This is a genomic window from Methanoregula sp., from assembly GCF_041645475.1.
In the GTDB taxonomy this organism is placed as follows: Archaea; Halobacteriota; Methanomicrobia; order Methanomicrobiales; family Methanospirillaceae; genus Methanoregula.
Genome location: NZ_JBAZQA010000011.1, coordinates 1 through 57671, shown reverse-complemented (window position 1 = coordinate 57671; position 57671 = coordinate 1). Strand labels below are relative to the sequence as shown.

Sequence of the window (57671 nt, the reverse complement as noted above, 5' to 3'; positions counted from 1 at the left end):
AATGCCAAAGAAGAAATTGATAATCTAAGACCCCTGAAGATAGGACGAGTACTTCCTACCGCGCATGCACGTGCCTGCAACGGCTGGCTTGTAGACGGGGGAAACCGGTATCTGTTATTCTATGATCCACAGTACACGGGTTCGATTTATTGGGAATTTGTGTCTCAAGGATTCACGTACGGTAATTTTATCTATGTCAGATAATGTTCAATCAATTTTTACGGGTTGATTACATGATTACAATGGTATGATTCTAACGATATGAATGAGGAGATTGTCCGAAAATGATCCAAAATATCTGCCAAAGAAAAATTGTGATGATCCTTTTCCTGTCCCTGCTTTTCATCATTCCTGTATACGGTCAGATACCTGATTCTATACAGGGTCCCATCCCGATCTGGTCGAACCAGACCGGAGTCCATGATATACAGGTCCAATGTTCCAGCGATGGGAGGTATGTTGTTACCGGTTCTGATACGGGAATTCTGAGAATGTATAACCAGGAAGGAAAGACCCTCTGGTCTTTCAAGCGGGACGATCAGATGGTGAGGTCAGTTTCGATATCCGGCAACGGGGATTATGTTGGTGCAGTTTTTCTCAATCCTGAAGGGCCGTCATACTATGCAGGGGGAGCAATCTTCGTTTTTAACCGGACCGGAAGTGTTCTCTGGAATTATACCTGTGATTATACCGTTGAACATGTTGCAATTTCGGATAACGGTAACACTATCTATGCTTCAGGAACCCCGAACCTGTATTCGTTCGACCGTAACGGAACCCTCATCGGACAGAACGAGTCAGACGGAAGAACCTGGGTATTGAGAGCGGCGGGCGATGGGTCTTACGCGGTAGCTGGAGGTACGATTATGGAGAAAGTTCACATAGCGGGATCCAACCTTTGGGCAAACCAGATATCTGTTTTTGAGAGAAACGGAACAATTTCCTGGAGATATCCAACACGACAGAGCATAAACAGCATTGGAATTTCTTCAGACATGACAACTATTGTAACCGCTGCGCGTTATCAGTTCTCTTCATTCAGCTGCAACGGGACGCTGATGTGGCAGCTGAACAGCGACCCTGACATTTCGAGCATTGCGGTATCATCTGACGGGGGTTATACTGCAGCAGGTACACAATTCTATGTTGCGTTATACGACCGGGCCGGGGCCGTCCTCTGGAAATATAAACACTCCCCGGAAATCCGCAGTGCAGGGATCTCTGACGATGGCAACGTAATCGTTGCCGGTGGTTCGACGGGCGTTTATGTTCTTAACCGGACGGGGGCGTTACTCTGGCATTATGGGACTCCGAAATCTGTATCCCATGTGTCAGTTGCACGGAACGGCGAGTATTTCGCAGTCAGTACCCCCGATACGACATATTTCTTCAACCGGTGGGGAAATGCAACAGTTCCCGAACCTGAAGGTACCCCTGCGGTCTCTTACGGGGGAGCTGAACATAATCTGACGTTGGGAAACACGGTTCAGGGGACCACGCAGTCATCTCCGGTGTCATCGGTTGTCCCGGTTGTGGCCCTGATGATTTGTACCGGGTTTCTCTGGAGATTTATCGGAAAACGGGATGATTGACGAAATGATTGCGAATACCGGTTGTCCCGAGGACTACAACAAAATCGGGCCGTTCTCTATTATGACATGCATCATTGTATGCATCGCGATAGGGATGTACGTATACTGCAACAGAAGAAGTCTCCGTTAGAACCGAGTGGATAAAATGCGGTTGAGATTATGACAAAACCCAATAGTGATCTGATATTCTGGGTTCTTTTATTGATATTGATCTCTGTTTCGCCAGTACAGGGACATTCATCGAATTCAGCTCAATCTTCCACTCCCCTATGGTCCGAATATTCCGGCAGCCATGAAGTCGATTGCTCTGACGACGGTGCATATGTTGTTGCAGGTTCCGACAACGGAACTCTCCGGATGTATGACCGGACAGGAAAAGTACTCTGGACTTTCAGACGGGATGAAAAAATTGTCCGGTCTGTCGCGATCTCCGGCAATGGGGAATATGTCGGCGCGATTTTCCTTGTTCCGGATGTCCCGAGTTATTATTCTGCTACGGAAATTCTTTATTTTAACCGGACTGGTTCTCTTCTCTGGGAGTATTCCAGGGATTATACCATTGAACACATTGCGATTTCGGATGACGGTAATACTCTGTACGCTTCCGGAAGCCCGAGGCTTTATTCGTTCGACCGTAACGGCAAACTCCTCGGGACAACTACTTCGCAAGGCAGGATATGGGCTCTAGAAAGTGCGGCTGATGGATCCTATGCAGTTGCAGGATCAGCACTATCCAGTAACAAGATGTACGTTTTTGACAGAAGCGGGTCGCCCCTATGGAATTATTCGGCCAGGCATGGTATCTTCTGTATTCAAATCTCTCCTGATGGTGAAACGATCGTGGGTGCAGGGTATTCCCATCTGTATTCGTTCAATAGAAATGGAACCCTGAAGTGGCAATATGACACCAGTTCTGATTTTCGGGATATTGCATTATCTCCCGATGGGGAGTATATCGCCGGTGGTGCCCAGTATTATTTCTGGTTGTTCAACCGGACTGGTTCTCTCGTATGGCAAAAAACAGACAAGGATTATTTTGATGCAGTTGGGTTCTCCCATGATGGTCAACGTATCATCGCAGGAACCTCCCATGGTATAAAGGTTTATGACCGGCATTCGAGGCTTATCTGGAATTATTCAACCCCCAAACAGATCCTCGAACTATCAACCTCGAAGAACGCGGATTATTTTGTGGCAGGATCTTCAGACTCGGTTTATTTCTTCAATGACCGGGGGGATGCCATTGTTGCCGGGGTTCCTTCCGGTCCGGTGCCGGCATTGTCATCGTCCTTAGTCACTGCAACCGAGTCCCCAGAGCCGGAGACTGCCAAAAAATCGGCCAGTACTCTGCTCTTGATTTGTGTCAGTGTTTGCATCGCGATAGGGATGTATGTGTACTGCACCAAGAGAAATCTCCGTTAGATCCAGGTGGATAAAATGCGGTTGATATTATGACAAAACCCAAAAATAACCTGATAATCTGCTTTTTTTTATTGACATTGCTATCTATCATACCTGCTCAGGGGTATTCATCAGATCCTATACCCGACGCATCACCAATCTGGTCTGACAAGTTGGGACACTTTAATGTCCTTGTCGCAGGTTCCGATGATGGAAGGACCATCGTGGCTGGATCCGATCTTGGAATCATCCGGCTGTATGATCAGACCGGGAAAACTCTCTGGACGTACAATGTTACGGGAAAGGCCATGAATACTGTAGCGATATCCGGGAACGGGGAGAATGTTGTGGCCGGGTTCATGGATCCTTATCAACCCAATGGACTTGGCTGGGGTGAAATAATCTATTTCAACCGATCCGGAAGTATTCTCTGGAGATACAGCACCAATGCAAGTGTTCAGCGTGTTGCAATTTCCGATAACGGAAACCTGGTTTTTGCTTCAGGGGATTCAAAACTGTACTTCTTTGACAGGAACGGAACCCGGACCGGCACGTTCGATACCCTTGCTGCAGTCTGGTCTGCCGCAATTGACAGCGACGGTACAAGAGGTGTTGCCGGGGGAGCATACCCGGGAAATGCAATCTACTTGATGGCGCCCGACGGGACTTTGGTTCTGAATTACACGATCGGGTCTGATTCGCGGGGTATCCATGATGTTGACATATCCCGAACTGGGAATTTCATTGCCGGCGTGGATGACAATCACGTCATCCTCCTGGATCATGAGGGAAACCTTCTCTGGGATTATAACCGGTCTACTTCTTATGCACGGGTGGCTCTCTCCTCTGACGGGGAATACACAGCTGCCACTTCACAGTATTATATCCGGTATTTCAACCGGACCGGCAGCCTCCTGTGGGAGTATTACGTTCCCGCGTATGTGAATGATATCGCGGTTTCTGGAAGCGGGGACCGGGTGTTCGCCGGAACATCCACCGGTTTGTACTTATTCAATAGGAGTGGGCATCCGGTCTGGAAAAACAACCTCACCGCCTCTTCCCTATCTGTGGCAAAGGATGGGGGATATTACATAGCCGGAGATGCCACAACGGTTTATTATTTCAACCGCGAGGGGGCATCGGCATCCCCCGTTCCGGCAGCAATCCCTGCATCGATTGCGAACCCGCACGAAAACACACACATGCAGGGGAAGCCCCTGACGGACACTACCCCCTCATTGACACTGTCCGCAGCGATCCCGCTCATTGCACTGGTGCTCGTGGGAATTGTGGCATTCCGGTGGAAAAAGCAACGGTAACCGGTATCGACTCCCTACCGGATATTATCTCTGGAAATTCCCTGCCCGGAAAAGCTGGCAGGGAGCAGGGGGGTTATCCGGCAACCCCCCCTCCATTCTTTTTTTAAAACGCAGGGACCCCCCACCCAAATATGAGGGGGGTCCCCGGCTAACCCCCCTCCCATCCGGCCCGGATCAATTGCCCCACTCATTTTTGGGAACCCTGGAAGTTATTCCCCTTACGTCAGAACTTCTGCGGAAAAGAGCTGGAAACCATCTCAGAAAACCGGCCCCTACTCATGGTTGTGGCGGGGGGTCCCCCGCATACCCCCCCGGCATATTTTTTTCAAATCGTGGGAACCCCCCTCCCTCTTCCTGAGTAACCGGGGGTCCACCCCCCTCCGGTCCGGAAGGATCAGATTAGGATCCGATCGCTGTTTCGGATTCCTGTAGTCTCATGAGTCTTGTTGAAAAAAATTACCGCGTCGATGATTTTTGTTTCAACCATGTCAGGATCTCCGGTCTTCCCGTCATGCCCGGACGATCTCAATGAGGCGATTGATGATCCGCTCCATAACTTCATCCTTCAGGTGCCCCGCTACATACTGGATGATTCTCTTATCCGCAGTAAATATCCGGGCTGGCCTTACATTGCTCTCCTGCCGGAGCGATCCGGCGGAGAAATCCTCATCGCCAATAAGAATTGCAGAATTATCTGATACCAGCCGGCTCGTGATCTGACTGAGGATAACATCATCGCCATCCGGTGTGGCAAGAACGAGCGCCGGGCGTTTCTTGGCACTGCTCAGATCGGAAAACGGGAACAGGACGACAACGATGTCGCCTTTCACAGGTTCGCCCATGCTTCATCTTCCTCATGACGCAGCCAGTCTTTCTTTAAGGAAGATTCGCTGGCGAGTGCAGTGTCAGTTGCCTGTTTTCGGTGATCGATCTCAAGAACATGAATAATCAGGACGTCATCATGGATCGAGAGCAGCGCACGAACATCCCTTCGGACCCGGAGCGAGTACACCGGATGATCCGGGTTTGATGCCTTCATTTTTTTGATGAACTGGTACGGGTCATTGCAAATCCCGTGAATCGCATTGATCACCTTCCGGGCAATCTCGGGAGGTAAGTTTTCCAGGTCCCGGTCTGCACGATGGGTGTACTTTATCCGGTACGGATTCATCCTGCACCGTATTTCTTCCGGATAACCTCTTCAGGGATAAGGTTTCCCGCTTTGATATCTTCGAGACCTTCTTCTAAGCCTTTGATAGCATCAGCACTGAGCGGTTCATCGTCAACGGTAAGATTCACCAGGCGCTCGATAACGTCATTGTACGATTCCTTCGGGTGACGCTTCAGGTTGTTCAGCTGGGTTTTGAGATCTTCCCGGATGTAAATGGAACTTGCAGCCTGCATAGTAGCACCTAGAGGTGGCTATGGATATTAAACCCTGTTCTTGGGATTGCCCCGATGTGGATCCCTGTCAGGTATGGGGCCAAGCGTGTTGTGGTGATGGGGTGGTGGATGAGTGTTAAGTAAGATCGTTTCTGTTTTTCCAATGGTGATACATTTAAGATGTTTACCGATAAATGGGTGATTCTGAGCGAATCTTTATGCTATCTATCTTGTTATATTAGAAATAGAATGTTACAGAAGGATTGTGTGAAAAAATGAAAGACGTTTCTGATGTTTTCAGGGAAAATTTGTCATTTATCTTAGACGTGCTCGATTCGGGTAATTTAAGATCGTGTTTTATTGCATCATCAAATTTGACGTTATATTCAGTAATGTCTGATTATGATGATGGCGTCATGATTACTGAAGTATTTCAAGGGGTCTTCTCAGAAATTGGTCCGTTATTTGATGAATATCTGATTGAAGAAACTGATGGGAAAAAACTAATTGATGAAATGAAAAAACATATGAAAAATATTATAAAATGTTATAATGACAAAAATAAAGATAATTTATATTCTGCATTGAAAAATTTGAGATATGTTGCAACCAAATTTCAAATACAATGTGTAAAGTCGGCGAAAAGAAAAAATACGGTAAGTGAGTCCCTCTGAACGGTGTAAATATGGATTGGGATACATATTCGCTTGAAAAACCAAAATATCCACCTCAACACACACATAAGTGTGATGTGATTTCTCCGATATCGAGGAATCGTCCTTCCGTTTTATTAAAAGATACGGCAACCACCTCAAAATTAATGGAAGATAATCTCCGAGTAAATTCTTGGAGGAATGCATCCCCACTTGAATCGTATTCTCACCTTTTATCTGATCGATCTATTGCTACTGAATTAGATGAAGTAAAAAAACAAAACGACAGTGTGTTAAGAGTTGTGTCCTCTTTGCAAAAAAAAGTTGATTTTTTAGAGGCTCAACTTAAAAAACAAGATCAAATAATTGAAATTAATTCAACTCAAGAAGAAGAAATAGAAGAATTTAGATCATTATTTGGATTACCACCTCTATCGAAAAAGGTTGAAGATATATCATTCCGCGATTTAGAGGGGATTTTAAATAATTTATCCAGAGATGGGGAAGATTCTGTTGAGGTTATCCGATCAATTAGAGGGTGATCATGTCGGACGCTCGTGTTTATTTTGATACCAGCATCTGGTACTCATATATGGTTAAAGATAAGCACACAGAAAAAGCTAAGAAATTGTTTGCATACGCAGAAGAAAATAAAATTAAAATTGCTGTCTCTCATTTGGTCTTATTAGAGCTTTTTGACATAATTCGAAAGCGAACTATTGAAAATAGTGAATACAACGGTCTATCTGATGATAGAAAAAAACAGTTAATACAAAATTATGAAGATACACGTCAAGAAATAGCGGAAAAAATATCAAAGTTATGGAAAGCAGAAAAAATCGAAATTAAAGATCCAGACAATAAAATTGTTGATCACTATAAAAATATTTATAAATATTTGGTTCAAAGTTTTGGAGATATTGGTCAGAAAGATTGGTGCTTTGATTGCAAATGCAAAATGCCTCAAATTAAATATAAATATCAAGGAACTGGACATTTGGATATACAACACGCACTTATTGCAAGAGATTTTCAAATAAAGCAATTTGTTACATTCGATAAAGGATTTTCTGAAATTATAAAAAATAAAGAGTTTGAATCATTAAAGATTGAAATTTACTAATTTCTTCTTTTTTTATAACTTGCGATCGGGGTGTTTACAATTTAATAAAATTGTCTAATTAACACATATTTGGGAGTTCCACATAATGCTAATATTATAACTAGCATAATTTTTTTGAATTTCACGTTCTGGAAATAATATACATCCTCCTCCTCCCCCTCACCCTTATAAACCTGACCGTATTATATCTACCTTATCAACGATCTCAGTACCGTTGATCAGGATAACCGGCGAAGGCGGCTTGTAAGGCGCCGTGCCGGTTGCGGGAAAGAGCGGGCGCCCGCTTTGTTCCCAATAGAATAGCATAGCATAGGCATAGCATAGAAGACCATACCATAGAAGACCATACCAAGAGGATATCATATGATTTTAGTTCCAGATACGAGCGTCCTTATCGACGGACGCATCACAGCAATGATAAAGGCCGGTGAATACAAGGGTGCAACAATAATCGTCCCGGAAGCAGTGATTGCAGAACTGGAGGCCCAGGCAAACAACGGACGCGAGATAGGGTTCTCGGGCTTGAACGAACTGCAGCAGCTGTGCAAAATGGCCGAAGAGAAAATAATTGAACTCAAATTCTCCGGTATCCGCCCCACGCTTGAACAGGTAAAACTCGCAAGCGGCGGCGAGATCGATGCTATGATCAGGAGCATCGCGATAGAGAACTCTGCACGGTTCATCACAAGCGACAACGTGCAGGCCGAGGTGGCACGGGCAAAGGGACTCGATGTCATCTACTTAAAAGCCCAGGTAACCGATTTTGTCCCGCTGGCAATCGACCAGTTCTTTGACGAGCACACGATTGCCGTGTACCTCAAGGAGCGCATCTCGCCCCGGGCCAAGAAGGGAACCATCAACGACATGAAACTCGTGAAGATCCGCGATGCCCCGACAAGCGAGTACGAGCTCCGGATGATGGCCCAGGAGATCCTTGAGCGGGCCAAGCGCGACCCCGATGGATTCATCGAAGTCGAGAAGCGCGGCATCACGATAGTCCAGATAGGATCCATGCGGATCGCCATTGCACGGCGGCCGTTCTCCGACGGCATGGAAATAACCGCAGTCCGCCCCATCGTGGACGTGTCGCTTGCCGACTACACCAAGTCCGATATCATCACAAAGAGGATCACGAGCGACAAGCGGGGCATGATCATCGTTGGCTCGCCCGGCTCCGGCAAGACCACGCTCGCCCAGAGCCTTGCCACCTACCTCTCGGACAGCGGCTTTGTGGTCAAGACCATGGAAGCTCCCCGCGAGCTCCAGGTCCCGGACCAGATCACCCAGTACACAATGCTTGACGGGAGCATGTCCAACACGGCGGACGTTCTCCTGCTCGTCCGGCCCGACTTCGTCATCTTCGACGAACTCCGGAAGAGCGAGGACTTCTCCGTCTTTGCCGACATGCGCCTTGCCGGCCTCGGCATGGTCGGAGTCATCCACGCAAACGGCGTGCAGGACGCGGTCCAGCGCTTCTCCGACCGGGTGGACTTCTCGGTCCTCCCGCAGATCGTCAACACCATCATCTTCTTAAAACAGGGCGTGATCACGAAGGTCTACGATGTCGGCTTCACCATCAAGGTGCCCGAAGGCATGGCAAACGAGCTGCACCTCCGGCCCGTCACCACCATCACCGACCACGAGACCGGTGAACTCGTTGTCGACATATTCCGGTACGATGGCGAGACCATCGTCATGCCGATCTTAACCCCGCAGGCTCCTGCCCCGGCACCGGTGGCAAAGCCCGCCGCTGCCACCGGCAGGATCCAGCACATCGGCCAGCCCGTTGCCCCGACCCCGGCAGCCGCCCGCCCGCCAGCACCGGCTCCCGAGCCCGTGGCAAAGGAGAGCGACGAGCGGCCCGGCTGGAAACTCACCGAGAAAGAGATCCAGCGCGAGATCGGACGCTACACCGAGGGCTTTGTCGACGTCCAGATGGTCTCCGACACAAAAGCCATCGTGTACATCGATGACAAGGATGTTCCCGCAGCCATAGGAAAGGGCGGCAAGAACATATCCGGTATCGTCAACAAGCTCGGCATCGGCATTGATATCAAGCCCCGCTCCGAGTTCGACCGGCAGCAGGCAGTGCCGGCCAAGGCCGAGGAAGATATCAACCTTGGCGGCGGCATCCGGATCCACACCGACAAGAAGCAGCTCACGATCCTTGCCCCCACTGAGAGCGGCAAGATAGTCGACGTCTTTGCCGGCAAAGAGTACCTCTTCACGGCTACCGTGAACGAGCAGGGCGAGATCCACCTTGCCAAGAATTCCAGCATTGCGCAGGAGATGATCCGGCGCTACACGAACAACGAGGTCATCAAGTTAAGGCCGGTATAATTTTTCTGGATGGTGCATGTCAGTGAGCCAGTTCGATTTAGCCGCGTTTGAAGAAGAAGCGCACGAGAGATGGGCCCATGCGTTTGAGTCCAACCCCTCGAAACTCGAAAAGTATTACCTGAATGTCGCGTTCCCCTACCCGAGCGGTGCCATGCACGTAGGGCACGGCCGGACCTACATTGTGCCGGACGTGATTGCACGGTTCTGGCGGATGCGGGGCCGGCAGGTGCTCTTCCCGATGGCGTTCCACGTCACGGGCGCTCCTGTGGTCGGTATCTCCAAAAGGATCGCAAAGAAAGACGAGAAGACCATCAAGCTCTACCGTGATCTCTACCGCGTTCCGCAGAACGTGCTCGAGGAGTTTGTCGACCCGCTGACCATTGTCAAGCACTTTGCTGCCGAGTACCAGCGGGTCATGACCGACTGCGGCCTCTCGATTGACTGGCGCCGCCGGTTCATCACGGTCGACCCGGCCTACAGCAAGTTCATTGAATGGCAGTGGAAGCACCTCTACGAGGCAGGCCATGTCATCAAGGGCGCCCACCCGGTGCGGTACTGCACAGTGGATGAGAACCCGGTCGGCGACCACGATCTTCTCGAAGGTGACAAGGCCGAAGTTATCAAGTTCACGATGGTCATGTTCCGGTTCGACGATGCCTTCATCCCGTGCGCAACACTCCGCCCCGAGACCATCCATGGTGTCACCAACCTCTGGGCCAATCCTGAGGTTACCTACGTCAGGGCCATTGTGGATGGCAAGCCCTGGATCGTATCAAAGGAAGCTGCCGAGAAGATTGCCCTCCAGGACCACACGGTCGACATCAGGGAAGAGATCAAGGGAAGCGACCTTGTCGATAAGAAGGTCAGCCACCCGCTCTGCGGTGAAGTGCCGATCCTCCCGGCCCCGTTCGTTGACCCCGACATGGCAAGCGGTATGGTCATGAGCGTCCCCGCCCATGCCCCGTTCGACTACATAGCCCTCCGCGACCTCCAGCAGGCCGGGAAATACAAGGATATCAGGCCCATTCCCTTGATCAAGGTGGAAGGCTACGGAGAAGTCCCGGCCCAGTATGCGGTCGAGAAGGCCGGCATCCTCAACCAGATGGACAGCCGGATGGACACGCTCACGCAGGAGATCTACTCCGCCGAGTTCTCGAAAGGCAAGCTCTTCGAGAAGTACGGCGGAAAACCCGTGCGGGTTGCCCGCGATGAAGTCGCTGCCCTCATGACCGGGAAGTACGACTCGGTCGTGATGTACGAGTTCGATGTCCGCCCCGTGGTCTGCCGGTGCGGCAACCGGGTGAAGGTCAAGATCCTCCACGACCAGTGGTTCCTGAAGTACAGCGACCCCGCGTGGAAACAGGAAGTCTCCGATCACCTAAAGGACATGGCGCTCGTGCCCCCCGAAGTCCGGCTCGAGTTCGATCGCACGGTTGACTGGCTCAAGGACTGGGCCTGCACCCGGCGTGTCGGGCTTGGCACCCGCTTCCCGTGGGATCCCCAGCAGCTCATCGAGCCGCTCTCGGACTCGACCGTGTACATGGCGTACTACACCATTGCCCATAAGATCCGGGAGATCGATTCAAAACTCCTCACCCCCGAGGTCTTCGATTATATCTTCCTCGGAAAGAAGTCGCCCGACCTCCCCGAGAAGAAGAAACTCGATGCCATGCGGGAAGAGTTCCTGTACTGGTACCCGTACGACTTCCGCTTCTCGGCAAAGGATCTCATCTCGAACCACTTAACCTTCCAGATCTTCCACCACACAACGGTCTTTGCGGGCCACAAGGAACTGCTCCCGAAGGGCATGGTAGTCTTTGGGATGGGTCTCTTAAACGGCGCCAAGATGTCGTCCTCCAAGGGGAATGTCTTCCTGCTCGAGGACGCGGTCAAGGAGTTCGGCGGCGATACTGTCCGCATGTTCCTGATGGGCAGCGCCGAGCCTTGGCAGGACTTTGACTGGAGAAACGAACTCGTCCTCTCCACCAAGAAGCAGATCGAGCGGTTCTACAACACCGTCATGGAGATCAAGGACGCAACCGGCGAGCCGCACGACATCGACCGCTGGCTGGCAAGCCGGCTCCAGGCCCACATCACCCGGACAACGGAAGCCCTTGACAAGTTCCAGACCCGGCAGGCCCTCCAGGAGGCTTACTTCGGGATCGAGACCGACCTGAAATGGTACCGCAGGCGCCTCCCGAAGGACTGCGACGGCAGCAGGGAACTCCATACCCTCTGTTCGGTCTGGACCCGGCTCCTTGCCCCGTTCATCCCCTTCACAACCGAGCACCTCTGGAAGGAACTTGCCGGTGAAGGCCTTGCATCGTTTGCCCCGTGGCCGGTTGCCGACAAAAAGCAGGTCAACGAGAAAGTCGAGCTTGCCGAGGAACTCCTCTCCCGGACGGTTGAGGATATCGAGTCGATCAGGAAACTGATCCAGATCACGCCAAAAGCGATCACGATCGCCCTTGCTCCTGAATGGAAGCACCAGATCTTCCGCACCATTGCGGCAGCGGAGGACAGGAACACGGTTGTCAAGGAGATCATGAAAGACGAGAACATGAGGAAACGCGGCAAGGATGCAACTGATGCAACAAAGCAGTGCACCACCCTCGTTCACCGCCTCCCCCCGCATGTGATCGAGCCCCTCTTGAGGGAGCCCATAAGCGAGAAGGCAGTTTTCGAATCGGCCAGAACATTCCTCGAACAGGAGTTCGGGGTGCCGGTCCACATCGTGGAAGCAGAAGGAAGCGGCCATGTCAAGGCCCTCACCTCCCTGCCGTTCAAGCCGTCGATCATCATTGAATAATTCTCTTTCTCTTTTTCCGGTTATTCCTGTAATCCGTAAATCCCCGGGCGACCTTTAGTGAACCCTCCGGGCCTCCGGGGAATTTTGTATAATAACCGGAGAAAATTATCCGGATTCTTTTCGGTATAATTATAATTGAATAATCATGAATCTGAACAATTCATAAAGGGAGCGTTGTTCATTGTCATCAGCATGTGTGAGAGGAGGAACGAGTGGCTCTGCAGGCCGCATGATCGTGTTTTGCAGTGTGTTCTCTGTTCTCTTCATCGTTCTCCTTCCCGTACTGGTCGGGCAGGTATCGGCTGCTTCCGTCCCGATGATAACCGGGCTCTCTCCCTCCGGCGGCCCGGTCAAGGGAGGTACGGTTGTTACCATAACGGGATCCGGGTTTACCGGCACAAAGGATGTCCTGTTCGGGGGGAAATCCGTGACCGGCATAAACATCATCAATGACAGCCAGCTCACGGTCATAACGCCGCAACATCCCGAAGAGCGGGTTCTCATCTCGATCCTCACCGCGGAAGGAGTTCCTGGCCACATGGAACCATTTACCCAGTTCCAGTATGCCTATGAAGAATCTCCTCTCCCGAGACTGTCCACAATCTCGCCCTCATCCGGCTCAACCCGCGGAGGAACCGTCAGATTGACGGGATCCGGGTTTACCGGTACAAAAGAGGTCCTGTTCGGAAATCAGTCCGGGGTAGTTCTCGACATTGTGGATGACAGCCATCTCTCCCTGTTCGCCCCGTTTTCCTGGTATCCCGGATCCGTCCCGGTAACCGTCAGAAATGCCCACGGGTCTGCGGGATCCCTGGATCCCGTTATCCTGTATACCTATGAGTATCCCCTTCCGGAACTGACCAATATCTCCCCCTCCTCAGGTTCCGTTGCCGGGGGAACTGCTGTTACCATAACAGGATCCGGGTTTACCGGCATAACGAATGTCCAGTTCGGGGAGAACTCCGCCACCGGCCTGAACGTTATCAATAACTGGGAGCTTACTATCCTCACGCCTCCCTCTTCTGATGGGATCGTGGCTGTATCTGTCAGTAATCCCGCCGGCACCGGAAGATCTTCTGGCGCTGCCACCATGTTCCATTATGAAGTTCCGGTCCCGAAACTGACCGGCATCTCGCCCCCGGCCGGCTCCATGGACGGAGGAACGGTAGTCACCCTCACCGGGTCCGGGTTTAACGGAACGCGATCCGTCCTGCTTGGGGGAAAACCCGTAACCGTCCTGAACATTGTCAATGACAGCCAGCTCACCATTCTCACGCCCCCCTCTTCTCTTGGATCATTCCCGATCTCAATTACCAATGCCTACGGGGAGGGCGGCTCGCTTGGACCCTCTACGCTGTTCCAGTATGTCATCAATCCCGTCCCGACCGCAGTTCCCGTCAGGACTGCCCCATCGGATCCGGGATATTCCGGCGGATTGAATGTCAGCCCGTCAGTATCTATCCCGGCAACCTCTCCGGTGCCGGCTTCAGCCCCTGCCGCATCCGGGACACCGAAGACACCGGGGTTCGAAGCGGTTTTTTGTTTTTCTGCTCTTTGCGCAATAATCCTGCTCGGAAAAACCAGACCCTGAGGTTTCCCCTGCTTTCATGCCCCCCGGCCCGGCATCCGGTTTGGAGGTTGCCGCAGGAAGTTGCGGTGTTGTCTGCAACCTGCCCGCTGTTCCCGGTTCCGGTATTTGTGAATCCCGCATAATTCATCTGCGGGTATAGGAAGGGGATTTAAAACCTGCCGGGTGCATGGCGGACTTTTTTTGGATTCATTTCGGCAAATATATGAAACAAAGAAATGATTTCTTGTCAGTGACCGTAAAGGGGTAAGAAGGTGTCGGGAGCTGTGGAAAAACCGGTTAAACTGGATCGGACCAGATACCCGCAGCCGGCTTCCGGCTGAAGGGGATGCCTGTGCAATCGGGATCGATGATGAACACCGGGGAAAATACGGTTTCTGTGCACCCGTCATTGATGCAGAGAAGAGCAACGAAGCGCTGCGGATGGTAGCGCTGATCCGGAACCACACCGGTTCCGGTTTCCTGGCATTCACTGCAGAGTAACCCGTGGTCAACCAGAGTAAATGACACCCCGTTATGCACTGATCCGGAAAACCCATTTTATTACTCACCGGTACCGGCCGTCCTGGCCTTACCGGATGAGGCACTCGCGTCCGGTGCCTGCATGCCTGGTGGCAGAATCCGCTCTGGGATCGCAGAATCAGGATATTATTCGACCGGATCTCCATTATACCCATGGGATGTAAGGATCGTCTGGACCCTTCCGACCCATCCGCGGTCATCAGGAGCCGTGGATCCCGCTATGCGGGCATGGAGCCGGGAATTGTGGTTGGCGGATTCCGGCGAACCCGCGCATTGCAGTCTTGTTGGGGATGGCAGGCATTCGATCTCGTTCTTCCAGATCTCCTGAAGCCTCGCATCTCCGGTCCTGAGCTCCCGGGAACCGATCACCCTGCCCCGGACTTCCCCGCTCTCCCTGTGATAAATGAGCATGCGGTAACAGGTGAAGGTCCGGCAGATCCCGGGACGGGTCGGGTAGATGGCACAGGTATACCCCCGCCCCCCGGGATCCTTTTTCTGGAAGATACAGAAAGGAGAAGTGACCTGTGGGTTACCCTTTCCCGGCTCACTGAATTCCTCTTCGATCTCATCGGCAAACTCCGGCAGTACATGGGCCTGGAAGAGCTCATCGGTTGTTTTGTCACGACAGAAATAATCCTGGCCACTCACCTGACGCTCGATCCTGATGAGCTTCCCAAAGCTCATGCAGCACCTTCCGCAGAAGTTACACTCAAAGATTGCCATGCCGGTTATCGATCTCATCCAGAATAGATTATAACGATTATGGATTGATTCCGCTGATACCCTGTAAGGGGCAGTTACTATTCTTGACCGATGTTTTCACTCAGAACAACATCAACGGATTATTCTTAAATTCCATAAAGGTAAATTCTGATGCAGTGATGTATCTGGATTAACAGGCGATATTTTTTTATCGGCTTGTCCGGTATAAATGCCGCGCAGGGGATACGGTACCCCGCCCCATTTACCTGCTGCCTGGGACGCATGCCTGGTCCATCACATCCAAGATACCCAGGGATCCGCCGTGACCCGGATGCAAAAAAACGGAAGTAACGTATGAAAACACCCGTTTCCTTATCCCCCGACAATACCGATCTCCCGGTCATCGACCAGCTGCTGGCCGGCAATGAGCGGTTCCGGCAGAACGAATTCCAGGAACAATACACCCGGTATTCCACGATCGCAAGGCAGCAGCACCCGAAGGTTCTCTGGATCGGGTGTTCGGACTCCCGGATCCAAAGCGGCCATATCACCCATGCCCAGCCGGGCATGCTCTTCATCCATCGCAATATCGGCAATATCATACCGGTGTAGGACTGGAATTTTGCATCGGTACTCGAATATGCGATCAACCACCTGGATATCCGGGACATTGTCATCTGCGGGCACTCCGACTGCGGGGCGATAAAAGCCCTGGATAGCGAGATGGACAGCCCGTTCATCCAGATCTGGCTGAACAATGCGATGGAGGCAAAAGAGCGAATCGATGCACAGCTGGCCCCCCCGGTTACCCCGGAAGAGTGCAAAGAACGCCTGCGCCGGATCGAACAGGAGAATGTCCGGCTCCAGATCGAGCACCTGAAGAAGTACCCTCTGGTGAAGAAAGCCCTGGCTGTAAAGGGCCTCAGTATCCACGGGCTTTATTATGATCTTGAAACGGGCGTTCTGAATAAAATCCTGTAACCCGGGGGGAAACGATCCTGGGAGCCGTTTTCTTCCACAAACAAGATATGCCGGTGGAAGAAACCCTACGAACAGAATTATGAGAGTCGTGTGGATTCAGCTGATAGCAGCAGGGATCATATTCGCGGCATGTGCCGTTGGAACCGCGGCAGGAACCAGCATTGGCACCGACTGGACTGAACGACCGCCCACTGACAGTCCGTTCTCGGGAGTCCAGATCTCGGTTGATGGGGGTACGGTTTTTGCAGGGGGTAACCAGATGCTGGTCCGGACCTGGGATGACAAATCCCATTATGGCGGGAGATCCGGGTTTATTGCCATGATGAGTCCTGACGGCAATTATGTAATCGCTGCTGCAGGGGAGACCATTACCCTGTTAAACAACAAGGGTGAGCCGCTCTGGACGCGGACAATGGGATACCCGGTCTGTGCCGTTGCCGTGTCCCGCGACGGGACCATCATCATTTCTGCTGATGACAAAGGGAATTATGTTTCCTGGGCGAAAAACGGGGATTTCTATGGTCGGAATACGGATGACCGCGCCAAGAAGATTGCAGTCTCCCGGGCCGGGGATCTCATCGTGGCAGCCACGGACGGGGGCCTCCGGTATTACGACGGTGCAATGAACCTCAAGTGGGCCGACAGGAAGAACGGGAGCATCGATACCTACATTGCCATCTCATCCGACGGGTCAACGATCATCACTGCGGGAGGGACGCGCCTCTCCTCCCATACCTCAACCGGGGAACTCAACTGGATGAATGATGTAACAAAAGAGGCGATTATCGATATGGCCTCGACCGAAGACTGCTCGGCGATTATCCTCGGGGCACAGGATAGTGCCGTAACCGCAGTTGACCGGTACGGGAAAACCCACTGGACGTATTCAACCGGCGGCAAGTGGCCGAATGCTGTGGGGGTATCGCGGGATGCTTCGGTGATTGGTGTCGGCGCCAACGACGGGATGCTCTACGTGCTCGATCACGGGGGTTCGGTCATCACGAAGAAGGATCTCGGGGCAATCATCCAGCCCCGGTCGCTTGCCGTAAGCCGTGACGGGACACGGATCGCGGTTGCCGACCAGTTTCACCTGAACGGTCTTGAGATTCTTGGGGAACCGACCGTGGAGGGCATGGTAACCTATACCCAGACACCTCTCAATCCCGTATCGTGGTATACCCGGGAAACCACCCGGACCCCGGTACCCACGGTGAGCCCGGTCCTGACGCTGCCAGCGGTCGCGGATACTCCCGTGACTGCCCCCCCAACCCAGAAATCGCCGGCCGGTCAGTACCTGCCTGTCTTTGCCCTCATCGGTGCGTGTATGATAATCCTGGCGCGGCAGAGGGAATAATATCCAATGCCTTTTTTCTCTCTGTTCAGGTTGAAAATCATTGTTCCGGAACTTTGGGCTTTCCTTTCGGATCTCCAACCCACTCATTCCCGGCAATGGACATCTGATCAGACAGATTTGGCCCGGATGTGAAAAATTCCTGAAACAGAGGAATCGACAGGAACCCGTTATGTCCGCCGGTTGAATTCTGCAATCGTATCGATCACCTTGTACTGGTCCCCGGAATAGAACTGGACCGTCACTTCAACCCTCTCGGAATTACGGGTGCCGGCGAGAGTTACTTCGGTCATCTTCTGGCCGGGGATGATATCTTTTGTTATCACCTGCCCATCGGCCCGGCGCAGCGTGACCTCAATGTCGTTCACCAGATCCCGTGAAGGGCCGGTAACGGTGACGGTGACATCCCCTGATATGGCATCCTTGTCCACCTGGAAGGAGAGATCGTACGCGGCCGGGAGCGTCTGGGTGGGCCCGGGGACGGTTGAACTGCTCGTGCCGCTGACTGTTGTTGTTTTTGTTGTTTTCCCCGCGGAACTCGCGGTCGTTGCGGCCGGTTTTACGGAAGAGAATCCTGAACTGGTGCTTGTCCCAGCCGATCCGGAGAGCATGGGCAGGACTACAAAGATTACTACTGCGATAAGTATGACCGCTCCAATCACCCCGGCAAGCACCAGGGTATTTTTCGGCAGGGGCGTTTTCTCTCCCGGGGCTTTCGGTGCCGGTTGCACCGGTGCATGTGCCGCAACAACGGTTTCAGGTAATGGCGGAACCGGTGCCGGATGACGGGAAACGGGAACATTCCGCGGAGCACCACAATTCTCGCAGAATTTGGCTCCTGATGGAACGGGTTTCTCACAATTCCAGCACACCGGCAACAATTCGATCTTTGCCCCGCACGTCTCACAGAACCGGGCCCCGGGTGGCAGTGGCCCGTGGCAGTTCGGGCAATGGGAAGGTCCCTGCAAGGAAGGAGGATTGTTCGTCATAATGAATTCCGGTTGACAGATGCTTTGAGCAGGATCGTAATAATCCTGATGCTATGAGGTGCGTTTTTTTCAGGTGAAGCGGCTAGAAAAGATGCCGGCGATCCATACCATGGTATCCAAAAAAAAGGAAAAAGATTTTCGGGAATAGCAATGCGGGGACTCTGGTGTCAGATCTCCTTGAACACCACGTCTCCCTCATGCACCCGGTGAACCACCCTGATGCCGATATCCAGTCCCTGGTCCGCTTCACGGATCGGAACGTGATCAAGCTCCATAGATGTCACGGTCTGGTACACGTCTTCATGCGGTCCGTAGATGTGAATCCGGTCGCCTTTCTCTAAGTGTTTGTCGAGAACAACTGCGGCGACACTAATCTTTGGGTAATAGTGGGTTACCCTTCCTATCATGGTCTCCATGGTCATCTCCCTCCCACTACATGACTACTATCCGGTCCAGAGCATAAAACTTGCCCCGCCCGGGAAGTCCTGATCCGGATTAATGGGTATGGGGATTGTCTGGGAGGGACTGCATCAGGGAATAGAAATATTCCGGCCTGCGGGTAGTATAAAGCTGGTACCATGCCACGAGTGTGCTCTCGTTCATCACATCCAGTCTCCGGAAGATATGGTATGCAAAATCCACCGGCGCAAGCCCGCTCGCCGTTATCAGGTTGTTATCCGTGACTGCCGGTTCGTTTACGTAATATGCGTCCCCTTTGTATTTCGGGCAGAACAGCCTGAGCGCTTCAAGGTCGTTGCTCGTATGGGATCGGCGGTCCAGCAGGCCGGCCTGTGCAAGCGCGAGCGTGGCCCCGCAGATTGCCCCGACAACCATACCGCCGGCAAGCAGACGCTCGGTCGTATCAATGATCTCTTGTTGGGCTGGATCGAGCCAGGTCTCCGCTCCCGGCAGGAGGAGCAGGTCGCCGGCTTCCGGGTGAATCTCATCAACGAGAATGTCAGGAGTCAGGGGCAGCCCGCCCATGGTAGTTACCGTCTCGGGCGTTCTGCCGCACCGTGTTACTGTATAGTGCAGGCCGGGTGTTTTTAAAAACCGGCCTGAATGGAGCTCGGCAGTAACGTGTGCCGGCTCCCAGTCGGCCATGGTATCCAGGATGTAAAGATAAATGACAGGAATAACCGATCCTCCAAGTGCTTCTGACCTATGTTTTCCCTTCAAGGTACTTAAAACCGGAACGTCTGCAATTCACGCCATACAAACCCGATGAACCTGCGTGACCTCCCACCCTGCTCCCGGTATGTCTTTATGACGGGGACTCATCCTACCCTAAAAAGCAGGAAAAGTCCCAAGGTCTTCGGGTTTTCTTCAGCAGGGGAGATCTTTATTTTTCAGATTAAAATAAAAAGACCTTTTACCTGTGGTGACAGACAGTCCGGCACTATTCCTCTGGGGGACCAGATCCGCCGTTCACGGCCAGCGGGGGGAATCTGCCTTCCGGCGATAATTCTGGAATCCCCGGGGCAACCCGGCTGGCACGCGCATTATGATCCTCATAACCCTTCTTATCGGATTCTGTCTTGTATCCGCATTTATCACCCTGGGTCTTGGGGTTTTTGTGTACGCGAAAAATTCCACATCCCCGGTCAACCGTCACTTCCTTGCGATCATGCTTGCAGCAACCTACTGGGCACTTGGGGAATTTCTTATCTGGAATTCCAGTACCTACGAAGGGTTTTTCTTCTGGCTCAAAGCCAGTTCTCTCTGGCCGTTTGCCATATTACTGATGTTTCACTTCGTGCTCACGTTCACTTCTCACCCCCTTGCAAAACCCGAAAAAGCCTGGTTTATCACCCTCCTCCTCTACGTCCCTGCGGCATTATTCTCCCTTCTTGGGATCTTCACGAATGAGATGTACCTGGTAAAACCCGTTCAGCCGACGGGTTTTTGTTACCTGCCCGCGCCGGGAAGCCTCCTTCACCTGCTGGTGAATATTTACATTGTTCTCCTGATGGTCAGCGCCATTGCGATCTGTTTTCTCGCATGGCGGCGTGCACCTCCGGGAAAGATCCGCCGCCAGAACCGGCTGGTCACCATCGCCGTTTCTACCGTGGTCTTTTTTGGTGCCCTTTCCGCAGTCCTTCTCCCCTCCAGCGGGCTCTATATCCCGAACCTGGTATTCATCGGGATTGTCCTCTTCACCGAGATCATTGTTTACACCATCCTCCGCTATGGGCTCTTTACGTTGAGCCCGGAGACCGCAGTTCCCGATCTCATCCGTATGATGCCGGATGGCCTGATCCTCGCTGACATGGATGGCCTGATCCTCACCGCGAATGCATCCGCTGCCGGAATCCTTAAGGTTCCCGAGAAAGATCTTCCCGGCAGCCTTGTAAAAGAATACCTGCCGGAATCCTCATGCACCTCCCTCCGGCAGTCTCTCTTGGACATGGGTCTGGTCCCGGATTTTGAGGTAATCCCCGATCCTGCCCTCAACACAACCCTCAGTATCTCCGGTTCCCTGGTAAAAGACCCGGGAGGGGAACCCGCCGGGTTCATTCTCATCCTCCGAGATATTACCGACCGGAAAGCCTCGGAAAAAGCTCTTAAAATTGCCAACGAAAAGATCTCGCTCTTGACCCAGCTCACCCGTCATGATATCAGCAACCTTGTCACCGGTCTTGACGGGTATCTCCTGCTCCTGAAGGAGAAGACCGACGGGAAGGATGACGATGCCTACATCAGCTCGTGCATAGAGATCGTTGAAAAGATCGGTCACCAGCTCCAGTTTACCCGCGAGTACCAGGACATCGGTGTCCACCGGCCGCTCTGGCAGCCCCTTGCCGGGATTGTTGAGCGGGCAACGGATGACCTGTCCCACAAGGGAGTTGCCATCACCCCTGCATTTTCTGTAGTTGAGATCTATGCCGATCCACTGGTCGTGAAGGTTTTCTATAACCTTTTTGAAAATGCCGTGAGGCACGGGGGACACGTTACGTCAATCACTATCCGGACCGCAATCCTGCCAAGCCGCGATCTCCAGATCGCTATCGAAGATAACGGTACCGGTATCCAGGACCGTGACAAGGAACGGATCTTCCGGTATGGTGTTGGGAAAAATACCGGCCTTGGCCTTGCTCTCTCCCGTGATATCCTTGCGGTGACCGGTATCCGCCTCATCGAGACCGGGGAATGGGGAAAAGGGGCCCGCTTCGAACTGCTGGTCCCGGCGTCCGGCTGGAAATCGCACTGACCCGGTTTCACCAGATTGGATCTGGATGGCATGGAACCAATGGTCTCACACCTTCCCGTCTTCTCCCTGGAAAAGTATGAATTTTATGAGCATTACCGGAGAACTGCGGCCAGGGGGTTCCAGCATTTATGGTCGCTTTCGTTTGTCCTCTCTTTCCTGTACGGTTGCCATAAGGAAGCCACCGGTTCCGAGCGCCCAGAGAACCAGGGGATAGGCTGCCATCCTCTCCATACCCCCGAATCCAAGACCCAGGTAGATATTTCCTGCAAGAAGGATCAACGCGGCAAGTGAGACTGCCCCAAGAGCAAACGAGATCCAGCCCCACGGGGCTGAAAAGATCTTCACCGAATACATGGCAGTAATTCCTCCGAAAAGAAAAACGGTCACAGCAGCAATAAGATGGGATGTACCCGCCGTTTCAGGAAAAAGGCCCACACAGAGCGCCCCGGTCCCGGTCAGGGCAAGGAGGCCGGAGAAGGTTTTGTCCATCCCATCCCGCGAGAGGAGCAGGACTCCTGCCATGAGAAGGAGCCCGAAAATAGCGATAGATGCATTAAAGATTGGGGCGGTTGGTCCCACGCCAAGATCGCTGATTGCCTGCGTTACTGAATAACGGGGATAGAGCCCCTCTGCTACGATAACGCCGAGGAGAAAAATCGCTGCACCCAGAAATATGAGCGTGCCGGCCAGTGTCTTTTTACTGAATTTCATATCCGTCTTACTCCCCTACCGTAAAAACCCGGAATTGTTCTCTCTTCTCCCCAGCAACGACCGGATTCTCCCGAATCGCTGCCGGCGAACAAGGACTGTTCCTCTATGGTGAATATCTGTACCTGCAGCAATATTAACCGGTAGGGATTATTCCGGAATTGCGGGAAAAACGGCTATACGTTTTCCTGTCCAATAGTCCAGAGAGCTGCCGGAGGATTGTGTGACACCCGTCCAGGATTGCATGCAGTGCGGGAAGTGCTGCGAAAAGTGGGGATGGGGCCAGAAGGGAATACCGGAGGATCTTGTTCCCTGGATCCGGAACAACCGCCGGGACATCCTACAGCATGTCGGGATACGGCTTTTGGGAGGCCGGCGGCAGACCGGCACGAATCTCACGCTTGGGGATCTCGCACAGGTTACCCGGATCGATTACTGGGTGGACCTTAATGGCAGGACCCTTTCCCATTGCCCGTTCTATTACCGGGCTGATGACGGGAAAGTCTACTGCCGGATCCACGATACCAAACCGGCCGTCTGCATTGGTTTTACTCCCTGGAACGAGGGCATACGGGATTATGCTCTCGACTGCCCGGCCTGCCGCACCAATACCCCATGACACCTCCCTTTTTGATGACCGGCGACGTCTCCCTTACGTGAGAATGCCGTTTCTTTTTTTCTATTCGGGAGAAATGCACATGAACCCGGGGTCGCATCCGGACCAGGAAAAACCCCGTATCAGGAGTAATTCCAGCATCCGGGCCCGGGCAGGATATGGGGGGTTATGCCTGGAGATTTTTCGTTAAGGCTTCGCTGTGCGCGGGCGCAAACAGAGCATACCCTGGAGCGACAGAAGAATTGAAATGATCGCTCGGGTGCAATCGCTCGCATGTAGGAATCCGTGTGAATATGTCTGCATTATAATGTGGGGCAGATTTTTCAATTGTAATCGATCTCCGGCAAAAATATTTCAATCAACCCCCTACCCCCTGCCTGAAATTTTTCAGGCAACCCCTGCCGTACGGGTCAAACCTCTCCCGCCGGAGAAACTGATTTGCTGTGAGATAATTATCCAACAGTTGGATAATTATCCAACAGTTGGCAGATTTACTGACACCCTTTGATCGCGATCAAAATTTTTTTGGCAGATCTTGATTGAAAAAAATGCCTGGGAGGACCGGACAGGAACGAACGTTCACATTATACTTTGAGAAGGTCTCGTGGGGTTTTCTTGCATACGGGCCTCGGTATGTCACGGCAGGTGCAGATCTCCACCTTCTGATCCCATCGGGGAGTTCAACTCATGGTACCTGCCCGGTTTTCCGGAGATCCGGTTGGCCATTTTCGTTCAAACCAGCAATTACGCCCTGTCCGGTGAATAAAAAAAAGGGGCCGGGGAATCCTGGTCGGAGCCCCGCATGTCCGGTAATTATACCGGTTCACTGCATCGGGGTGATGCCCAGTTTTCTCAGGTTGGCAATGGAGAGATCCTGGGAGTTGCCCGACTTGAAATTCCCGTTGTTGATCTCGGTTGTGTATTCCTGGTTTGCATACTGGACCGCCTCTTCGAACGTTGACGAACCGGTCATTGTAGTTTCGAGGCAGACAAGAGAATCGGGTGAGTCCTGCTTTGTCTCATAACAGACGAACGCGTGGGTGGGCAGGATGATGATATGGGGCGTTATGCCTATGGATTCAAGGGCTGAAGCGTACAGGACAGTGCCATCGATACAGTTGGCAGATCTTGAGGTAAGGGACTCTGCCGGCAGCCGGACACGCTGGGCATTCTCGTTCGTTTTTCCGAAGGCAAAGCCCGAGTTGACATACTGGAGCTGGTAATCCTTCTTGAGTGCCGTAAAGATCGCCCCCACCTGTTCATTCGTGTATTCCTGCCACATTGCATCCGTGCAGCTATCCCCGCACTGGTAACCTCCGATCGACTTCTCCGGGTGGTACTCGGCAGCCTTGCGCACGAGCGGATCGATTCCTGCTGCATGCGGGGTCACCCACGCGCCGATGAACGGTGTCATGTCGTTCCACTCTTCGCCATCAGAGACCGCCCAGATCATCGTGTCCTTTGCATAGATTTTGATGGGATAGGTCTGCTCGTCAATGAGTGTTCCGTCCGCGAGGGCAACCTTGTAGTGGAGCGTTGCGGATGTCATCTCCGCAGGAATTGCGCTGGTGCGGAGTGACGGGGCCTGCCCGACCGTAATGTTTCTGTGGGCAGGGACCTCGACCGTGTTGATCGCTTTTTCGGTAAAGCCAGGAATCTCCGACTCAACGGTGACCGTTCTTGGTGTGTCTGTGGGGTTGATGATATCGAATTCAATGTAATTCATTTTGAGATCGTTGAGCTGGATGTACGTGGAAAGAAGGACCGCATCCATCGCGCTGACGTCAACACTCATTCCTCCGGTGCCCATACTTTTCTGGGATGACCCCCCGGAAGAAGACGGTGCGACCGGTCCGGAATCGGAACAACCTGCAGACAGGATAAGGATCACAAGAAGTACTGAGAACAAGAGAGAAATGCTGTATTTCATGCAAGGTTTTGTTATTGATGTTTCGTTATATGAATTTTGGTAATGGCAGGAAAAAGAGAGTTGTAAAAAAACCGAAAAAAAAATAAAATTACTTGTTGATATGCACCACTTTTGCGGGAGGGAACCCGTTGAAGTAGGTGGAAGATGCATGGGAGTATGCCCCGATGTTCTCGGAATAGACCAGATCCCCGATATCGAGGTCCGGTAACTCCGCTGAGAGCGTGATGGTGTCGAACGCATCGCAGGTCGGCCCGAAGACCGCCGAGATCTGTGTCTCTCCTCTCTTGAACGGCAGGACGGGGTAGTTGACGTGGTCGAAGACCTGGCCGGAATACGTGTGATAGACCCCGTCGTTGATGTAATAACAGGGCTTGCCGTCACGGACTGCTTTTCCCACAACCTTTGCCACAACATTGCAGGTATTTGCCACAAGGAACCTGCCCGGTTCGGCAAGGATCTGCATGTCTTTTGGGAAGAGACGCTTGATCTCGGCGTTCAGTTTCTTTGCCAGCGTCCGGATGGAGCGGATACCGGGGTGGTACTTCACCGGGAAACCGCCCCCGATGTCGAGGATACGGATCTTCCTGCCGGTCCGGGTCTCAACTTCCTTGATGATACTCGCCGAGATCTGCAGGGCCTGGATATAATTCTCGAAGTTCGTACACTGGCTTCCAACGTGGAAACTGAGCCCTTCGACTACGAGACCGTTGTCGAATGCCTCAATGATAAGGTCCACTGCCTCGCCGGGGTGGGCGCCGAATTTCGAGGAGAGCTCAACCATGGAACCGGTGTTTGGTACCTGCAGGCGCAGGACAAGACCTGCATGCGGGGCATGGTCGCGAATCTTGAGGATCTCGTGATGATTATCGAATGTGACGAGCGGCTTGTATTTATCAAGGGCCTCAAGCGTCTCGATAGGCTTGATGGTGTTGGCGTAGATGATCTTGTCCCAGATGTATTCCTGCTGCTCTTTTTTCGGCATGTTCTTGATGTTCTCGTACACGATCATGAACTCGGGCATCGAGGCCACATCGAAGCTGCAGCCGATATCGTACAGGGTCTTTACGATCTCCGGGTTGGAGTTTGCCTTGACCGCAAAATAGACCTGTACATCAGGCATATGCTGCCTGAACTCGTTGTAATTGTCCCGGAGTTTCTGGTGATCGATAACGAAAATAGGGGTACCATGCTCTGCAGCAAGATCCCGCAGGAGTTTTTTACTGACTGTCCCGATATGATGAACGGGGGTTGCCTCATCAGTCCCTTTTTTCTTCCGGCGCTTCTTGTTGTCGACCGCTGTTTTTGTCATTATATGATTGATTTATTGCACGAATATGAATTTATTGCACAAATACGAAATTTTTGAATTGCCAGATATCTTCCCGGTCGTAATTATTCTCCGGGTTCTCTTTGAAATACACAACCCGGTTTTTCAGTGGTGTCCAGTCGGAAGGCCCTGACCAGAATTCCCCGAGATAGGGCTTTGCAATGTTGAGCACGAACTCGTGCGGCAGGTCGTCGGGAAGGCAGAACCCCTTCTTTGGGTTGTTGATCATCCACATCACCGCGCTGACAACCCCGAGCGCGACCTGGATGGTTGTTGCGTTCTGGCCGGGAGCGAGTTTCTTGGCCTCGTCAATGGGCAGGATGCTGCCGGTCCACCACGATTTGTAGGGATGTCCCATCAGGAGCGCCCCGAGGATATCTGCACCGGATACGATCTCGCGGTCGCTCATGATCCGGAGTTTGGGCTGGAGCACGTAGTTCCGCGCCCGGAGTTCGTGGAGGGATGCGATCGTTGCATCGCAGGGCATGTATGCGTAGAGGACGGTCGGTCGGTAGATCGCCTTCCCGTCCTTCCAGACCGTCCACCGGTCGGATATACCGAATGTCTCTCCGTGCCGGATCACCATGCCGATGATCTCCTGGTTGGGGATCCAGGACCGGACCCAGGTATTGATCCCCATCTTCGGGAGAAGGATCCCGTTCTTCGGGCCTACCGGCGGAATAATTGCCATGGGGGGCAGGGTCTTCTCGTGAGTGCCCCAGCCGATCTCGGCCGGTGCGGTCCCCTCCTCCTGGAGCCCCTCAATGCACCAGGTGCCAACGAATTCGCCCACCTTTTTCGGGGACCGGGAGATCTGGGTATCGTGTTCCGAGCAGTGGATCACCCGGACACCGGTCTCCATTGCAAGCCCGCCAAAGTCCTGCTCCCGGATCAGTGTTTTAATCAGTTCCGGATCTTTTGCAATGCCATCGGAAACCATCCGTTCGGCAATATCCACGAGCCCGTGCTTGGCAAAGTGCGAGATGAGGCCCGGGTTTGCACCATGGTCAACAACGCAGGTCGTGGCATCTTTCCAGTCCTTTGTCAGTTCCATGAGTTTCATCTGCCGGTAGTACAGCGTCTTCTCGTAGGGGCTTGCCGTGTGCTTGACGGAGTCCGGGTCCCAGGCCTCAACCGACGTGTTGGCGTAGAGGACTTCATTCTCATGGCACCACTGCACGATCTCGCAGCAGTCGATATTCCATGCCTCATCGATCAGGAGGCCACCGGGCGAGAGGTATTCTGCAAGGGTCTCCTTAAGGTTATTCTGTGTTATCCGGGTCTTGACGAACCGGAGGCCTGCCGAGGTCCATGCCTTGAGATCTGCGGACTTGTCCTTGAAATCGATGATCGTGATGTGGTCAAGGGGGATATTCACATGCCGGAGCAGGATGGGGAACATGCACTTGCATACCGCACCATACCCAATGATCAGAACCCTGTTTTTAAAGTCCAAAATAACCCTCCTGTTATCCGCAGGTTCGCTGGTGATTTCATATGTCGTTGTTCCATTATAAACGATGAGGACTGAAACGATGAAAATGGCCTGTTAACGATAAAAATGACTGAATATGCGGATATTTTCCCTTGCCCTGCGCGACTTAATCCATAATGATGTATTTATGCTCATGGAGGACATACATATCAGGAGTCAGAAATACCCGGTACAGGGATATTTTCAAGGGAGGCGGATTATGGACAATACCATGCAACCAATAGATCAGCGTGAACTGATGACGCTCCAGCATTACCTGAAAGAATATGGTCAGCAGGCAGAGATTTTTATGAGCCAGCTGGAACTGCTGGAGAACGGGAGGATGGAGGCTCATGCAGCAATTGAGGCACTCGAAGCCATGCTCACCTCCGAAGATAATACGGTTCTCCTCCAGATTGGCGGCGGTGCAAGCGTCCGGGCAAAAGTGCTTGAACCCGAGAAGGTTCTCCTTGCCATCGGTGCCGAAGTTGTGGTGGAACGCTCCAACAGCGATGCAATCGAGTTCTTAAAAGAACGGATCATCGAGATGGAAGCTTCCCAGAAGAAAGTGGCTGAGACGCTCGATCGCCTCCGGTCCCAGATGAACGAGATCAACCAGAGGATCGAGTCCGGGTACCAGCAGTCGATGGCTGAGCAGGAAGCGGAATAACGGGGCCGCACTCCTTATGTTTGGGGGTCTTCGCGAGAAACTGCAGGCTGCACGGAACCGGCTGAGCGGGAGTATTCAGGCAGCTGCAGAAAAACCAGAATCCCCTGATCCTTCAGGAGCCCTGGCTAAAGCAACCCCTGAATCGTCGGTAACCGCAGAGCAGCCCTCTGCCGGGACAAAGCCCTCTTTTGTCGAGAAGGTCAAAGTCCTCATCAAGGACCGGGAACTGATCGTATCAGAAAAGGATGTGACCGAGGCCCTTGATGAACTGGAGATGACGCTCCTTGAGAGCGACGTAGCCCTGCCGGCAACAGATGCCATCATATCGCATGTGAGGAAAGGGCTCGTGGGAAAACACCGGAAGATCGGGGAGTCCGTGGATCACCTCGTTGTGAGTGCCCTCAGGACAGCACTCCTCGAAGTGCTCGGGAACGGTTTCGATCTCACCGGGTATATCCGCAATCACCCCAAACCCGTGAAGATCCTCTTCACCGGTGTCAACGGAACCGGCAAGACCACCACGGTGGCCAAGATTGGCTCCTACCTGAAAAAGCAGGGGCTGACTGTGGTCATAGGGGCCGGTGACACCTACCGGGCCGGGGCCATTGAGCAGATCAGTGTGCATGCCGAACGCCTCGGGATCAAGGTCATCCAGCACCAGGAAGGTGCCGATCCGTCAGCCGTCCTTTTCGATGCGGTGCAGTACGCAGTTTCCCATAAACTCGATGTTGTCCTCGCCGATACTGCCGGACGGTTCCACAACAAGGCAAACCTGATGAGCCAGCTCGAGAAGATAAAACGGGTGATGAAACCCGATCTCGTGGTGTACGTTGACGAAGCGGTTGCCGGTAACGATGCTGTGACCCGGGCTTTCGAGTTCGACAAGACCGTTGGGGCGGATGCAGTCGTCCTCACAAAAGCGGATATGGACTCCCGGGGCGGAGCTGCCATCTCGATTGCCCACACCATCGGCAAACCGCTCATGTTTCTTGGGGTGGGCCAGTCGTACGATGACATTATCCCCTTTGAACCGGCAAAAGTAGTGGACGAACTCCTGGACGGTGATTCCTGATGCTCGACGGACTTTCCTCATCTCTGAAAGATGCGCTCAAGAAACTGGCCGGTAAAACCGTAGTTGACCGGGCAGCGGTCGATGAACTGGTCAAGGATCTCCAGCGGGCCCTGATTTCTGCCGATGTCAATGTCAAGCTCGTCATGGAGCTCTCCAAAGCGATCCGCACCCGCTCCCTTGACGAGGAACCCCCAAAGGGGATGAATGTCCGCGAGCATGTGCTCCGGATTGTGTACCAGGAACTGGTCCGGCTTGTCTGGGCCTCAACGGATGTCCGGCTGGAACCCCAGACTATCCTCATGGCGGGTCTCCAGGGGAGCGGCAAGACCACGACAACGGGAAAGCTCGCCCGCTACTTCCAGAAGAAAGGGATGAAGGTCGGCGTCATCTGTGCCGATACGTTCCGGCCCGGAGCTTTCGACCAGATCTCGACCCTCTGTACCAAGATCCATGTTCCCTGCTTTGGCAACCCTCTGGAGAAGGATGCGATAAAGATTACCCGCGAGGGGCTTGTTGCCCTGAAGGATCAGGAACTCATCATCGTTGATACCCAGGGAAGGCATGCGCTCGAAGCGGATCTCATAAATGAGATAATCGAGCTCAACCAGCTGACAAAAGCAACCCACCGCTGGCTTGTTATCGATGCTGCCCTCGGGCAACAGGCGAGCGAACAGGCAAAGCGCTTCCACGAGGCTATCGGAATTGACGGTGTCATCATCACCAAGATGGACGGTACCGCAAAAGGCGGTGGCGCAATATCTGCGGTTGCCGAGACCAAGAGCGGGATTGCCTTTATCGGTAATGGTGAGACTATCGAGGATCTCGAGCGGTTCGATGCCGACGGGTTCATCTCACGGCTTCTCGGTATGGGGGATTTAAAAGCCCTCATGGAGAAGGCAACCGAGGCCATGAAAGTTGACGACATGGACGTCAACGCCATGATGAAGGGCAAGTTCACCCTCCGTGACATGTACAAGCAGCTTGAGGCCCTCAACAAGATGGGCCCCCTGAAACAGATCATGGGCATGCTCCCGCTCGGGAACATGCAGCTGCCTGAAGGTGTGTACGATGTCACCAGCACCAAGATGGTCCGGTACCGGATCATCATGGACTCGATGACCCCCGGTGAACTGGATGACCCGGCGCTCATCAACAGCTCCCGCATGCAGCGGATAGCCCAGGGGGCCGGTGCCACGCCAGATGAAGTCCGCGAACTTATCAAGTATTACAAGATGATGCAGCGCACGCTCAAGGGGCTGCGGGGTGCAAGCGGCGGAAAATTCAACATGCAGCGCTTAATGAAGCGTTTCTCGGGAATGCAGTAAATGACTGCGTTTGCGATTGTCGGGCACCTTGCCCGGACGGACGGGGGATTTTCGCTCAATGACCTGCCGGGCAGCGGCGGACGTATGGATGTCCTCTGCCGGTGCGTGAACGCCTCGCTCTTCCTCTCGCACGATCTTCGCAGGGATGTGGACTGTTACCTTGTCCTCTGCGGGGAACCGAAAGCACCGAAGACCGTGAAGTTCTCCGGTGCAACCGTCTGTTCCCTATCACCGGATGAGCGGAGTGCGGGGGCGCTCATAAAGAAGGTCATCGATGTTCCCTGCGGAAACGAGTTTCGCGAAGCGGCCCAGGGAGTATTTATCCGGAAGGGGGGACTCGAGCGGCTCCTTGCTGAGCACCGCTTTGCGGTACTCGATGAGAAAGGAACGGATGTGCGGGGATCTGCAGATCTTCCGGATGCATTCCTCCTCTCCGACCATCTGAATTTTACGGAGAGCGAGGAAGAGCTTATCCGGAACTGCCCGCGATACTCGGTGGGGCCAAAGTGCCTCCACGCGGATCATACCATAACCGTCCTGCACAATGAACTGGACAGGAGAAGTTGCTGATTATGGAACTACAAGAACAGGTAAAGGCTATCCTTGCCTATGGCGAGTGCTGCGATCACTGCCTCGGGCGGTTCTTTGGCAAACGCTCCCACGGGCTCTCGAACGATGAACGGGGACGCGGCCTTAAGATCGCGCTTGCGATTGCCGAGAACCAGCCGTACAAAAAATTCACCGGCACCTGCTGGGTCTGCGGAAATTTCTTCGATGATGTTTCGCTGTGGGCTGACCGGGTGATCGAAGCCACGAAGGGTATTGAGTTCTCAACGCTCCTCGTGGGCTGCCGCGTCCCTCCCCTGATTGCCGAGAACGAGGAGATGGTCTGGAGCGATCTCTCGCTTGCCGAGCCCGAACCCTTCAAATCCGAAGTGAACCGGGAAGTGGGAAAAGCGGTCTCTGCCCGGATAGGCAAGCTCGTGGATTTCAAGAAGCCGGAACTGGTTCTCATCCTTGATGCCGCGAAAGGAACGGTCGAGGTCCAGATCAACTCGGCCTTCTTCTACGGCCGCTACCAGAAGTTCGAGCGGGGTATCCCCCAGACCCACTGGGACTGCCGGGCCTGCAGGGGTGCGGGCTGCGAGAAATGCAACTTCACCGGGGCCCAGTACCTCGACTCTGTCGAGGAACTGATCGGCCGGCCGGTTATTGAGATGTTCGATGCCGACAACGCCGTGCTGCATGGCGCGGGCAGGGAGGATATCGACGCCCGGATGGTGGGAACCGGCCGTCCCTTTATTCTCGAAGTGGTCTCGCCAAAGAAACGCTCCATCGACCTTGCGGAACTGGAAAACGAGATCAACCGTACCGCTGACGGGCGTGTCTCCGTTGCGATAAAACGCTGGGCCGACCGGGCAGAGGTGGAAACCCTTAAATCAAACAAAGCGCATAAAAAATACAGGATCCTGGTCGAGGTTGAAGGCGAATTACCTGCGGATGAGTTCGCAAAAGCCGTAAAAACCTTGCAGGGCGCCACAATATACCAGCGCACGCCCGAAAGGGTCGCTCACCGGAGAGCCGACAAGGTCCGGGAGCGAAAAGTCCTCGATATCGAGTGTGTAGGGGAACAGGACGGCAACTTCATTGTTGAAGTCCTGGGTGAAGCCGGCCTCTACATAAAAGAACTCGTATCCGGGGACACCGGCAGAACGAGTCCGAGTCTTGCCGAGATCCTGCAAAGAGCGGCTCACGTCACCAGCCTCGACGTTACACAGGTTGAAGGAGCACAGGAGGGAGAATAAACAATGGCACACCACAATGGTCCAAGAAAGAAAACACGGTATAAATTCAAGAAAGATTTACGGGAACGCGGGCTGCCCCCGTGCACCTGCGTCATCCAGAGATTCGAGGTCGGGGACCGGGTTCACATTGTCTGCAATCCCAGCGTCCAGAAGGGCATGCCCCACCGCCGTTTCCACGGACTGACAGGAACCGTTCTCGGTCAGCGCGGGCGTGCATGGATGCTCACCATCCGTGACGGCAATGCTGACAAGATCGTCATTGCCAGACCACAACATCTAAAAGCACAAAAGTAAATTCACTGTCAGGTTATTGGCATGAAAGTTAAGGGTATAATTAGCGAAGAGAAGGTCACGCTTCCGGAGATGCGTGGCGTACTTTTAGGTGTGGAATCTGAACGGATTGCCGCCGAAAAGGAGATGTCCTACGAGTTCCGGCGCAGCATCGAGCATGCCAATCAGCTTGCAAAGACAACACCTGAAAAAGCAGAGGCACTTGTCTCCGATCTCATCAAGATGGAGAAGATGAAGCCGGAGATTGCCTACCGTATTGCAAACATCATGCCAAAAACCCGTGATGAAGTACGGGCTATCTTTGCAAAAGAGCGGTACACGCTCTCGCCCGAGGAACTCGATAAGATTATCGAAACAGTAATGACACGCTTCTGAGGTGTGGAAGTGATGAAGGCGGAGAAAAAAGAGGTAAATGCGATCGTACTCGATGTGCTCCTCAAAGGGCACCCCGACGACCCCCGCCCCCCTTTTAAGAGAGAACCGATCGTTCAGGCGATGGGTGTCGAACAGTTCAAACTGCTTGAGCTTGTGCCCAAAGCCGGTGTCCAGATGGAGATCCAGGAGAAGGTCTACATCGGGGATGCCGAGCGGCAGAAAGTCGAACGTGTCAAACGCCGTGTCGGGTACGAGGAACTGACCCCGACCGCCCGTGGTGAACTGCCGTTCGTTATCGAACTGGTGGTAAAAGAGCGGGAACCGGATTTTGTCGCGTTCTTCAACAAGGCCATCTCGATCACACCCAAGCTCCACATGCTCCATCTCCTCCCGGGGATCGGCAAGAAACTGATGTGGGAGATTCTCGAAGAGCGCAACAAGAAACCGTTTGCGAGTCTGGCAGATATCTCTGCACGGATCAAGTCCATCCCCCACCCGGAGAGGATGATCCAGGCCCGGATTCTTGAGGAACTCCAGGACAAGGACGTCAAGTACCACGTCTTCACCTCGAAATGAAAGCGCACAACGACCAGCATTTCCTCATAGACCAGCACGCGATTGAGCGTATTGCTGATCTTGCTGAAGTGAAGGGGAGGAAGGTGCTTGAGATCGGGCCGGGCAACGGAGCTCTCACAAGGGCCCTGCTCGACCGGGGGGCAAAGGTTCATGCAATTGAACTCGATGGCAGGCTCTGCGAAGAGCTGGCCGTTATTTTTTCTGAAGAGTTAGCTTCCGGACAGTTGACCCTCCAGCAGGGGGATGCGACCCGGTGTCCTATCCCCCCCTTCGAGATCTCTGTTTCCAACCTTCCCTACTCTGCATCCTCAAAGATCACGTTCCGGCTGCTCGATATCGGGTTTGAAGTGGCGGTACTGATGTACCAGACCGAGTTTGCCGACCGGATGGTTGCCCGTGCAGGAACCAAGGACTGCGGCCGGCTCTCCATCATGGTCCAGACCTACGCCGCAGTCCAGACCTGTTTTAAGCTCCCTCCCCAGAGCTTCTCGCCACGGCCAGAGGTCAACTCAACGGTCGTCAAGATCTTTCCCCGGGATCCTATCTTCTTTATCAACGATCGCAGGCTGTATGCCGATGTGGTCCGGGCGCTCTTCTCCCACCGGAGAAAGACCGTGAGAAACTGTCTGAAAGGTTCTGTGGGCAGCATGCTTCCTGCCGCCTGGGTGGAGCGGGTGTTACAGGAACTGCCCCCCGAGATCCTCCAGAGCCGTCCGGAAGCCCTGTACCTTGAGGATTTTGCAACGATTGCAAATATCGAGTAAAAAAGGATCAGTTCTCGTTAGACTTTCCTTTAAATTTGCTAACGGCTTTCATCAATTTCATCCCAGTTGTCCAAGATAATTCATTCCCAGAAAATTCACATCGATATAATCCTTGAAGGTTGGAAGGTATTGCAACAACCTTGTCCCAAACTAATACAACTTTTTTATCGTAAAGAACGAATGCAGCACCAATCTCAATTAACACATTTTGATTGATTCCTTGGGTTCTATCCTCTCTCTTCTCTTTTTCATCCGCTGTAACGCATATTACCGCTGCATTACATCTTCGCATCGCAGATAATACTTTTTCCGTCACTGGGATCGCAGCAGATTCTTCCTCTTCAGCGATTTCATATTCAATGTCGGCTAATTCTAGCATCGTTTTTATTTGTTCAACGATCTCCTGATTATTGCTATGCGAAATAAAAATTCTAGGTTTCAGGGTATTATCTTGTGACTGGAATTTTTCAAAATCCTGTTCATTTTGTTTGTTGTCTACATTATCCTCTGGGGGAGTGTCTTTTTTAGTTTCGCCGGTTGAAGTTTGAGATGTTTTATCTTCAGATTTTTGATCTTGTTTAGTCTGGTCAACAGAGATGTGATTAATAGCATCTATCATCACATAGGGTGATCCTGAAATATCTCGTATGATCCCTGAAGATCTACCGTTTGCGATAAAAATTTTTAAGAAATCATCTAACCATTCCCTTGATAACCCGAATTCTCTCTCGATAGTATTTTTCAGGAAAGTTTCACTTGGTAATTTATTTTCATTATAATGATCGTACACTCTTTTGAAGAATTCAGGATTTAATGTGGCTTTATTATATGAAGTCTGTCTTTCTTGATCACTTGTTGGCTTGATAATTGAAATGCCTAATGGCGTCATTTCAATATATTCAGATTTTTCATTTCCTGTTGTTAATCCATATTTAAATGACGAACTAAGTAGCAGTCGATACTCTGAACTTCCTGGTGTTCGTCCAACTGCCTCTGCTAACAATAATCGCTTCATCGGTTTACCGGCGTTATTGTCTTGAATTGCTCTAGCAACACACAACGCGTCTTCAAGTGTATGAGCAGGGTATGGTCGGTTGGACCTTTTCTCCACTTTTTCCTTAATTGTACTGATTGGTGTTTTTTCCGTCATCACGTTTTCCTTCTCCTGGGATCTATGATTTGAATTGTCATTGTTAACTTGGTCTATCTTTTCCATGATCACATATTTGTATATAAGTACTATTTAAACTGATCATAATCTGGAATAAAACTGTGATCAATTATTGGGATTAAACAAATGTTCTGGGAATTGTTTGAAGTTTATCCAAAAATTTGTTTATTAACTCTCTCGCAAAAACGAACTTCAATATTAATATTAAAATTGCCAGCTGTTAAAATTGCATTAAATTAAATTTTTTTTCTCATCCATCTTTTTGAATAATCACATTACTTTGTAATAAAATTATGAACCATAAAAATAATGATCTAAACATTGCAAAATGTTGTGAATTAATTTTTATATTACACGAACCCTTCGAATTATCTTTAGGATAGTTATTATGGTGTGGAATGGCTGGGAACACCTCCCGCTGGAAATTGCCAATCCCGATTCCCCAACGGGGGTGAGGACGGTTGAAGCCATTGCCCCGCTCATTGTTTCAGCGAGCCGCTCGACCGATATCCCGGCTTTGTTTGGCGACTGGTTCATGGCCCGTCTGAACGCCGGGTATGTGAAATGGAAGAGCCCTTTTGGTGGCAGTCCGGTCTATGTCTCCTATGCAAAAACCCGGCTCTTTGTCTTCTGGTCGAAGAACCCGGCCCCGTTCCTGCCGCACCTTGACACCCTTGACCGGGCAGGCTATGGCTATTACTTCCTCTACACGCTCAACGATTACGATGCCGAAGGGCTCGAACCCCGAATTCCCCCGGTTGATGAACGGATACGGACGTTTATCCGCCTCTCAAAACGCATCGGAAAGGGACGGGTTGTCTGGCGGTTCGATCCCCTGATCCTGTCGGATCAGATCACGGTGAGCGACCTGCTTGAAAAGGTCAGGTCTGTCGGTGACCAGATCGCTCCCTCTACCCGCAGGCTTGTTTTTAGTTTTGTTGATATCAGAAAGTACCGGAAGGTCGAAAGGAACCTGGTGAGTCAGGGTTTTTCCGGTGTCCGGGAGTTCACGGACCGCGAACGTGCGGAATTTTGTACCGGTCTTGCCGCTCTCAATACGCGGTGGGGTCTGGAGATATCAGCCTGCGGGGAGAATGGCGATCTGTCGCCCTATGGTATATCGAAAGGACAATGCATCAGCTATTCCCTGATAACGGAAGAATTTTTTAAGGATGCTGCGCTGATGGGTTTCCTCCGGCCGGGTGGCCAGCAGGCACTTGCCGGGAGCGCGGATTCGCCAATCCCTGCCCGGTACCTTAAGGATCCGGGGCAGCGGAACGCGTGCAGCTGCATAGTATCAAAAGATATCGGGCAGTATTCCACCTGCATGCACCTGTGCGCTTACTGTTATGCGAACAGCTCGACCGCAGGAGTTATCGCGAACTACCAGCGGTACCGCGAGAATGCCGGTCGCGGTATCTTCCCGGACACCATAACCGGCTGAATAACGTGGGGTATGAGGATCAGAACTCCCGCATAATCTTTATTGCGCAGAACTCCCCGCACATCGTGCATTCCCTGTCCCCGTCGGAGAGTTCCCGGGCCCTTGCGGGGTCCATGGAGCAGCGAATCTGCCCTTCGCGGTCAAGGGTGGCCCGGAGCCGTGCCACGTTTTTATCCTCTGCATCCCGTCCGTATTTGACAGAATCCCCGATATGGGCGGCTATCCGGAACGCGATAAGCCCCTCCTTGACCGCAGCCGGTCCCGGAAGCCCGAGGTGTTCGGCCGGCGTGATATAACAGAGGTAATCTGCTCCTGCAGCACTTGCCACACTTCCGCCGACCGCCCCGGCAATGTGGTCATAGCCGGCACCGATGTCGGTAGGGAGCGGACCGGCAACAAAGAGCGGGAATGGGGATGCTTTCCGGTAATCCCGGATATACCGGGGTATACGGTCGCTGCGGATATGACCCCCGCAGCCTTCGATGATGACCTGCACTCCTGCCTCATGGGCCCGGGCTGCGAGCAGGGCATTCCCGCGGATCTCCTCCTTCTGCATGGCGTCCCTGCGGTCATGGATGCACCCGCTCCGGGCGGTGTTCCCGAGCGAGAGGACGATATCGTGCTTTTTGCAGATGGAGAGAACCTCGTCGAAGTGCTCGATGTAGGGGTTCTCGCACTGGTTCTTGAGTATGAACGCACTGGTAATCGATCCGCCTTTTGAGACCAGGCCGAGGATCCGCTTCTTCTTTTTATACAGATCGAGCATGGTACGGCTGACGCAGTGGATCACACAGGAACTGATGCCCTCCTCTGCCTGCATGCGGAGCATGCCGAGAATATCCCCGGAGGTCATATCCCGAAAGCCGTGCTCCACCACGCTCTGATAAATGGGAACGGTGGTGAGCGGAAGGGTAGTCTCTGCAAGGATTGCTGCCCGGATGGCGGTGATGTCCCCGCCCATCGAGAGGTCGCTGATGGTGTCGCCGCCAAACTCTTCTGCGATCCGGGCCTTCTCCAGTTCATCCTCAAGGCACACTTTTTCCGTAGATGTACCCAGGTTGACATTGATCTTGGTGCGGCAATCCTTACCAATACCGGTCAACCGCTTCCCTCGCTGCATGATCACGGCCCGGCCTGCCGCAATATGACCGCAGAGGAGTTCCGGGTCAATACCCTCGGCTTTTGCAGTCTTTCGCATCTGGGGTGTAATCGTTCCCTTCCGGGCATAATCGACCTGTGTCTGCACGTCTTCCCGCTCCTCTTTCACATATCTATTGAGCCCATTTTTGATATTCCTGCTGGGATCGGGTACCGCAATTTTCCGGTGTATCTCCGGCTCACAGGTACATCCTGGGGCCTGTGATCGTGCCCTGCCCGTTTTTCTCGTAATGGGATGATTTCAGGGTAATAAACTGCCGGCAGGTTTACATAAGAATGACGGGCTGGCGCTCCCGGCAGATTCTTTTTAGGCAATCCCTTTTTGCCCCTCCGGTCGTACCATTCAGGGACAATGTCCCACGATCCCGCCCAGGTCTACCAGCCGGAAGCCGATACCTTCCTCCTCCTCCGGGCCGCACTGGCCGAAGTCCGGCCTTCCGACCGGGTCCTGGAGATCGGGACCGGGTCCGGGCATATTGCCCGGCACCTCTCCCCGGTTGCTGAGGTTGTTGCAACGGATATCAATCCCCATGCGGCCTGCTGTGCCCGGGGATATGGCGTGGAGGTTGTAAGAACCGATCTCGCTGCCGGGATCCGGGGACCTTTCGATCTTATCCTTTTCAATCCCCCCTACCTCCCTACGCTGCCGGAGGAGCGGATTGATGACTGGCTGGAGTATGCTCTGGACGGGGGAATCACCGGGCGGGAAGTAATTGAGCGTTTTGCTGCGGAAGCGGGGAGGATTCTTGCTCCCAAAGGGGGGATCCTCCTTCTCATCTCATCCTTAACCGGCCTTCCCGAAACCTCTGCAATCTTTAAAAAGAGCGGCTTCCGTGTTTTTATTGTTGCAGAAGAGTCCCTTGAGGATGAACAATTATACGTGCTGCGGATAACCCGCGATTAATAACTCTTATTCCGGGGCTCAGACAATCAGGCGCTTTTTCATCAGGTTGATGGAGAGGACGCAGACGATGAGCGTCACAAGAATGATCCATACAAGGTGCAGGAACAGCATCCACGAGAATGACGGGATGGTGAACATCCGCATGATCGCAACGATGTGGGTGAGGGGCATGACCACAAGCGCCGCATACTGAATCGCTGTTGGCAGGAGCGCGAGCGGGAAGAACGTTCCCGAGAAGAGGGTCATGGGTGTGATGAAGAGGAACGACGGGTAATTGAGCGTGTCGATCCCGGGCGTTACCGCAGTGAAGCACATCCCGATACCTGCAAACATCAGCCCGCCAAGGAACGCGAGCGGGATGGCAAGGAGGGATGCCGGCAGGGAGATGACGCCAAACGCGGCAAGGACGGGGAGCATGATCGCAACATACATCACGCTCCGGGTTGCCCCCCAGAGGATCTCTCCCGCGATCACGTCCTCGATTGAGAGCGGTGTGGCGATCATGGCATCGAAACTCTTCTGGTAGTACATCCGGACGTACGAACCGTACGTGCATTCGAAGAAGGCCGAGTTCATCACCGCGATGGCAAGGATAGCCGGTGCAATGTAGTTCACATAGGGGATCCCGTCAATGGCCCCAACGTACGACCCGATGCCAAGCCCGATGGCAAAGAGGTAAAGGAAGGCCTCAATGAACGGGGGAAAGAAGTTCACTTTCCACGTCTTTAAGAAAACTTCGAAGTTCCGGTACCAGACCCTGCCCGCCCGCCGTGTGATTACGGGTATGGAAAATACGGATGTCATGGTCACTCCCGGAGTGTCCTCCCGGTCAGTTTCAGGAATACGTCTTCAAGGGTTGCCGGCCGGGTGAGCACGTTCTTTGGCTGGCAGCGGTCGAAGAGGAGCCGGGCAACGTTGCGGGCGGACCCGGTGGCTACCTGGATGGTGTCGCCGAATGTCTCGAACGGGATCTGCGAACCGTTCAGACAGGCCGCTGTCTCGGGAGTGTTCTCCACTTCCACGATCTCCTCCCCGACATGTTCCCGCACCAGATCAGCCGGGGCACCCTCCACCAGGATCTTCCCGTTGTCCATGATCACGAGCCGGTCGCAAAGCCGTGACGCCTCGTCCAGGTAATGCGTGTTCATCACAATGGTATTTCCCTGGGCCTTGAGCAGTTTGAGTTTCTCCCAGATCAGGTGGCGGGCCTGCGGGTCGAGCCCGATGGTCGGCTCATCGAGAATGAGCAGGTCCGGGCTGTTGACGAGCGCCCGGGCCAGGATCAGGCGCCGCTTCATCCCGCCCGAGAGCTTGTCGACCGGCACATCCCGCTTCTCCTGCAACTGGACGAACTCCAGCAGTTCATCGGCTTTTTTCTGTGCGGCTGCTTCGGGAATATCGAAATACCTCGAGTAGGTGATGAGATTGCCGTAGCAGGAGAAATCCGGGTCCAGGTTTGTCTCCTGCGGGACAACGCCGAGCCGCTGTTTGATCTCTGCAGGGCTCAGATCCGGGTCCAGGCCAAAAACCCTGAGCGAGCCGGCCGTGCGGGGAGAGATGCAGGTGATCATCTTCATGGTCGTGGTCTTGCCAGCCCCGTTGGGCCCGAGGAAACCGAAGATCTCTCCCTTTTTCACGGTAAACCGGATGCCGGCTACAGCGACGATGCTCCCGTAAGTCTTCTTCAGGTCCCCGGCATCGATGATATCCGGCATGGTCATTCTTCCCAGTGAGGAAGTTGTGCATCCCATCCTAATAATCTGCGTGCAAAAAAAGGTGAACGTTACGGGAGCTGTTCCGGTTTGACAAGAACGATGCCTGCAATAAGGACTGCCAGGAGCGCAACCGTGCCAAAGACCATGGCGGGATCAACGGTTCCGACATTATAGACAAGGATGTGCCGGACCATGCCCGTGAGTCCCGCAATGAGCAGGGCCCGGACTTCCACATGTTTGGTCCTGAAATAAACCGTGACCGTCTCGAAGAGGACGATGATCGTGATGGTGAGGAGGAGTGCGTAGATGACACCGACAAGACCGTTGGCAAAGTCCCGGCTGTTGATCATCTGGACGATCAGCTGGGCTGCATCATAGATCGAGAAGATCGCAATGATCGTGAGCATGACTGCCACGATCATGTACATGATCATCGGCACGATTGAAAATATCCTGATTACATATTCTACGGGGGAATGTTGTCCTGCCATACTTCGGTCTCCAGTCCGTTGCCATAAGATTGCCAAGCCGGGGTGATAAATTTTGGGTGCAGCCGGTCCGGCCCCAAAAAGCCCGGCTTTTATCGCTCCAGCCGTTTGATTGCTGCGGATGCAGCATCCCGCACCTCGGAAAAAGGATCTTCGCGAAGCACCCTCATGAGCGATTCGAGCGCACGCCGGTCTCCAAGCCCGCCCAGCACCTGCGCTGATCCGATTCTGACTTCAAGGTTCCTGTCCTGTAAGCAGGCGATCAGGGGTACGGATGCTGCGGGATCCCCAATCCGCCCGAGACCGGCAACGGCCGCAGCCCGGACTGATGGTTCAGGATCCTCGAGTGCCTGAACGAGGAACGGGACGGCCGCGGAATCGTCAAGCCGGCCGAGTGCAAGAACCACTGCTGCCCGGACCGGTATGCTCCGGTCTTTGAGTGCCGCACCGAGTGGTCCGGCAGCCGCGGGGTTGCCGGATTTCCCGAGAGCCTCTGCTGCTGCAATGCGTTGTTTTGCTGTTGCACCGGTAAGCCCGGGCAGGAGTGGTGCAATGTCTTTCATGCCGGAATAGGGGTGGTGATATCAGTGTTCGCAGGAGGAGCCGGATTCGTAGGCATCAATCACCTTTTTTGCATGCTCCGGGGAGAGGCGGTCGTGGAGAAGGTGGACGAGTGCCTCGACATCTTCAACCGGGAGGCAGCCCATGCTCTCCTCTCCTTTGAGTATCATGTCCGTGATGTACGTGAGTTCCTCGTTGCTGAGCCGGCTGATCCGGCCGATGAAATCATTGCTGTCCTCGGAGAAATGGTTGGAGACCGGGGGAAGGATCGAATGGAAGGAATGTCCTGAACCCGAACAGGTGAGGTCTCCGCATTCCGGTGCAAGTTTCTTGAGAATGGCAATATCTTTTTCCGACAAGTCCCGTGGCATGGTAATAGTCCTAAATAATGTTGGCAAACGCTACGCATATTCCTGCCGATGGATAACCGTACCCGTGGGCTGCCCCTCCAGGAATGCAGTTAAAGAAAAAAGAATATATCTTCGTATTACGGGTTCGAAACGATCGTTCCCGGTAAAAGAGATTAGAAATATTTCGCAAGCCAGCTCTTGATCCCGGCAAAGAACCCGCCACTGCTCTTTGAGCCACCCTTCGAGCCCGAGGAGGTCTTCTTCATGGGACGTGCCTGGTTCGAGGTTCGAGGTTCTATTGTCTGCTTTTCGGGCTTGACAATCGTCCGCTTCTGAGCCGGCATCTCCCGCACGGGAATCTCGCGGAGCGTTCCCTGCGGCTCGTCACCCGTTGACTCAAAACCCCATGCGAATCCGATCTTGTATGACTGTTCGTTCTGCCGGATCCAGTTTGCGGCATTCATATACCCACGGTCTTCAGCCTTTTTGATTGTGTCCTGGTGATCCTGCGTGAAATGGATCTCACGCTGGAGGGCGATTAATTCCTCATAGGCTTTTCCGGGAACCTTGATCTTCTCCCTGCTCATAACTCTTCACATAGGATTATGCTGGGATACAATATTTAATCTTTCCTTATAAATACGCGGAATATGGGGGTTATTTGGTAGCCGGATTGTCCGGAGCGGTCAGAACACGCATCGCACAAGATTGATAAGGATTCCGGCCCATTGTCCTTCATATCAGGTTTGGAGGAAAATCATGGTGAAAGTAACCTATGAAGGAGACGATTTCAAGCGTATGCACAGGACCGACCTGCTTGCCCTGGAGCGGCTTGTCGAAGCAAAGAAGTTTGGCATCCACGAGATCAAGTACAAGGAGACCACAATAAAAGTCGAGATAAAAAAGAAGGGCCTGTCGGATATTGTTGTCAAGCGTTTCCGGCCAATGTGATGGATCGTATTTGCACGCAGTCTCTTTTTCCCTGTTCCGGAATTTTTTTTACGTGAGTGAAACGATATCAGGAACACGCCTCAAAAACGAAATGCCATCATGCGTTTATGGAGGCTGCTCTTTCCTGCGGAGGGGCATTCATCAAAGGTTTTTATAAAAAATTCAGGTAATCTCTCCTTGTCGCCCGACGAAAAAAACACAACGATTATCCCTGATCGGATGCCTATTGTCTTGAATGATCTCCGTCCTGTACGTGGATGACGAGCCCGTTCTTCTCGATCTCTGCCGTATTTTTCTGGAACGGACAGGGGAGTTCAGTGTAGATATCCTTGAATCTGCAACCGGTGTTCCGGGGCTCCTTGAAACAAAACACTACGACGCCGTCATTGCCGACTACCAGATGCCGGAGATGGACGGGATCACTCTTTTAAAAATCGTCCGCACCCGTTTTGGGGATATCCCGTTCATCCTCTTTACCGGTCGGGGCCGGGAGGAGATTGTGATCGAGGCCCTCAACAGCGGGGCTGATTTTTATCTCCAGAAAGGGGGGGATGCCGGAGCCCAGTTCACGGAACTGGCCCATAAAGTGCGCCAGGCAGTTGGCAAACGGAGAGCTGAATGCGATCTGCGGACATCGGAAAAACGACTGTTTGATATCATCAACTTCCTCCCGGACCCCACGTTTGCTATCAACCGTGAAGGGCAGGTGATTGCCTGGAACCGGGCAATGGAAGGACTTTCCGGGGTTTCCTCAACAGATATTCTCGGGAAAGGCGATTACGAGTATTCCATTCCGTTTTACGGTCACCGCAGGCCCATTCTCATCGATCTGATATCGGCGAGTGAAGAGCACATAATGGAGCATTATTCCGGCATTATCCGGGAAAAAGACGTTCTCATTGCTGAAACAGACCTGCCCCATCCCGGTGGTCACCCGATAATTGTCATGGGAAAGGCAAGCCCCCTTTACAATACAGAGGGAGAGATTACCGGGGCAATCGAATCGATCCGGGACATCACCCCGCGGAAAAAAGCCGAGGACGAACTGCGATCTGCTTACGAAGAGGTAGCCGCTGCTGAAGAAGAACTCAGGGAACAGTTCGATTCCCTTGCACAGAACCAGAAGGAACTCCGGGAAAGCGAGGCCCGTTTCCGCCTGCTCTCGGAAACAACCACTGCCAGTATTTTTGTCTTCCGGCAAAAGATCCTGTACGTTAACCCCGCAGCCGGGATCCTGACTGGCTATTCTCCGGAAGAACTGGTGGGAATGCCGTTCTGGGAATTTGTGCATCCCGGGTTTTCGGAAAAGGTGAAAGAGCGGGGTCTGGAGATGCTGAAACGTGAGGAAAGATCCTCTCACGAGATAGTCAGGATCGTAAGGAAAGATGGGGAGATGCGCTGGGTGGATGCATCCACTACACAGATCCTGTATGATGGTATTCCGGCCGTCCTTAGCGTTCAGGTGGATATTACCGAGCGCAAACAGGATACGGACCGGCTTTTCCGTTTGTATGAGACTTTTCACCGTTTCGGTCCCGATCCCTTAAAAAATATTGACATGATCACTGCACTTGCAGGCGAGCTTCTTCACGGGACCTGTGCATACTATTACCGGCGGGACAGCCGGTGCGGACGGAAATGCATCGGGAGCTGGAATCTCCCCGACGGATTTACTGATGACGACTCGCTGGGGAGCCGGATATTTGTAGATGTAATCCGGCAGGGCAAGGACAACCCGGTTGTGATAACCGACATGGGAAATTCAGCCTTTGCACAAGACAGTGCAGACCTCGGACGATTCCCGTTTGCAACCTATGTGGGAAAAACGGTCCGGATAGGCAACGATTACTATGGGGTCCTCTCGGTGTTATACCAGGATGTGTTTTCCCCGGGCGAACGGGACCTTGAATTTTTATCTATCCTGGCCAATGCCATTGCTATCGAGGATGAACGCTGGCAGGCGCAGGAAGCGCTCAGGGACAGCATGGAGAAATACCGGGGACTTTTTGAACTCGGCAGTGAAGCCATATTCCTGATCGATAACGAGACCGGCTGGCTGCTTGAAGCCAACGAAGCAGCAACAGAAATGTACGGGTACAGCCACGAAGAGCTGCTCACCATGAAAAACACGGATCTTTCCGCGGAACCGGAAAAGACAAGGGAGGTTACAACAAAGTCCGTTACCGGGAGTGTCTCGATTCCTCTCCGCTACCACAGGAAGAAAGACGGGATGGTTTTTCCCGTTGAGATCAACGGGCGCTTTTTTACCTGGGAAGGGCGGCATGTTCACGTTGCTGCAAGTCACGACATAACCGACAGGAAGCAGGGAGAAGAAGCGCTGCGCCGCGCCAACAAGAAACTCAACCTCCTCAACAGCATCACGCGGCACGATGTCGTGAACCAGCTCACCGTCCTCCAGGGATATTCACAGCTTGCGCTTCTCCGTGGTCCCGACCCGGTTGTCAAGGATTTCCTTGCAAAAATTGACGCTGTAAGCGACACCATTGCCCGGCAGATCGCGTTTACCGGCATGTACCAGGAGCTGGGCGTGCAGGCCCCCTGCTGGCAGAACCTCAACGAGGTCCTCTCCCGGGTCCGGCCAAAAGAGATCCTCTTCTCGTCATCCTGTGGCATGACAGAGATCTATGCCGATCCCATGCTCGAAAAAGTTTTTGCCAACCTGTTTGACAATGCACTCCGGCACGGGGAGCGGGTGTCCCGGATCACGATCTCCTGTGAGCCGGAGGATGAAGATCTCAGGATTTACGTTGAGGATAACGGGGTCGGGATTCCCCTTGACATTAAACCGAAGATCTTCCAGAAGGGGTTTGGCAAGCACACCGGTTTTGGCCTGTTCCTCGTACGGGAGATCCTTGCCATTACCGGCATCTCCATCCACGAGACCGGTAAACACGGGAATGGCGCACGGTTCGAGATTACCGTGCCCAAAGGAGGGTTCCGACAGGAAAAGACCATGCAGCCGTAACGGGCAGTCAGTTTTCCGGATCCTGGCGGCTTTTGCCCTTCCGTACAATGCTGGTATACGGACCGTTTCCCGTCCGGTGCCATTGGGATTTTCCTGTGATGGCAGTTGTGGTTTGAGGAAAAACGGATTATGCCCATTCAGCATAATCTCCCGCATCAGTACCCGGCCGCGTAATAATACCCGCCCGATTCAATAACCTCAAGCGGCACGGAGAACAGGTTTCCAATCGCGTGCCCCGTCAGCAGATCTGTTTTTTTGCCATCATTCACAATCCGGCCTTCTTTCATCAGGACAACCCTTGAGATCTCCGGTATGATATCATGGAGATTGTGGGTGATCAGGATAATTCCGGTTCCCGACTGGGCGATCTTCCGTATGGTCTTCCGGAACGTGTGGAGGGAATGCAGGTCGAGACTGTTGGCAGGCTCGTCCAGGATGAGTGTTCTGGGATTGTTAACCAGCGCCCGCCCGATCAGGAAACGCCGGGCTTCCCCGGAGGACATGTCGGTCATGAGACGATCCTTGAGATGGTCGATCTCAAGGAATGTGCAGATGGCATCGGCCTTCCCCGACATTGCAGGCGAGATCTCCTGGTTGAAGAGCCCCACGCTTGAGAAGAAACCGGAAAGGATCACCTCCCTGCCGCTCATCTCCCGGTTGAACGTGATCTGCAGATCGTTTGAGACGATGCCAATTGTTGAACGGAGTTCAAAGACATCCCAGACATCCCGGCCCCGGATCCGGAAGACCACCCGCTCATCCGACACAACCGGATACAGTTCGCGGGTAATGGTCCTGACAAGGGAGGATTTACCGGCGCCGTTGGGCCCGAGAATCGCAACATTCTCACCTTCCGCAATGGTGATGGAGATGCGGTCGAGGGCAGGATTGTTGTCCCGGAAGACGGTGATGTTCTCGAACTCGATTAAGGGATGTGGGTTTTGTTTGGGGTGCAGGGTCATCATCGGGATTCCATGGCATGTATATCCGGGTTTATGGTGCCGTACTCTCTAGTACTGTAATGACAGCAGCTCATGTTGTAATTTCTGGTGGACGTGTAATAAAAATAAAACAACCGTTCCTGCATACGACCTGCCTATGCGTAACTGGTGGTAACAACGAATTTGCGGAGATTATCCGCGTCGGTGATAGCAAGCCGGCCCCCCGCCCGCTCACAAAGCCGCTCCAAAAATCTCCATGTCTTCCGGGCCCCCGGTTCATCCGGTGAATCCGTGTCAGCCGATATCATGACCGAGGCCTCGTTTCCGGACCGCTCCACCGTCATCGTGATCCGATGAGACCCGGTGCCGACAAGTTCTTCGAGAATATATGTCAGGAGATCCGAAAAGAGCTCCCGGTCCACGAGCGCAGATACCGGCTCATCCCCTGCATCAAGAATGAGATCGATCTCCTCCAGGAGTGGGCGTGTCCCAACCCGGGCAAGGAGCATATCCAGAAATGCTGCATCGTCATCTGCCGAGGCAAACATCTCCTCATCGGAAGACATGGATACGGACAGGCCGGTAACGAGGGCTTTTACCAGCGGCGTGAGCTCGCACACGGCAAGATCGCTTGGGGGGCAGAACCCGCGCAGCATGGTTGTATAATCGGAGAGCAGCCGGCTTGCCCGCTGCACAAACGAGGGATCGATGAGCCGTGCAAGTTCATCCCTCCTGAATGCCCGGTCCAGTCTGGCAATCACCTGGCCGGCTTTCAGGGCAAGGTGTATCGAGACATTATCATGCCGGTGGTGCTCATCGGCAAAATCCTTGAATGCCTCGAGGAGTTCATCGATTGCATCGCCATTGAACTGGGCAGACATCCGCTCGGCAATTTCCGGCTCTCCCAGTTCGTCCATGACATACGAGACATAATAGAGGCGGCCTGCCATGATCGTGAAGAGCTCGTTGACCTGATCCATACAGTCCTCGGCAAACGCAGCGGCATCTTCTGCCCGCTCACGGTTCAGCTCGGCAATGTTCGAGAGGGCAAGCGCATCGTTCCTGACAGCAGAGAGCATACGGTCTGCGTCCTGTGCAGGAATGACCCGGCCATGGCCCGGACAGACAAACCGTATCCCTCCGCCCATGAGTATTTCATGAATTCCCGCAAGCGACCGGATCAGGTCTTCCTGCGACCACCCGCGCAGCCCGGCAATGCCGGGATTTGCTGCAAAGAGGATATCCCCGATGAACAGCAGCTCACCGAAACGGATGCAGATGCTGTCCGGGCTGTGACCCGGGGTGTGATAGACCTCGAGACCGGGCCCGGCACCAAACGTGATCCGCTCGCGGACAAGCTCTGTTCCGGGCTCCGCCCCCACCCGGTCCTGCACCACCGTGACCTCCGCTCCGTTTGAAAATGCAAGGGAGACCGGGGCGCCGGAAACGTCTGCCCGCTGCCGTGTCAGAAGACGGAACCCGGTCTTCATGGGCAGCTGGGTGATCCCGAGCAGGTCTGCCTGCGTCAGCATCCCGTCACCCCGTTCAAGGGCATCAGCGCCCGATTCCTGGACGGAAAAGACCGCACTTACCGAGGAGGCAACGGCAGGCAGGTGTTGTGCGCCGATGAAGTGATCGATATGGGCGTGGGTGAGGAAAACAAAAAGCGGGCGATCGCGTTCAGAGCGGCATTCACCGACAACATCCAGCAGGTTTTCGGCCTGCTCGGTGAGCCCCCCGGGATCGATGAGAAGGATAACATCCGGGGTCTGGATGACATACGAGTTGGAAGAGATGGTGTCGATCTTCCGGATAAACGGGAAAATTACCGATTCGGCAGCCCCAAAAACCGGCTGCCACTGGTGGGAGATGAGCTGGTCGTTACCAGCCGTCAAGGGCCTCTCCCTCAGATGAATAGATGGAAAAGATCGAGGTGAACCCGGCAAGTTTGAGGATTTTATGGACTTCCGGACTTAAGCTGGAGAGCCCGAACCTGTCGTCGGGATTTTTGAGTTTCTTTGCGGTAGCAAGGAGCACCCGGAGGCCTCCGCTGCTGATATAACTGACTCCTGAAAAATTCAGCAGGATCCTCCGGTGCCCGAGATCGATATCCTTGTTTATTGCCTGTTCAAGCGTCGGGGCTGTTGCCGTATCAACCCTTCCCGATACGGAAAGAATTGTTCCGCGTTCCTGCGTTGCCGATGTAATTTCCACGCGAATCCCTCTGGTACCGTTAGCCGGTAGTATTCTCTCCAATGTCAGCGTTTAAAAAAGATAATCCTATCCATTCAGGGTCCCGGGAAAAAAATGATCTGTCCCGGTTGGTCATTATTAATATCAGTGGTGCCAAATGCGTTATAGAAAATATCATGACTGCCGAGATGCGTTCAGCGTTGCCCATGCCTCCTGATGGTTCACCGGGGCAGATGCATACCTCACGGCACGGGGCTGGATTGTCCGGGATGAGCCGGACGATTATATGCCCCTGCGCAGTCACGCCAGGGAAATCCACGTCACCTTTCCCCGGCGCGCGAACGTGTTCCGGCAGGAATTATGCCCGGGCCCCTGCTATCCTCCCTACGTACAGAAAGGCTGCGTGATCCCAATGGACAAGGAATTCGCTCTTACGATCAAGCCGGATCTCAATGAGATTGACGCGATCTCTTCTGCGCTTGATGAGGTTATGAAAAAACATGCCTTCAGCGAAGAGGAGATTCTCGATACCCAGCTTGCCGTGGAAGAAGCGGTTACAAACGTCATCGTGCACGGGTACGATGGCAGGGACGGCGAGATCGGGGTAACGATACGGGCAACACGGGGTATCGTTGAGATCCAGATCGAGGATTCCGCCCTGCCCTTTGACCCTCTTACCCTTCCCGAACCCGACCTGACCGGCGATATCGATGAGCGCAGGATAGGGGGTCTTGGCATCTTTTTGATCCGGCAGGTTATGGACGAGATCGTGTACCGGTACGAGAACGAAAAAAATATTCTTGTTATGGTCAAGCGCAAGCCGGCGGGCGCCTGAACCTCAGATCTCCCGTGCTATCTCGTGGATATAGGATATTCCAATCTTCGCTTTCTTCAGCCGGGTGGAATCGAGCAGGTGGCGCATGTCAACGAATTCTCCCTCGCTGACAATCTTTTTTACCTGGGTGTTGAGGTCAAGGGACGGGTCATACGGGATATTCCTGAAAACAACCCCGTGATTGTGGAGGTACATCTGTTTTTCAGCACCCTTGTTTAAGGGGTTGGAATAATAGAGGGCGGAGAGATCTTCCTGCCGGAAAAACGAGAGATCGTGCATGAGATCGATCCCTATCCCGAAACTGACAACCGTGTCGCCTTTGTAAGGGGATACGGTCCCGGAGGCCATCCATTCGTGGACATGGGCCGGGGCCATGATCGATGCCCCGTCCTGTGGTGCCGAGGAGGCGATGGGGGCTTTTTTCAGACCGGAGCTGGCCAGTCCATCAATTACTCCCCAGATGGTTACGGCAACCACGCCATGATAACTCCGGACCCGCTCCCGCGCCGAGGAGAAGATGATCCGGTAAATATCCGCTATTGACACACCCCGGGCATCTATGGCATCCAGCGTCAGGTATTCATTGAAGGGACCATCGAGCGTGATGTTATACCCGGTATAAACCGGGACGTCCCCCCCGCTGTCAAGGGGAGTCAGGAAATCCGGGGTACTGTTGCCATCGGTCGGGAGCCAGACCATGGAGCCGTGGAGGGTGATCATCTCCCCGAGGAGCTTCATGGCATCCGCTTTGTCGGATCCAAGGGCGCCAAGACCAAGGGAATAGGTGACCTCAGAGAACTTCTTTTCCCGGATATCGGACTCGGTAATTTGGGAGAAAAGGACTTTATTGAGATCTCCCATCACCCGGAGTACCGGGGGGGTGGTCATCCACCCGGGCTCGATTGTCATGTTCACACCCTCCCCTACAATTTTCTTGTAAAAGATCTCGTTGAAGAGCGAGGGGTTCTTCCGGTTTTTGATGATGTCGCTGACGGCGTCTTGTGCGGTCGGGTAGATCTCAAATACCGTGGTGAAGCCTGCCATCTCGAGAACTTTTCTCGGGTATTCCCCGAGACCGGACAAGGCAAATCTGCCGCTCCTGCGTTTCATCTCCCGCTTTAAGCTGTTGAAGCTCCGGATCCCGCCGCTGCTCAGGTATGGTGAGCCGGCCAGGTCGAGGACAAGTTCTTTGTCATCGTCGCTCAACGCTTCCCGTGCCCAGTCATCCATCTGCCGGGCACCAAAAGCATCGAGTCTTCCGCTCACAAAAAAGATCAGTACTCCCTCTTTTCTCTCGCTCCTGGCTTCCATGACCAAACGTCTCCGGATGAAGTATTACTTGTCAGGCATTTTTAACCTTGGGGTACTGTGCAGGTGTCCACGGGTAAAGGTGATCTTCTGTCACATGCCCCGAAAAAGGAATGGGGGGCAGGTTGCTGGCCCGTCACACCGTGGGATACCCCCATCCCTGTTCAGGACGGGAGGGTAGTATAGGCAAGAACCGGCTTTCCGGTCTTGTTATACAGTTTCAGTGCCTCGTCGGTTACCCGGAACTCGGTTGTTGTGTTGAGGTTTTCGAGATACAATGTTTCACGCTCCATCACGCCTGGTTCCGGGCAATATTTCCGCGAGGTTGCCGGGGTGGTGATCGTGATGGCATAATTGTGCGTGGTGTACGTTGCGCGGTACTCATTGCAGCCGGCAAAACCGCTGAGCATCCCGTCACGGGTGAACCGTACGGTGATGCCTGTGTCTCCTGTTGGCTCCATCCCCCCGCTCGTGTTCGCGATTGACTGGAGTTGCCAGCCCGTCCGGGTAATGGTTGTTCCGGCAGAGGACTGCATTGCCGGGACATTTACGAATACCACCAGGAAGATGAGGATCCCCATGAGGAGAATGGCAAAATAAAAAAACCACCCTCTCTTCTGCGGCTCCTGGCATGGGTTGTCCGTGTCCTGTGGCAGGTCGGGATCGGAGTCGATTTCGGGCTCATCGGTCATACCCAGTATTTGGCCGGAAAGAGATTAACCGTTCTCTCGCCGCAAAAGAATGGCGCGACAGCAACCCGGATAAAAAAGGGAATATCCGTAATTATGCTGATATCCCGCAGCTTCAGTACTTCACTCATTTCAGAATGGATCAATAACCCCAAATTTTCCTGCACATTCCGAATCCGGATTATGGCCCAGGGTGGTGTCCGGGGACCCGATCGGGTACGAGATGATACAAAGTTTGACCAAAAAAACACTCCTTACAGAACATCGCTAAAGGGAAAAACTAATGCACCGCAATTTGACCGGTTTTGGATTTTCGCCACGAATTACGAGAATAATTTCCGTGGTGGACAAAATGGTCCCCTTTTTGTGTTCACCACCGAACCCTGAGGGGGAAATAAGCCCATTTCTATCCCGGATTGAGGTGCGAGAATGTATGTCTGATGACAGGGCGGTTTTTATCCCATACGGTGTGGGATAATTAAAGAAGTACTGAGCTTGTCTGCCTCTCGAATCCTGAGAATCTCGGGAGCACATTTCATAATCGAAGACATTCCCCAGCCTGACCGGCTGGTAAAACTGAATGCAATCGCGATCCACCAGATGACCCTGCTCACGCAGGACGCGACGGCCCGGCTGATCGGGGGGGATTGTAAAGCCGGTGTTCTGTTCCGGTACTGGTGTGCCGGGTTTTGTTGTGATCGGGCCCGTCACCGGATTACCCGGTATTTCACCCAATTTCACAACGCAGAATCCCCCCACACCGACATGAAACCCCCCAGCCAAAACAGGTGTTCCTTTCATTTTCCCGCACTATTGCCCGATTGGAGAGGAGATCGGCCAGCCAATTGCGTCTATTTGCGCACTTTTGGCCTACGGGGTAATTTTCCCAATCCGGGCGTTTTAAGGGCGATTCAAAATGAATTTACATCCATTTTTCCCCAATTACGCACACCGGACCGGCCCGGGGGGGTTCCCTCCGAGGCTCTTACGTCGGAGAATGAGAGTTTGCGGAGTGCATCTTCCCATGGGTATTCCGCAGGGATGATCTCCGGCGTGAAATCCCCTTCTCCGTCGTAGATGATCATCCGGACCCCCTGTTTGTGAAAAACCGCCAGGTGGATCGTACGAAACAGGGGGTCGGCGGATCCGAATCCGGGCGCTTATCGGGCTCCGTTCCGGAAAAATGGGGAATCCGGGGGAGTATCGGGGCCGGATTGGGGATGATCTTCAATTAGGAAAATGGGGGTTTCGGGAGGAGGTTTATGACGTGATTGGTGGGGATCCGGTGCAAGGGTTTTCCTTATGGCCGTGCCGGGAATTTTTTTGATAATTTTTCTGAAAAGCTTTTAGAATTTTTTTGTTGTGGAAAAAAATGGGAAAAAACTACAGGGCCCGGTGAATTATTTTTTATTGAGAGATCCTGGGAGCTCACACTTATTTTTGCTGATGCGCCAGGGGATCTTCAAAATATTTTACTTAGGCGCCGGGGCCTTGTGGTTCCTGCTAAAGGGAGGGATACTCACCCCCCCGTGGGTGGCGGGGAATAACACTCAACATGATGGCGGGACCGGGCCTCAGGCCTTGTATTTGCGAGGGCAGCAAACACCGGGTGCTCGTCAACCGCTTGAGATTATCCGGCGATCGTGAGGCTTATCCGGATAAAAACTGCGGGGGCTGGTGCGTCCCCCGGTTTTTCCCGTCATTCAACCAGTTTTTCTGCCCACGAGAGAACACCCTGCGCAAACCTGATCGCTTCGGTATATTCTTCTTTGGTTACCGGAGTGGCGGTTCCCGGGTACCTCGTATCTGAAGCATATGAGGTAAGGGTCACAGCACACCATAGAGGTTCAGGAATTGTGAGGCTGTGCTGTTCAAGTCCCGAGAGAAGGGCATTGATATCATGAGTGTAAGGATAGGGGATTTTCCGGCTTACAAAAACAGCCTTAAGCGCTTTTTCTGCGGCCTGCTGGGCCTGGAAACAGAGATCTTCGTAGAGAACCCCCGGTGTCTTTGTTGAGGCAAGGGTAAGGGAACTCCGGGCCCGGGTAAGCCATTCTTCCGGGTTATCAGGCGACCGTCTTCTTCCGCTCATACATGACCCTGCCTTCCCGCACCGCGGGATATACAACACTGAATGGGGAATTTTTGCAATCCTCCACCTGCTGCGGTGTGACGATGACGAGATCGATTGACCGGGCGATACCCCGCATCCGCTGGTAGATTATTCCCGCGATTTTGCGTGCATTGTACCTGCCGGCCTTTATCACCAGAAAGTCAAGATCACTGTTCGGCCCGGTGGTTCCTCTCGCCGTGGAGCCGAAGAGGAGAACCTGTTCCGGATGGGAGGCCTCAACAATCCGGTTGACGATTTCCTCGATTTCGATCTCTTTGAGGGATGTTGTCTTCTGCATATATTCACCGGACCCAGGATCATATCCCTCATCAAGGTATTCGGCAATCCTGCCTTTGATGAGTTCTTTTACGCTGTATGGTATCTTTGTCCGGTATTATTATAGGGTTTGCGTACAACCCGGGTGCCGGGTTTTCCTTGTGGCCGGGCCGGGAAGTTTTTTCTTAAAAAAAATTCCGGCAGGAGGCCGGTAAATTATTTCGTTGAGACAGCATGCGGCTCTTAAAAAATATTTGCTGATGGATCGAACCAGTGCAGCGGACCAGTCGCGGGCACCAGATCCGTCATAGATATCCAGCCTGTCAGGGATCAGCTGACCCGTCTCCGGGTTAAAGGGATTTTCATGCCTTTTCACGAGGGAGAATCCCCCCGCCAAAACAGGTGTTCCTTTCATTTTCACGCACCATTGCCCGATTGGAAAGGAGAACGGCCAGCCAATTGCGCTTATTTGCGCACTTTTGACCTCCGGGGTAATTTTCCCGATCCGGGCATATTAAGGGCGATTCAAAATGAATTTACATCCATTTTCCCCCAATTACGCACACCGGACCGGCCCGGGGGGGTTTCCCGGCCGGGCTCTTACGTCGGAGAATGAGGGTTCGCGGAGTGCATCTTCCCGGGGGTATTTTGCAGGGATGGTCTCCGGCGTGAAATCCCCGTCTCCGACGTAAATGATCATCCGGACCCCCTGTTTGTGAAAAACCGCCAGGTGGATCGTATGAAACAGGGGGTCGGCGGATCCGAATCCGGGCGCGTATCGGGCTCCGTTCCGGAAAAATGGGGGATCGGGGCTCGTATCGGGGCCGGATTGGGGATGGTGTGAACTCGGGAAATGGGGGATCCGGGAGGAGGTTTATGACGTGATTGGTGGGGATCCGGTGCAAGGGTTTTCCTTATGGCCGGGCCGGGAATTTTTTTGATAATTTTTCTGAAAAGTTTTTTAGAATTTTTTTATTGTGGAAAAAATATGGGAAAAAACTACAGGGTCCGGTGATTTATTTTTTTATTGAGAGATCCTGGGAGCTCACACTTATTTTTGCTGATGCGTGGGGATCTTCAAAATATTTTACTTGGGCGACGGGGTCTTTGGGATCGCTGAAGCAGACGAATGTATTTCAGATTTTCACACGAACGGGATCTTTGATCTTTGAAAAATCCCGATCGAATGTAGCAATCTTAGGAATTGCATGCTCCCTGCATGTGGCGACAATCAGTGCATCATTGGGGAGGAGTGCGTGGGTGCGGGCGATCTCGGTAATCGCAGAAAGGTTCGATGAATCGGGAACGATTACGAGCCCGGAGAATACTTCATTCAGATGACGGATGAATTCGTCCGCAAACACATATCCTTCATCGCGGATGTGCTCCTTGAGTTTCGCCGTGCCGGTAATACCGAACTCATCTTCGGCAATGAGCCGAAGCCCTACAAAGAAGGCTTCTTCATAGACCGACATGCTTGCAGCACAGGTACCCGGGACGGACGTGAATAAATCCCGGGCCTTCCGTGTCGTATCGGTCTCTATGATCAGCGGGATAATAAAAGAAGTATCTAGGAAGAGGTCCATGACTCATCCCGGAGAGCACCGATGCGTTCTGAGGTAAGTTTTTTCTTGAGCCGTATGGGCTCGAAGCTGAGCTTCTTCTCGATGGTCACCAGGATCCGCTCACCTTCCCGGAGCTGGATCTTTCCTAACGGTTTGAGAACATTGTCCTCATAGATGCATTCAATTGCCTTGACCATGACAATTCCCCCAATGTATACTGGGATCTTGGACGGGAATTATAATAGGGTTTGTGTACGGGGAACCGTTGTATTCCGACATTCCATGCATTTTAAAAAAAAGGGGTGAGCATATTCTTCCAACCGGATTCTCCATCAGAGAGTCACCCCTCCCGGACATAAAAAACCCCCCGCCAAAACAGGTGTTCCTTTCATTTTCCCGTACCATGGCCCGATTGGAACGGAGATCGACCAGCCAATTGCGCCTATTTGCGCACTTTTAACCTCCGGGGTAATTTTCCAGATCCGGGCATTTTAAGGGCGATTTAAAATGAATTTACATCCATTTTCCCCCAATTACGCACACCGGGCCGGGTCCGGGGGGTTCCCCAACAGGGCCCTTACGTCGGAGAATGAGGGTTCGCGGAGTGCATCTTCCCGAAGGCATTCCGCAGGGATATTCTCCGGCGTGAAATCCCCATCTCCGACGTAAATGATCATCCGGACCCCCTGTTTGTGAAAAACCGCCAGGTGGATCGTACGAAACAGGGGGTCGGCGGATCCGAATCCGGGGGTGTATCGGGCTCCGTTCCGGAAAAATGGGGAATCGGGGGGCTTATAGGGGCCGGATTGGGGATGGAGTGAAATGCGAATCTGATGTAGGGTCGCTGACGGTCGCGGGGGTTTTGCCGGTTAGAGTTGTGTAAGCGGCCGGCAACATTTTCCTGGAAAATTTTGAATGATTCCGGTTTACTCCGGCAACGGGAAAATTTATTCCGGAATTTTTTTTGAAAATTAAAAAATTGAAACGCGAAAGAGTATTTTGGGTAGTGTCTCTATATTGCTGTAAAATCCGAAGCCTCAGTATCCAAAGAGATCATCTCGCTCTTCAAAGATAAATACCGGCTACCGGTAATCCATTCTTCATTAATATCGATAAGAATAGACCC

At 53.0% G+C, this 57671-nt stretch carries 60 protein-coding genes and 1 pseudogene (1 of these 61 running past the window's edge); 29 read left to right on the top strand and 32 right to left on the bottom strand.

Annotated elements, in window-relative coordinates:
* The 4 genes from WC598_RS09885 to WC598_RS09870 form a co-directional block, all read left to right on the top strand.
* Positions 1-204, top strand: partial view of a hypothetical protein gene (locus tag WC598_RS09885; protein WP_372961331.1) — the final stretch only. 1107 nt of this gene lie to the left of the window's left edge; only the last 204 of its 1311 coding nucleotides appear in the window; the start codon falls outside the window, past its left edge; the stop codon is at positions 202-204.
* Positions 205-284: 80 nt separating this feature from the next.
* Positions 285-1592 (top strand): PQQ-binding-like beta-propeller repeat protein, encoded by a 1308-nt coding sequence (locus WC598_RS09880; RefSeq protein ID WP_372961330.1) that lies wholly within the window; start codon positions 285-287, stop codon positions 1590-1592.
* Between the two features lie 159 nt (positions 1593-1751).
* Positions 1752-3014, top strand: coding sequence for a WD40 repeat domain-containing protein (locus WC598_RS09875; RefSeq protein WP_372961329.1), 1263 nt, complete (start codon positions 1752-1754; stop codon positions 3012-3014).
* Between the two features lie 29 nt (positions 3015-3043).
* Positions 3044-4312: a WD40 repeat domain-containing protein gene (locus WC598_RS09870; protein ID WP_372961328.1), complete on the top strand. Its 1269-nt coding sequence runs from the start codon at positions 3044-3046 to the stop codon at positions 4310-4312.
* 509 nt (positions 4313-4821) lie between these two features.
* Here the strand turns inward: WC598_RS09870 and WC598_RS09865 are convergent.
* The 3 genes from WC598_RS09865 to WC598_RS09855 are packed head-to-tail and all read right to left on the bottom strand — an operon-like array spanning position 4822 to position 5716.
* Positions 4822-5154, bottom strand: a complete 333-nt coding sequence (locus WC598_RS09865) for a type II toxin-antitoxin system PemK/MazF family toxin (protein WP_372961327.1) — start codon at positions 5152-5154, stop codon at positions 4822-4824.
* Positions 5139-5483: a type II toxin-antitoxin system RelE/ParE family toxin gene (locus WC598_RS09860; protein ID WP_372961326.1), complete on the bottom strand. Its 345-nt coding sequence runs from the start codon at positions 5481-5483 to the stop codon at positions 5139-5141. The genes WC598_RS09865 and WC598_RS09860 overlap by 16 nt, the downstream gene beginning before the upstream one ends.
* Positions 5480-5716 carry a hypothetical protein gene (locus WC598_RS09855; RefSeq protein ID WP_372961325.1) on the bottom strand — a complete coding sequence of 79 codons (237 nt, stop codon included), beginning with the start codon at positions 5714-5716 and terminating at the stop codon, positions 5480-5482. The genes WC598_RS09860 and WC598_RS09855 overlap by 4 nt, the downstream gene beginning before the upstream one ends.
* Before the next feature lie 395 nt (positions 5717-6111).
* Here WC598_RS09855 and WC598_RS09850 point away from each other — a divergent pair, with 395 nt between their 5' ends.
* The 6 genes from WC598_RS09850 to WC598_RS09825 all read left to right on the top strand — a co-directional run bounded on the left by WC598_RS09850 (position 6112) and on the right by WC598_RS09825 (position 14211).
* Positions 6112-6369, top strand: a complete 258-nt coding sequence (locus WC598_RS09850; protein ID WP_372961324.1) for a hypothetical protein — start codon at positions 6112-6114, stop codon at positions 6367-6369.
* An 11-nt stretch (positions 6370-6380) separates the two neighbouring features.
* Complete coding sequence (locus WC598_RS09845; RefSeq protein ID WP_372961323.1) at positions 6381-6890, top strand: hypothetical protein; 510 nt, start codon at positions 6381-6383, stop codon at positions 6888-6890.
* Positions 6891-6892: 2 nt separating this feature from the next.
* On the top strand, positions 6893-7471 hold the full coding sequence (locus WC598_RS09840; RefSeq protein ID WP_372961322.1) for a type II toxin-antitoxin system VapC family toxin: 579 nt from the start codon (positions 6893-6895) through the stop codon (positions 7469-7471).
* Between the two features lie 363 nt (positions 7472-7834).
* Positions 7835-9811, top strand: a complete 1977-nt coding sequence (locus WC598_RS09835) for a PINc/VapC family ATPase (protein ID WP_372961321.1) — start codon at positions 7835-7837, stop codon at positions 9809-9811.
* Between the two features lie 22 nt (positions 9812-9833).
* Positions 9834-12620 carry a leucine--tRNA ligase gene (gene leuS / locus WC598_RS09830; protein WP_372961382.1) on the top strand — a complete coding sequence of 929 codons (2787 nt, stop codon included), beginning with the start codon at positions 9834-9836 and terminating at the stop codon, positions 12618-12620.
* 247 nt (positions 12621-12867) lie between these two features.
* Entirely contained in the window at positions 12868-14211 is a 1344-nt protein-coding gene (locus WC598_RS09825; protein ID WP_372961320.1) for an IPT/TIG domain-containing protein, read from the top strand.
* Between the two features lie 276 nt (positions 14212-14487).
* On the opposite strand, the gene WC598_RS09820 is transcribed toward WC598_RS09825, so the two are convergent.
* The gene (locus tag WC598_RS09820; RefSeq protein ID WP_372961319.1) at positions 14488-14718 is read right to left on the bottom strand and encodes a hypothetical protein; all 231 of its coding nucleotides are present in this window, start codon (positions 14716-14718) and stop codon (positions 14488-14490) included.
* Between the two features lie 138 nt (positions 14719-14856).
* Positions 14857-15453, bottom strand: coding sequence for a YkgJ family cysteine cluster protein (locus WC598_RS09815; protein WP_372961318.1), 597 nt, complete (start codon positions 15451-15453; stop codon positions 14857-14859).
* Positions 15454-15786: 333 nt separating this feature from the next.
* Here WC598_RS09815 and WC598_RS09810 point away from each other — a divergent pair.
* A pseudogene (locus WC598_RS09810) lies at positions 15787-16413 on the top strand (carbonic anhydrase).
* 79 nt (positions 16414-16492) lie between these two features.
* Positions 16493-17767 carry a WD40 repeat domain-containing protein gene (locus WC598_RS09805; protein WP_372961317.1) on the top strand — a complete coding sequence of 425 codons (1275 nt, stop codon included), beginning with the start codon at positions 16493-16495 and terminating at the stop codon, positions 17765-17767.
* Between the two features lie 167 nt (positions 17768-17934).
* On the opposite strand, the gene WC598_RS09800 is transcribed toward WC598_RS09805, so the two are convergent.
* The 3 genes from WC598_RS09800 to WC598_RS09790 form a co-directional block, all read right to left on the bottom strand.
* Positions 17935-18753, bottom strand: a complete 819-nt coding sequence (locus WC598_RS09800) for a zinc-ribbon domain-containing protein (protein ID WP_372961316.1) — start codon at positions 18751-18753, stop codon at positions 17935-17937.
* A gap of 167 nt (positions 18754-18920) precedes the next feature.
* Positions 18921-19169, bottom strand: coding sequence for a translation elongation factor-like protein (locus tag WC598_RS09795; protein WP_372961315.1), 249 nt, complete (start codon positions 19167-19169; stop codon positions 18921-18923).
* 79 nt (positions 19170-19248) lie between these two features.
* Positions 19249-19932: a type 1 glutamine amidotransferase family protein gene (locus WC598_RS09790; protein ID WP_372961314.1), complete on the bottom strand. Its 684-nt coding sequence runs from the start codon at positions 19930-19932 to the stop codon at positions 19249-19251.
* Positions 19933-20257: 325 nt separating this feature from the next.
* Here WC598_RS09790 and WC598_RS09785 point away from each other — a divergent pair, with 325 nt between their 5' ends.
* Positions 20258-21964, top strand: a complete 1707-nt coding sequence (locus WC598_RS09785; RefSeq protein ID WP_372961313.1) for a histidine kinase N-terminal 7TM domain-containing protein — start codon at positions 20258-20260, stop codon at positions 21962-21964.
* Between the two features lie 126 nt (positions 21965-22090).
* Here the strand turns inward: WC598_RS09785 and WC598_RS09780 are convergent, their stop codons facing one another.
* Positions 22091-22675 (bottom strand): DUF998 domain-containing protein, encoded by a 585-nt coding sequence (locus WC598_RS09780; RefSeq protein WP_372961312.1) that lies wholly within the window; start codon positions 22673-22675, stop codon positions 22091-22093.
* A 220-nt stretch (positions 22676-22895) separates the two neighbouring features.
* Between WC598_RS09780 and WC598_RS09775 the strand changes: the two genes are divergently transcribed.
* Positions 22896-23291: a hypothetical protein gene (locus tag WC598_RS09775; RefSeq protein WP_372961311.1), complete on the top strand. Its 396-nt coding sequence runs from the start codon at positions 22896-22898 to the stop codon at positions 23289-23291.
* Positions 23292-24111: 820 nt separating this feature from the next.
* Here WC598_RS09775 and WC598_RS09770 read toward each other — a convergent pair.
* From WC598_RS09770 to WC598_RS09760, 3 genes are all read right to left on the bottom strand, one after another.
* Complete coding sequence (locus WC598_RS09770; protein ID WP_372961310.1) at positions 24112-25083, bottom strand: hypothetical protein; 972 nt, start codon at positions 25081-25083, stop codon at positions 24112-24114.
* A gap of 223 nt (positions 25084-25306) precedes the next feature.
* Complete coding sequence (locus WC598_RS09765) at positions 25307-26527, bottom strand: type III PLP-dependent enzyme (protein WP_372961309.1); 1221 nt, start codon at positions 26525-26527, stop codon at positions 25307-25309.
* Between the two features lie 31 nt (positions 26528-26558).
* The gene (locus WC598_RS09760; protein ID WP_372961308.1) at positions 26559-28001 is read right to left on the bottom strand and encodes a saccharopine dehydrogenase NADP-binding domain-containing protein; all 1443 of its coding nucleotides are present in this window, start codon (positions 27999-28001) and stop codon (positions 26559-26561) included.
* 238 nt (positions 28002-28239) lie between these two features.
* Between WC598_RS09760 and pfdA the strand changes: the two genes are divergently transcribed.
* The 9 genes from pfdA to rsmA are packed head-to-tail and all read left to right on the top strand — an operon-like array spanning position 28240 to position 34897.
* Entirely contained in the window at positions 28240-28689 is a 450-nt protein-coding gene (gene pfdA, locus WC598_RS09755) for a prefoldin subunit alpha (protein ID WP_372961307.1), read from the top strand.
* A 16-nt stretch (positions 28690-28705) separates the two neighbouring features.
* On the top strand, positions 28706-29761 hold the full coding sequence (gene ftsY / locus WC598_RS09750) for a signal recognition particle-docking protein FtsY (protein WP_372961306.1): 1056 nt from the start codon (positions 28706-28708) through the stop codon (positions 29759-29761).
* On the top strand, positions 29761-31086 hold the full coding sequence (locus tag WC598_RS09745) for a signal recognition particle protein Srp54 (protein WP_372961305.1): 1326 nt from the start codon (positions 29761-29763) through the stop codon (positions 31084-31086). Before ftsY ends, WC598_RS09745 begins: the two co-directional genes overlap by 1 nt.
* Positions 31087-31656: a tRNA (pseudouridine(54)-N(1))-methyltransferase TrmY gene (gene trmY / locus WC598_RS09740; protein WP_372961304.1), complete on the top strand. Its 570-nt coding sequence runs from the start codon at positions 31087-31089 to the stop codon at positions 31654-31656.
* 2 nt (positions 31657-31658) lie between these two features.
* The gene (locus WC598_RS09735; protein WP_372961303.1) at positions 31659-32891 is read left to right on the top strand and encodes a tRNA pseudouridine(54/55) synthase Pus10; all 1233 of its coding nucleotides are present in this window, start codon (positions 31659-31661) and stop codon (positions 32889-32891) included.
* A 3-nt stretch (positions 32892-32894) separates the two neighbouring features.
* Positions 32895-33185, top strand: a complete 291-nt coding sequence (locus WC598_RS09730; RefSeq protein ID WP_372961302.1) for a 50S ribosomal protein L21e — start codon at positions 32895-32897, stop codon at positions 33183-33185.
* A gap of 21 nt (positions 33186-33206) precedes the next feature.
* A complete protein-coding gene (locus tag WC598_RS09725) occupies positions 33207-33557 on the top strand; it encodes an RNA polymerase Rpb4 family protein (protein ID WP_372961301.1) in 351 nt (116 codons plus the stop codon).
* 12 nt (positions 33558-33569) lie between these two features.
* Complete coding sequence (locus tag WC598_RS09720; protein WP_372961300.1) at positions 33570-34133, top strand: DUF655 domain-containing protein; 564 nt, start codon at positions 33570-33572, stop codon at positions 34131-34133.
* Complete coding sequence (rsmA, locus tag WC598_RS09715; protein ID WP_372961299.1) at positions 34130-34897, top strand: 16S rRNA (adenine(1518)-N(6)/adenine(1519)-N(6))-dimethyltransferase RsmA; 768 nt, start codon at positions 34130-34132, stop codon at positions 34895-34897. The genes WC598_RS09720 and rsmA overlap by 4 nt, the downstream gene beginning before the upstream one ends.
* Before the next feature lie 7 nt (positions 34898-34904).
* Here rsmA and WC598_RS09710 read toward each other — a convergent pair whose 3' ends face one another.
* Entirely contained in the window at positions 34905-36113 is a 1209-nt protein-coding gene (locus WC598_RS09710) for a TIR domain-containing protein (protein WP_372961298.1), read from the bottom strand.
* A gap of 343 nt (positions 36114-36456) precedes the next feature.
* Here WC598_RS09710 and WC598_RS09705 point away from each other — a divergent pair, with 343 nt between their 5' ends.
* On the top strand, positions 36457-37512 hold the full coding sequence (locus tag WC598_RS09705) for a DUF1848 domain-containing protein (RefSeq protein WP_372961297.1): 1056 nt from the start codon (positions 36457-36459) through the stop codon (positions 37510-37512).
* Positions 37513-37531: 19 nt separating this feature from the next.
* Here WC598_RS09705 and thiC read toward each other — a convergent pair whose 3' ends face one another.
* Positions 37532-38758: a phosphomethylpyrimidine synthase ThiC gene (gene thiC, locus WC598_RS09700; protein ID WP_372961296.1), complete on the bottom strand. Its 1227-nt coding sequence runs from the start codon at positions 38756-38758 to the stop codon at positions 37532-37534.
* 264 nt (positions 38759-39022) lie between these two features.
* On the opposite strand from thiC, the gene WC598_RS09695 reads away from it, so the two are divergent.
* The gene (locus tag WC598_RS09695; protein WP_372961295.1) at positions 39023-39574 is read left to right on the top strand and encodes a HemK2/MTQ2 family protein methyltransferase; all 552 of its coding nucleotides are present in this window, start codon (positions 39023-39025) and stop codon (positions 39572-39574) included.
* Between the two features lie 18 nt (positions 39575-39592).
* Here WC598_RS09695 and WC598_RS09690 read toward each other — a convergent pair whose 3' ends face one another.
* From WC598_RS09690 to WC598_RS09665, 6 genes are all read right to left on the bottom strand, one after another.
* On the bottom strand, positions 39593-40378 hold the full coding sequence (locus WC598_RS09690; RefSeq protein WP_372961294.1) for an ABC transporter permease: 786 nt from the start codon (positions 40376-40378) through the stop codon (positions 39593-39595).
* A gap of 2 nt (positions 40379-40380) precedes the next feature.
* A complete protein-coding gene (locus WC598_RS09685) occupies positions 40381-41325 on the bottom strand; it encodes an ABC transporter ATP-binding protein (protein ID WP_372961293.1) in 945 nt (314 codons plus the stop codon).
* 32 nt (positions 41326-41357) lie between these two features.
* Positions 41358-41780 (bottom strand): phosphate-starvation-inducible PsiE family protein, encoded by a 423-nt coding sequence (locus tag WC598_RS09680; protein ID WP_372961292.1) that lies wholly within the window; start codon positions 41778-41780, stop codon positions 41358-41360.
* A gap of 89 nt (positions 41781-41869) precedes the next feature.
* Entirely contained in the window at positions 41870-42340 is a 471-nt protein-coding gene (locus WC598_RS09675; RefSeq protein WP_372961291.1) for a HEAT repeat domain-containing protein, read from the bottom strand.
* 21 nt (positions 42341-42361) lie between these two features.
* Positions 42362-42736 (bottom strand): hypothetical protein, encoded by a 375-nt coding sequence (locus WC598_RS09670; RefSeq protein ID WP_372961290.1) that lies wholly within the window; start codon positions 42734-42736, stop codon positions 42362-42364.
* A gap of 125 nt (positions 42737-42861) precedes the next feature.
* Positions 42862-43275, bottom strand: a complete 414-nt coding sequence (locus WC598_RS09665) for a hypothetical protein (RefSeq protein WP_372961289.1) — start codon at positions 43273-43275, stop codon at positions 42862-42864.
* Positions 43276-43447: 172 nt separating this feature from the next.
* Between WC598_RS09665 and WC598_RS09660 the strand changes: the two genes are divergently transcribed.
* Both WC598_RS09660 and WC598_RS09655 read left to right on the top strand, forming a co-directional pair.
* Positions 43448-43639, top strand: coding sequence for a hypothetical protein (locus WC598_RS09660; protein ID WP_372961288.1), 192 nt, complete (start codon positions 43448-43450; stop codon positions 43637-43639).
* Positions 43640-43874: 235 nt separating this feature from the next.
* Positions 43875-46625, top strand: a complete 2751-nt coding sequence (locus tag WC598_RS09655; protein ID WP_372961287.1) for a PAS domain S-box protein — start codon at positions 43875-43877, stop codon at positions 46623-46625.
* 155 nt (positions 46626-46780) lie between these two features.
* Here the strand turns inward: WC598_RS09655 and WC598_RS09650 are convergent, their stop codons facing one another.
* The 3 genes from WC598_RS09650 to WC598_RS09640 all read right to left on the bottom strand — a co-directional run bounded on the left by WC598_RS09650 (position 46781) and on the right by WC598_RS09640 (position 49780).
* The gene (locus WC598_RS09650; protein ID WP_372961286.1) at positions 46781-47590 is read right to left on the bottom strand and encodes an ABC transporter ATP-binding protein; all 810 of its coding nucleotides are present in this window, start codon (positions 47588-47590) and stop codon (positions 46781-46783) included.
* Between the two features lie 131 nt (positions 47591-47721).
* Positions 47722-49461, bottom strand: a complete 1740-nt coding sequence (locus tag WC598_RS09645; protein ID WP_372961285.1) for an MBL fold metallo-hydrolase — start codon at positions 49459-49461, stop codon at positions 47722-47724.
* A complete protein-coding gene (locus tag WC598_RS09640) occupies positions 49448-49780 on the bottom strand; it encodes an STAS domain-containing protein (protein ID WP_372961284.1) in 333 nt (110 codons plus the stop codon). The genes WC598_RS09645 and WC598_RS09640 overlap by 14 nt, the downstream gene beginning before the upstream one ends.
* Positions 49781-50171: 391 nt before the next feature.
* Between WC598_RS09640 and WC598_RS09635 the strand changes: the two genes are divergently transcribed.
* Complete coding sequence (locus WC598_RS09635) at positions 50172-50594, top strand: ATP-binding protein (protein WP_372961283.1); 423 nt, start codon at positions 50172-50174, stop codon at positions 50592-50594.
* A 3-nt stretch (positions 50595-50597) separates the two neighbouring features.
* Here the strand turns inward: WC598_RS09635 and WC598_RS09630 are convergent, their stop codons facing one another.
* The 3 genes from WC598_RS09630 to WC598_RS09620 form a co-directional block, all read right to left on the bottom strand.
* On the bottom strand, positions 50598-51905 hold the full coding sequence (locus WC598_RS09630; protein ID WP_372961282.1) for an STAS domain-containing protein: 1308 nt from the start codon (positions 51903-51905) through the stop codon (positions 50598-50600).
* Between the two features lie 161 nt (positions 51906-52066).
* Entirely contained in the window at positions 52067-52594 is a 528-nt protein-coding gene (locus tag WC598_RS09625) for an META domain-containing protein (protein WP_372961281.1), read from the bottom strand.
* A gap of 264 nt (positions 52595-52858) precedes the next feature.
* Positions 52859-53392, bottom strand: a complete 534-nt coding sequence (locus WC598_RS09620; RefSeq protein WP_372961280.1) for a hypothetical protein — start codon at positions 53390-53392, stop codon at positions 52859-52861.
* A gap of 470 nt (positions 53393-53862) precedes the next feature.
* On the opposite strand from WC598_RS09620, the gene WC598_RS09615 reads away from it, so the two are divergent.
* Positions 53863-54138 carry a hypothetical protein gene (locus WC598_RS09615; RefSeq protein ID WP_372961279.1) on the top strand — a complete coding sequence of 92 codons (276 nt, stop codon included), beginning with the start codon at positions 53863-53865 and terminating at the stop codon, positions 54136-54138.
* 152 nt (positions 54139-54290) lie between these two features.
* Here WC598_RS09615 and WC598_RS09610 read toward each other — a convergent pair whose 3' ends face one another.
* From WC598_RS09610 to WC598_RS09585, 6 genes are all read right to left on the bottom strand, one after another.
* Positions 54291-54683 carry a HEPN domain-containing protein gene (locus WC598_RS09610; RefSeq protein ID WP_372961278.1) on the bottom strand — a complete coding sequence of 131 codons (393 nt, stop codon included), beginning with the start codon at positions 54681-54683 and terminating at the stop codon, positions 54291-54293.
* Complete coding sequence (locus WC598_RS09605) at positions 54658-55002, bottom strand: nucleotidyltransferase domain-containing protein (RefSeq protein ID WP_372961277.1); 345 nt, start codon at positions 55000-55002, stop codon at positions 54658-54660. Before WC598_RS09605 ends, WC598_RS09610 begins: the two co-directional genes overlap by 26 nt.
* A gap of 534 nt (positions 55003-55536) precedes the next feature.
* Complete coding sequence (locus tag WC598_RS09600) at positions 55537-55680, bottom strand: hypothetical protein (protein ID WP_372961276.1); 144 nt, start codon at positions 55678-55680, stop codon at positions 55537-55539.
* A 436-nt stretch (positions 55681-56116) separates the two neighbouring features.
* A complete protein-coding gene (locus tag WC598_RS09595; RefSeq protein WP_372961275.1) occupies positions 56117-56566 on the bottom strand; it encodes a PIN domain-containing protein in 450 nt (149 codons plus the stop codon).
* A complete protein-coding gene (locus WC598_RS09590; protein WP_372961274.1) occupies positions 56551-56742 on the bottom strand; it encodes an antitoxin family protein in 192 nt (63 codons plus the stop codon). Before WC598_RS09590 ends, WC598_RS09595 begins: the two co-directional genes overlap by 16 nt.
* A 336-nt stretch (positions 56743-57078) precedes the next feature.
* On the bottom strand, positions 57079-57222 hold the full coding sequence (locus WC598_RS09585) for a hypothetical protein (RefSeq protein ID WP_372961273.1): 144 nt from the start codon (positions 57220-57222) through the stop codon (positions 57079-57081).
* Positions 57223-57671: the final 449 nt, after the last annotated feature.

Bases quoted from the DNA above. Each gene is read 5' to 3' on its own strand.
- WC598_RS09595 (WP_372961275.1), bottom strand. From the start codon at position 56,566: ATGGACCTCTTCCTAGATACTTCTTTTATTATCCCGCTGATCATAGAG.
- WC598_RS09655 (WP_372961287.1), top strand. From the start codon at position 43,875: ATGATCTCCGTCCTGTACGTGGATGACGAGCCCGTTCTTCTCGATCTC.
- WC598_RS09855 (WP_372961325.1), bottom strand. From the start codon at position 5,716: ATGCAGGCTGCAAGTTCCATTTACATCCGGGAAGATCTCAAAACCCAG.
- WC598_RS09650 (WP_372961286.1), bottom strand. From the start codon at position 47,590: ATGATGACCCTGCACCCCAAACAAAACCCACATCCCTTAATCGAGTTC.
- WC598_RS09860 (WP_372961326.1), bottom strand. From the start codon at position 5,483: ATGAATCCGTACCGGATAAAGTACACCCATCGTGCAGACCGGGACCTG.
- WC598_RS09845 (WP_372961323.1), top strand. From the start codon at position 6,381: ATGGATTGGGATACATATTCGCTTGAAAAACCAAAATATCCACCTCAA.
- WC598_RS09865 (WP_372961327.1), bottom strand. From the start codon at position 5,154: ATGGGCGAACCTGTGAAAGGCGACATCGTTGTCGTCCTGTTCCCGTTT.
- WC598_RS09585 (WP_372961273.1), bottom strand. From the start codon at position 57,222: ATGATCATTTACGTCGGAGATGGGGATTTCACGCCGGAGAATATCCCT.
- pfdA (WP_372961307.1), top strand. From the start codon at position 28,240: ATGGACAATACCATGCAACCAATAGATCAGCGTGAACTGATGACGCTC.
- WC598_RS09665 (WP_372961289.1), bottom strand. From the start codon at position 43,275: ATGAGCAGGGAGAAGATCAAGGTTCCCGGAAAAGCCTATGAGGAATTA.
- WC598_RS09590 (WP_372961274.1), bottom strand. From the start codon at position 56,742: ATGGTCAAGGCAATTGAATGCATCTATGAGGACAATGTTCTCAAACCG.
- WC598_RS09770 (WP_372961310.1), bottom strand. From the start codon at position 25,083: ATGAGTGTTGACGTCAGCGCGATGGATGCGGTCCTTCTTTCCACGTAC.
- WC598_RS09630 (WP_372961282.1), bottom strand. From the start codon at position 51,905: ATGGAAGCCAGGAGCGAGAGAAAAGAGGGAGTACTGATCTTTTTTGTG.
- WC598_RS09710 (WP_372961298.1), bottom strand. From the start codon at position 36,113: ATGGAAAAGATAGACCAAGTTAACAATGACAATTCAAATCATAGATCC.
- WC598_RS09605 (WP_372961277.1), bottom strand. From the start codon at position 55,002: ATGCAGAAGACAACATCCCTCAAAGAGATCGAAATCGAGGAAATCGTC.
- WC598_RS09690 (WP_372961294.1), bottom strand. From the start codon at position 40,378: ATGACATCCGTATTTTCCATACCCGTAATCACACGGCGGGCGGGCAGG.
- WC598_RS09875 (WP_372961329.1), top strand. From the start codon at position 1,752: ATGACAAAACCCAATAGTGATCTGATATTCTGGGTTCTTTTATTGATA.
- WC598_RS09785 (WP_372961313.1), top strand. From the start codon at position 20,258: ATGATCCTCATAACCCTTCTTATCGGATTCTGTCTTGTATCCGCATTT.
- WC598_RS09745 (WP_372961305.1), top strand. From the start codon at position 29,761: ATGCTCGACGGACTTTCCTCATCTCTGAAAGATGCGCTCAAGAAACTG.
- WC598_RS09620 (WP_372961280.1), bottom strand. From the start codon at position 53,392: ATGAAAGGAACACCTGTTTTGGCTGGGGGGTTTCATGTCGGTGTGGGG.
- WC598_RS09725 (WP_372961301.1), top strand. From the start codon at position 33,207: ATGAAAGTTAAGGGTATAATTAGCGAAGAGAAGGTCACGCTTCCGGAG.
- WC598_RS09765 (WP_372961309.1), bottom strand. From the start codon at position 26,527: ATGACAAAAACAGCGGTCGACAACAAGAAGCGCCGGAAGAAAAAAGGG.
- WC598_RS09635 (WP_372961283.1), top strand. From the start codon at position 50,172: ATGGACAAGGAATTCGCTCTTACGATCAAGCCGGATCTCAATGAGATT.
- WC598_RS09625 (WP_372961281.1), bottom strand. From the start codon at position 52,594: ATGACCGATGAGCCCGAAATCGACTCCGATCCCGACCTGCCACAGGAC.
- WC598_RS09680 (WP_372961292.1), bottom strand. From the start codon at position 41,780: ATGGCAGGACAACATTCCCCCGTAGAATATGTAATCAGGATATTTTCA.
- WC598_RS09870 (WP_372961328.1), top strand. From the start codon at position 3,044: ATGACAAAACCCAAAAATAACCTGATAATCTGCTTTTTTTTATTGACA.
- WC598_RS09805 (WP_372961317.1), top strand. From the start codon at position 16,493: ATGAGAGTCGTGTGGATTCAGCTGATAGCAGCAGGGATCATATTCGCG.
- WC598_RS09795 (WP_372961315.1), bottom strand. From the start codon at position 19,169: ATGGAGACCATGATAGGAAGGGTAACCCACTATTACCCAAAGATTAGT.
- WC598_RS09660 (WP_372961288.1), top strand. From the start codon at position 43,448: ATGGTGAAAGTAACCTATGAAGGAGACGATTTCAAGCGTATGCACAGG.
- WC598_RS09835 (WP_372961321.1), top strand. From the start codon at position 7,835: ATGATTTTAGTTCCAGATACGAGCGTCCTTATCGACGGACGCATCACA.
- WC598_RS09705 (WP_372961297.1), top strand. From the start codon at position 36,457: ATGGTGTGGAATGGCTGGGAACACCTCCCGCTGGAAATTGCCAATCCC.
- WC598_RS09720 (WP_372961300.1), top strand. From the start codon at position 33,570: ATGAAGGCGGAGAAAAAAGAGGTAAATGCGATCGTACTCGATGTGCTC.
- WC598_RS09840 (WP_372961322.1), top strand. From the start codon at position 6,893: ATGTCGGACGCTCGTGTTTATTTTGATACCAGCATCTGGTACTCATAT.
- WC598_RS09685 (WP_372961293.1), bottom strand. From the start codon at position 41,325: ATGGGATGCACAACTTCCTCACTGGGAAGAATGACCATGCCGGATATC.
- ftsY (WP_372961306.1), top strand. From the start codon at position 28,706: ATGTTTGGGGGTCTTCGCGAGAAACTGCAGGCTGCACGGAACCGGCTG.
- WC598_RS09735 (WP_372961303.1), top strand. From the start codon at position 31,659: ATGGAACTACAAGAACAGGTAAAGGCTATCCTTGCCTATGGCGAGTGC.
- WC598_RS09800 (WP_372961316.1), bottom strand. From the start codon at position 18,753: ATGACGAACAATCCTCCTTCCTTGCAGGGACCTTCCCATTGCCCGAAC.
- WC598_RS09730 (WP_372961302.1), top strand. From the start codon at position 32,895: ATGGCACACCACAATGGTCCAAGAAAGAAAACACGGTATAAATTCAAG.
- WC598_RS09675 (WP_372961291.1), bottom strand. From the start codon at position 42,340: ATGAAAGACATTGCACCACTCCTGCCCGGGCTTACCGGTGCAACAGCA.
- WC598_RS09880 (WP_372961330.1), top strand. From the start codon at position 285: ATGATCCAAAATATCTGCCAAAGAAAAATTGTGATGATCCTTTTCCTG.
- WC598_RS09780 (WP_372961312.1), bottom strand. From the start codon at position 22,675: ATGAAATTCAGTAAAAAGACACTGGCCGGCACGCTCATATTTCTGGGT.
- WC598_RS09815 (WP_372961318.1), bottom strand. From the start codon at position 15,453: ATGGCAATCTTTGAGTGTAACTTCTGCGGAAGGTGCTGCATGAGCTTT.
- trmY (WP_372961304.1), top strand. From the start codon at position 31,087: ATGACTGCGTTTGCGATTGTCGGGCACCTTGCCCGGACGGACGGGGGA.
- WC598_RS09695 (WP_372961295.1), top strand. From the start codon at position 39,023: ATGTCCCACGATCCCGCCCAGGTCTACCAGCCGGAAGCCGATACCTTC.
- WC598_RS09850 (WP_372961324.1), top strand. From the start codon at position 6,112: ATGATTACTGAAGTATTTCAAGGGGTCTTCTCAGAAATTGGTCCGTTA.
- WC598_RS09610 (WP_372961278.1), bottom strand. From the start codon at position 54,683: ATGAGCGGAAGAAGACGGTCGCCTGATAACCCGGAAGAATGGCTTACC.
- WC598_RS09600 (WP_372961276.1), bottom strand. From the start codon at position 55,680: ATGATCATTTACGTCGGAGACGGGGATTTCACGCCGGAGACCATCCCT.
- rsmA (WP_372961299.1), top strand. From the start codon at position 34,130: ATGAAAGCGCACAACGACCAGCATTTCCTCATAGACCAGCACGCGATT.